This is a genomic window from Rhodoferax sp. LB1P47, from assembly GCF_056521445.1.
In genome coordinates, this window is record NZ_JBWMAU010000001.1 from 626625 (window position 1) to 684295 (window position 57671).

Annotated in this window: 52 protein-coding genes and 1 riboswitch (2 of these 53 cut by a window edge); of the genes, 34 read left to right on the forward strand and 18 right to left on the reverse strand. The window is 61.4% G+C overall.

The window, feature by feature from the left end:
• Both AC0969_RS02995 and AC0969_RS03000 read left to right on the forward strand, forming a co-directional pair.
• Positions 1 to 1681: the 3' portion of a chemotaxis protein CheB gene (locus AC0969_RS02995; RefSeq protein ID WP_479622640.1), read on the forward strand. Its footprint begins 1370 nt before the window's first position; the window shows 1681 of its 3051 coding nt (coding positions 1371–3051); the start codon falls outside the window, past its left edge; the stop codon is at positions 1679 to 1681.
• Complete coding sequence (locus AC0969_RS03000) at positions 1674 to 2330, forward strand: PAS domain S-box protein (RefSeq protein WP_479622641.1); 657 nt, start codon at positions 1674 to 1676, stop codon at positions 2328 to 2330. Before AC0969_RS02995 ends, AC0969_RS03000 begins: the two co-directional genes overlap by 8 nt.
• Positions 2331 to 2342: 12 nt before the next feature.
• Here AC0969_RS03000 and AC0969_RS03005 read toward each other — a convergent pair whose 3' ends face one another.
• The gene (locus tag AC0969_RS03005; RefSeq protein WP_479622642.1) at positions 2343 to 3068 is read right to left on the reverse strand and encodes a Crp/Fnr family transcriptional regulator; all 726 of its coding nucleotides are present in this window, start codon (positions 3066 to 3068) and stop codon (positions 2343 to 2345) included.
• 218 nt (positions 3069 to 3286) lie between these two features.
• Between AC0969_RS03005 and AC0969_RS03010 the strand changes: the two genes are divergently transcribed.
• From AC0969_RS03010 to AC0969_RS03040, 7 genes are all read left to right on the forward strand, one after another.
• Positions 3287 to 3553, forward strand: a complete 267-nt coding sequence (locus AC0969_RS03010) for a hypothetical protein (RefSeq protein WP_479622643.1) — start codon at positions 3287 to 3289, stop codon at positions 3551 to 3553.
• Positions 3554 to 3556: 3 nt separating this feature from the next.
• Positions 3557 to 11926: a glycoside hydrolase family 94 protein gene (locus AC0969_RS03015; RefSeq protein WP_479622644.1), complete on the forward strand. Its 8370-nt coding sequence runs from the start codon at positions 3557 to 3559 to the stop codon at positions 11924 to 11926.
• On the forward strand, positions 11913 to 12464 hold the full coding sequence (locus AC0969_RS03020) for a DUF1003 domain-containing protein (RefSeq protein WP_479622645.1): 552 nt from the start codon (positions 11913 to 11915) through the stop codon (positions 12462 to 12464). The genes AC0969_RS03015 and AC0969_RS03020 overlap by 14 nt, the downstream gene beginning before the upstream one ends.
• A gap of 195 nt (positions 12465 to 12659) precedes the next feature.
• Positions 12660 to 13172, forward strand: coding sequence for a ferritin-like domain-containing protein (locus tag AC0969_RS03025; RefSeq protein WP_479622827.1), 513 nt, complete (start codon positions 12660 to 12662; stop codon positions 13170 to 13172).
• A 74-nt stretch (positions 13173 to 13246) separates the two neighbouring features.
• The gene (locus tag AC0969_RS03030; protein ID WP_479622646.1) at positions 13247 to 13564 is read left to right on the forward strand and encodes a BON domain-containing protein; all 318 of its coding nucleotides are present in this window, start codon (positions 13247 to 13249) and stop codon (positions 13562 to 13564) included.
• A 29-nt stretch (positions 13565 to 13593) separates the two neighbouring features.
• Positions 13594 to 13812, forward strand: coding sequence for a CsbD family protein (locus AC0969_RS03035; RefSeq protein ID WP_479622647.1), 219 nt, complete (start codon positions 13594 to 13596; stop codon positions 13810 to 13812).
• A 112-nt stretch (positions 13813 to 13924) separates the two neighbouring features.
• Positions 13925 to 14695, forward strand: coding sequence for an exodeoxyribonuclease III (locus tag AC0969_RS03040; protein ID WP_479622648.1), 771 nt, complete (start codon positions 13925 to 13927; stop codon positions 14693 to 14695).
• A gap of 41 nt (positions 14696 to 14736) precedes the next feature.
• On the opposite strand, the gene AC0969_RS03045 is transcribed toward AC0969_RS03040, so the two are convergent.
• The 11 genes from AC0969_RS03045 to AC0969_RS03095 all read right to left on the reverse strand — a co-directional run bounded on the left by AC0969_RS03045 (position 14737) and on the right by AC0969_RS03095 (position 28020).
• Positions 14737 to 17373 (reverse strand): EAL domain-containing protein, encoded by a 2637-nt coding sequence (locus tag AC0969_RS03045; protein ID WP_479622649.1) that lies wholly within the window; start codon positions 17371 to 17373, stop codon positions 14737 to 14739.
• A 319-nt stretch (positions 17374 to 17692) separates the two neighbouring features.
• Positions 17693 to 19222, reverse strand: coding sequence for a nitrogen regulation protein NR(I) (ntrC, locus tag AC0969_RS03050; protein ID WP_479622650.1), 1530 nt, complete (start codon positions 19220 to 19222; stop codon positions 17693 to 17695).
• A gap of 37 nt (positions 19223 to 19259) precedes the next feature.
• The gene (gene glnL, locus AC0969_RS03055; RefSeq protein ID WP_479622651.1) at positions 19260 to 20333 is read right to left on the reverse strand and encodes a nitrogen regulation protein NR(II); all 1074 of its coding nucleotides are present in this window, start codon (positions 20331 to 20333) and stop codon (positions 19260 to 19262) included.
• A complete protein-coding gene (locus AC0969_RS03060; protein ID WP_479622652.1) occupies positions 20333 to 20842 on the reverse strand; it encodes a hypothetical protein in 510 nt (169 codons plus the stop codon). The genes glnL and AC0969_RS03060 overlap by 1 nt, the downstream gene beginning before the upstream one ends.
• A 161-nt stretch (positions 20843 to 21003) precedes the next feature.
• Complete coding sequence (gene glnA / locus AC0969_RS03065; RefSeq protein ID WP_479622653.1) at positions 21004 to 22419, reverse strand: type I glutamate--ammonia ligase; 1416 nt, start codon at positions 22417 to 22419, stop codon at positions 21004 to 21006.
• A gap of 222 nt (positions 22420 to 22641) precedes the next feature.
• Positions 22642 to 23481, reverse strand: coding sequence for a competence/damage-inducible protein A (locus AC0969_RS03070; protein ID WP_479622654.1), 840 nt, complete (start codon positions 23479 to 23481; stop codon positions 22642 to 22644).
• Positions 23447 to 24343 carry an EI24 domain-containing protein gene (locus tag AC0969_RS03075; protein ID WP_479622655.1) on the reverse strand — a complete coding sequence of 299 codons (897 nt, stop codon included), beginning with the start codon at positions 24341 to 24343 and terminating at the stop codon, positions 23447 to 23449. Before AC0969_RS03075 ends, AC0969_RS03070 begins: the two co-directional genes overlap by 35 nt.
• 24 nt (positions 24344 to 24367) lie before the next feature.
• Positions 24368 to 25420 carry a sterol desaturase family protein gene (locus AC0969_RS03080; protein WP_479622656.1) on the reverse strand — a complete coding sequence of 351 codons (1053 nt, stop codon included), beginning with the start codon at positions 25418 to 25420 and terminating at the stop codon, positions 24368 to 24370.
• A 7-nt stretch (positions 25421 to 25427) separates the two neighbouring features.
• On the reverse strand, positions 25428 to 26258 hold the full coding sequence (locus AC0969_RS03085) for a polysaccharide deacetylase family protein (RefSeq protein ID WP_479622657.1): 831 nt from the start codon (positions 26256 to 26258) through the stop codon (positions 25428 to 25430).
• Positions 26224 to 27183, reverse strand: a complete 960-nt coding sequence (locus AC0969_RS03090) for a YVTN family beta-propeller repeat protein (protein ID WP_479622828.1) — start codon at positions 27181 to 27183, stop codon at positions 26224 to 26226. Before AC0969_RS03090 ends, AC0969_RS03085 begins: the two co-directional genes overlap by 35 nt.
• Before the next feature lie 81 nt (positions 27184 to 27264).
• On the reverse strand, positions 27265 to 28020 hold the full coding sequence (locus AC0969_RS03095; protein ID WP_479622658.1) for a 16S rRNA pseudouridine(516) synthase: 756 nt from the start codon (positions 28018 to 28020) through the stop codon (positions 27265 to 27267).
• A 142-nt stretch (positions 28021 to 28162) separates the two neighbouring features.
• Between AC0969_RS03095 and AC0969_RS03100 the strand changes: the two genes are divergently transcribed.
• The 23 genes from AC0969_RS03100 (at position 28163) to AC0969_RS03210 (ending at position 51102) form a co-directional block, all read left to right on the forward strand.
• Positions 28163 to 28657 carry a hypothetical protein gene (locus AC0969_RS03100; RefSeq protein ID WP_479622659.1) on the forward strand — a complete coding sequence of 165 codons (495 nt, stop codon included), beginning with the start codon at positions 28163 to 28165 and terminating at the stop codon, positions 28655 to 28657.
• A 605-nt stretch (positions 28658 to 29262) separates the two neighbouring features.
• Complete coding sequence (locus AC0969_RS03105) at positions 29263 to 30096, forward strand: lytic transglycosylase domain-containing protein (RefSeq protein WP_479622660.1); 834 nt, start codon at positions 29263 to 29265, stop codon at positions 30094 to 30096.
• 14 nt (positions 30097 to 30110) lie between these two features.
• Positions 30111 to 30272: riboswitch (ZMP/ZTP riboswitch) on the forward strand.
• Positions 30273 to 30320: 48 nt separating this feature from the next.
• Positions 30321 to 31565, forward strand: coding sequence for a serine hydroxymethyltransferase (gene glyA, locus AC0969_RS03110; RefSeq protein WP_479622661.1), 1245 nt, complete (start codon positions 30321 to 30323; stop codon positions 31563 to 31565).
• Positions 31566 to 31571: 6 nt separating this feature from the next.
• Positions 31572 to 32015, forward strand: coding sequence for a transcriptional regulator NrdR (gene nrdR / locus AC0969_RS03115; RefSeq protein WP_479622662.1), 444 nt, complete (start codon positions 31572 to 31574; stop codon positions 32013 to 32015).
• Between the two features lie 88 nt (positions 32016 to 32103).
• Positions 32104 to 32718, forward strand: coding sequence for a GspH/FimT family pseudopilin (locus AC0969_RS03120; RefSeq protein ID WP_479622663.1), 615 nt, complete (start codon positions 32104 to 32106; stop codon positions 32716 to 32718).
• Between the two features lie 13 nt (positions 32719 to 32731).
• A complete protein-coding gene (pilV, locus tag AC0969_RS03125; protein WP_479622664.1) occupies positions 32732 to 33439 on the forward strand; it encodes a type IV pilus modification protein PilV in 708 nt (235 codons plus the stop codon).
• Positions 33436 to 34593 (forward strand): PilW family protein, encoded by a 1158-nt coding sequence (locus AC0969_RS03130; RefSeq protein ID WP_479622665.1) that lies wholly within the window; start codon positions 33436 to 33438, stop codon positions 34591 to 34593. Before pilV ends, AC0969_RS03130 begins: the two co-directional genes overlap by 4 nt.
• Before the next feature lie 9 nt (positions 34594 to 34602).
• Complete coding sequence (locus AC0969_RS03135) at positions 34603 to 35298, forward strand: pilus assembly PilX family protein (RefSeq protein WP_479622666.1); 696 nt, start codon at positions 34603 to 34605, stop codon at positions 35296 to 35298.
• Between the two features lie 49 nt (positions 35299 to 35347).
• A complete protein-coding gene (locus AC0969_RS03140; RefSeq protein WP_479622667.1) occupies positions 35348 to 40462 on the forward strand; it encodes a pilus assembly protein in 5115 nt (1704 codons plus the stop codon).
• Positions 40459 to 40956 (forward strand): type IV pilin protein, encoded by a 498-nt coding sequence (locus tag AC0969_RS03145; protein WP_479622668.1) that lies wholly within the window; start codon positions 40459 to 40461, stop codon positions 40954 to 40956. The genes AC0969_RS03140 and AC0969_RS03145 overlap by 4 nt, the downstream gene beginning before the upstream one ends.
• 276 nt (positions 40957 to 41232) lie before the next feature.
• Positions 41233 to 41538 carry a hypothetical protein gene (locus AC0969_RS03150; protein WP_479622669.1) on the forward strand — a complete coding sequence of 102 codons (306 nt, stop codon included), beginning with the start codon at positions 41233 to 41235 and terminating at the stop codon, positions 41536 to 41538.
• Between the two features lie 80 nt (positions 41539 to 41618).
• Positions 41619 to 42542 (forward strand): glycosyltransferase family 2 protein, encoded by a 924-nt coding sequence (locus tag AC0969_RS03155; protein WP_479622670.1) that lies wholly within the window; start codon positions 41619 to 41621, stop codon positions 42540 to 42542.
• Between the two features lie 80 nt (positions 42543 to 42622).
• Positions 42623 to 43735, forward strand: coding sequence for a bifunctional diaminohydroxyphosphoribosylaminopyrimidine deaminase/5-amino-6-(5-phosphoribosylamino)uracil reductase RibD (gene ribD / locus AC0969_RS03160; RefSeq protein WP_479622671.1), 1113 nt, complete (start codon positions 42623 to 42625; stop codon positions 43733 to 43735).
• Between the two features lie 148 nt (positions 43736 to 43883).
• A complete protein-coding gene (gene ribBA / locus AC0969_RS03165; protein WP_479622672.1) occupies positions 43884 to 45020 on the forward strand; it encodes a bifunctional 3,4-dihydroxy-2-butanone-4-phosphate synthase/GTP cyclohydrolase II in 1137 nt (378 codons plus the stop codon).
• Positions 45021 to 45037: 17 nt separating this feature from the next.
• Complete coding sequence (ribH, locus tag AC0969_RS03170) at positions 45038 to 45514, forward strand: 6,7-dimethyl-8-ribityllumazine synthase (protein ID WP_479622673.1); 477 nt, start codon at positions 45038 to 45040, stop codon at positions 45512 to 45514.
• A complete protein-coding gene (gene nusB / locus AC0969_RS03175; protein ID WP_479622674.1) occupies positions 45511 to 46089 on the forward strand; it encodes a transcription antitermination factor NusB in 579 nt (192 codons plus the stop codon). The genes ribH and nusB overlap by 4 nt, the downstream gene beginning before the upstream one ends.
• An 11-nt stretch (positions 46090 to 46100) precedes the next feature.
• Positions 46101 to 47300, forward strand: coding sequence for a pyridoxal phosphate-dependent aminotransferase (locus tag AC0969_RS03180; RefSeq protein WP_479622675.1), 1200 nt, complete (start codon positions 46101 to 46103; stop codon positions 47298 to 47300).
• Positions 47293 to 47694: a tol-pal system-associated acyl-CoA thioesterase gene (ybgC, locus tag AC0969_RS03185; RefSeq protein WP_479622676.1), complete on the forward strand. Its 402-nt coding sequence runs from the start codon at positions 47293 to 47295 to the stop codon at positions 47692 to 47694. The genes AC0969_RS03180 and ybgC overlap by 8 nt, the downstream gene beginning before the upstream one ends.
• Positions 47691 to 48380: a protein TolQ gene (gene tolQ / locus AC0969_RS03190; protein ID WP_479622677.1), complete on the forward strand. Its 690-nt coding sequence runs from the start codon at positions 47691 to 47693 to the stop codon at positions 48378 to 48380. The genes ybgC and tolQ overlap by 4 nt, the downstream gene beginning before the upstream one ends.
• Position 48381: 1 nt before the next feature.
• Positions 48382 to 48801 (forward strand): protein TolR, encoded by a 420-nt coding sequence (tolR, locus tag AC0969_RS03195; protein ID WP_479622678.1) that lies wholly within the window; start codon positions 48382 to 48384, stop codon positions 48799 to 48801.
• 8 nt (positions 48802 to 48809) lie between these two features.
• On the forward strand, positions 48810 to 49826 hold the full coding sequence (gene tolA, locus AC0969_RS03200; protein WP_479622679.1) for a cell envelope integrity protein TolA: 1017 nt from the start codon (positions 48810 to 48812) through the stop codon (positions 49824 to 49826).
• Positions 49827 to 49846: 20 nt separating this feature from the next.
• Entirely contained in the window at positions 49847 to 50542 is a 696-nt protein-coding gene (locus AC0969_RS03205) for a fumarylacetoacetate hydrolase family protein (protein WP_479622680.1), read from the forward strand.
• 5 nt (positions 50543 to 50547) lie between these two features.
• Positions 50548 to 51102 (forward strand): NUDIX hydrolase, encoded by a 555-nt coding sequence (locus AC0969_RS03210; protein WP_479622681.1) that lies wholly within the window; start codon positions 50548 to 50550, stop codon positions 51100 to 51102.
• Here the strand turns inward: AC0969_RS03210 and AC0969_RS03215 are convergent.
• Complete coding sequence (locus AC0969_RS03215) at positions 51099 to 51668, reverse strand: lytic transglycosylase domain-containing protein (RefSeq protein WP_479622682.1); 570 nt, start codon at positions 51666 to 51668, stop codon at positions 51099 to 51101. The genes AC0969_RS03210 and AC0969_RS03215 overlap by 4 nt on opposite strands.
• Positions 51669 to 51732: 64 nt before the next feature.
• A complete protein-coding gene (locus tag AC0969_RS03220) occupies positions 51733 to 53484 on the reverse strand; it encodes a proline--tRNA ligase (protein ID WP_479622683.1) in 1752 nt (583 codons plus the stop codon).
• Between the two features lie 104 nt (positions 53485 to 53588).
• On the opposite strand from AC0969_RS03220, the gene AC0969_RS03225 reads away from it, so the two are divergent.
• The gene (locus tag AC0969_RS03225; protein ID WP_479622684.1) at positions 53589 to 54218 is read left to right on the forward strand and encodes an RNA pyrophosphohydrolase; all 630 of its coding nucleotides are present in this window, start codon (positions 53589 to 53591) and stop codon (positions 54216 to 54218) included.
• 3 nt (positions 54219 to 54221) lie between these two features.
• Here AC0969_RS03225 and proB read toward each other — a convergent pair whose 3' ends face one another.
• The 4 genes from proB to rplU all read right to left on the reverse strand — a co-directional run bounded on the left by proB (position 54222) and on the right by rplU (position 57212).
• Positions 54222 to 55385, reverse strand: a complete 1164-nt coding sequence (gene proB / locus AC0969_RS03230; RefSeq protein WP_479622685.1) for a glutamate 5-kinase — start codon at positions 55383 to 55385, stop codon at positions 54222 to 54224.
• A 51-nt stretch (positions 55386 to 55436) separates the two neighbouring features.
• Positions 55437 to 56522, reverse strand: coding sequence for a GTPase ObgE (gene obgE, locus AC0969_RS03235; protein WP_479622686.1), 1086 nt, complete (start codon positions 56520 to 56522; stop codon positions 55437 to 55439).
• A gap of 105 nt (positions 56523 to 56627) precedes the next feature.
• On the reverse strand, positions 56628 to 56888 hold the full coding sequence (gene rpmA / locus AC0969_RS03240; protein WP_315429619.1) for a 50S ribosomal protein L27: 261 nt from the start codon (positions 56886 to 56888) through the stop codon (positions 56628 to 56630).
• Positions 56889 to 56900: 12 nt separating this feature from the next.
• Positions 56901 to 57212 carry a 50S ribosomal protein L21 gene (rplU, locus tag AC0969_RS03245; RefSeq protein ID WP_295960805.1) on the reverse strand — a complete coding sequence of 104 codons (312 nt, stop codon included), beginning with the start codon at positions 57210 to 57212 and terminating at the stop codon, positions 56901 to 56903.
• 201 nt (positions 57213 to 57413) lie between these two features.
• Between rplU and AC0969_RS03250 the strand changes: the two genes are divergently transcribed.
• Positions 57414 to 57671: the 5' portion of a polyprenyl synthetase family protein gene (locus AC0969_RS03250; protein WP_479622829.1), read on the forward strand. 672 nt of this gene lie beyond the right edge of the window; 258 of the gene's 930 nt are visible here — the first part of the coding sequence; the start codon lies at positions 57414 to 57416; the stop codon falls past the right edge of the window.

Here is a 57671-nt window from a genome sequence, read left to right on the forward strand (position 1 = left end):
CATCTCGCTGTTCCACTATGCATTGCTGCCCGGCGGCATGCTGTTTTTGGGCACGTCGGAGACGGTGGGCGAATTTGGCGACCTGTTTGCGCCGCTGGACCGCAAGTCCAAGGTGTACCAGCGCAAAGAAGACTTCCAAGGTGCCAAGCGCGCCGCCCTGGGCCGTTTTTTACCCCCTATGGTGACCCGGGACATGGCGCTGCCGCCGGTGGCCGGCAAAACCACCTCGCCCCACAAAGTGTCACTGCGCGAGCTGACCGAGCAAACCTTGTTGCAGCAAATGGCCCCGGTAGGCGTACTGGTGAATGGCCATGGCGACATCCTGTACCTGCACGGCCGTACCGGCATGTTTTTAGAACCCGCCCCGGGAGAGGCCGGGATCAACAACATCCTGAAAATGGCCCGCGAAGGCCTGCGCCGCGACCTGACCACCGCGCTACACAAAGCCACCAACGCCAAAGAGCGGGTGCAGGTGCTGAACCTGCGGGTCAAGACAAATGGCCACTTCACCCCGGTCAACCTCAGCGTCTGCCCGGCCACCACCGGCACGGCATCGCCCCTGGAGTCGCCGCTGTATTTGGTGATACTGGAAGAAGCCGCGCCGCACCACAGCCAGCCAACGCCACTGGGCCTGCGGCATATAGCCACCGAGGCGCACGACCCCCACCCGGATGCCAGCGCCCAAATTGCCGAGCTCAACGAAGAGCTGCAAGCCAAAGAAGAGTATCTGCACGCCGCCAACGAAGAACTAGAAACCTCCAACGAGGAGCTCAAGTCGTCCAACGAAGAAATGCAGTCGGTGAACGAAGAGCTGCAGTCCACCAACGAAGAGCTGGAAACCTCGAAGGAAGAACTGCAGTCCATCAACGAAGAGCTGGCTACCGTCAACACCGAGCTGCAAACCAAGGTGACCGACCTGTCACGCGCCAACAACGACATGAACAACCTGCTGGCAGGCACCGGCATTGCCACCGTGTTTGTGGACTACCAGCTGCGCATCCTGCGCTTTACCCCGGCGGCCACGCAGATCATTAACCTGATCCTGAGCGACGTGGGCCGCCCGGTGGGCCACATTGTGTCCAACCTGGTGGGCTACGACCGGCTGGTGACCGACGCGAAAACGGTGCTGTCCACCCTGCAACCCAAAGAGGTCGATGTACTGACCACCGAGGGCAAGTCCTACACCCTGCGCATCCTGCCCTACCGCACGCTGGACAACGTGATCGAGGGGGTGGTGATCACGTTTGTGGACATCACCGAGATCGTGCGCACCCGTGAGGCGCTGCACAAGGCCAACGAACTGCTGCGTCTGGCAGTGGTGGTGCGCGACGCGTTTGACGCCATCACCGTGCAAGACCTGGAGGGCAACACCCTGGCCTGGAACCCCGGTGCCGAACGCCTATATGGCTGGACCGAGGCCGAAGCGCTGCACATGAATGTGCGCAACCGCATCCCCGCCCACCTGCAAGCCAGCGCCTTGGAGCGGGTGCACCAGCTCAGCCAGGCCGAAACGCTGGAACCCTACGCCACCCAGCGCCTGGCCAAAGACGGAACGGTGCGCGAGGTGTCCCTGACCTCCACCGCGCTGCTCAACGCCAGCGGCCAGATGTACGCCATCGCCACCACCGAACGCGGCAAAGATGCCAAGAGTCACCCATCTACAGAGGCCCCGCATGGATAAGTCCAACACCCCCCAGGCGCTGCGCCTGCAAGCCGAAGCCATCGTCCGTGAAAAAATGGCCTTGGCCTCGCGCCCGCCCGAAACCCTGACCATTGCCGGCATGCAGCGCGCCCTGCACGAGCTCCAGGTGCACCAGATCGAGCTGGAGATGCAGAACGAAGAATTGCGCAATACCCAGTTGCTGCTGGAAACCTCGCGGGCCCGCTACTTTGAGCTGTACGACCTGGCCCCGGTGGGCTACTGCACGGTGAACGATGGTGGGCTGGTGGTGGAGGCCAATCTGGCTGCGGCGGTGCTGCTGGGCTTGGCACGCGGCGCACTATTGGGGCAGCGCATCTCCCGTTATATCGACGCAAGCCACCAGGACACCTTTTACCGCCTGCGCCAGCAGCTGCTGGACACCGGCTCACCGCAAACCTGCGAACTGGAACTGGCCCTGCACAACGGAGCATCGTGCTGGGTCCAAATCACCACCAGCGCCGCCAAAGATGCCGCTGGTGCAGCCACGCAAAACCTGGTGCTGGCCGATATCAGCGAATCCAAAGTCATGGCCTCGGCCATGCGCGACAGCGAGGCCCGCTACCGCACGCTGGTCGGCAATTCGCCCGATGCCAGCGCCGCCCGCAAGCGGCAAGACGAAGGGATGTAAGTTCGCAAAAGCTTATGCCGCCATCGACATCTGGCGGTTGTGCCGGACCGTGTCCGCACTGTGGTGTTGACAGGCCCCCTGCTCCAACCGGGGGCGGTTGAGCACCTCGATCTGGCCGCGCCGGTAAACAATGACCCCCGCCAGTTGCAGCTTGCGGGCGGCGGCGGTAACCCCTTCGCGGCGCACGCCGAGCAGGTTGGCCGCCAGCTCCTGGGTCATGGCCATTTTGTTGCCGGGCAACCGGTCTAGCCCCTGCAACAGGCGGCGGCAAAACTGCTGGTCAATGGAGTGGTGGCGGATGTAGGCGGCGGTTTGCGTGACCTGGGCAATCAGCGCCTGGGTGTAACGCAGCAGCATGCGCATCACCGGGCCGCCCGACTCGACCTCGGCGTGCACCCGGTGGGCACTAAGCCGGTAGCCTTGCCCGGCACTGTGCACCACGGCTTCGTGCGGGCTCACATCGCCGCCCATGAACAGCGACAGGCCCACCATCCCGTCCAGCCCCACTACCGCCACTTCGGACGACGCGCCGTCCTCGGCCAAGACCATCAGCGAGACGATGGCGGTGGTGGGAAACACCACGTAGCCCGGCGTGCAGCCCGCGCGGCACAACACCTTGCCCAGCGGCAAATCCACCCACTCCAGATAGGGCAGCCAGCGCTGCCAGTCGGCATCGGACAGCGAGGCGAGCAATTGGTTCTGGCGCGGATCGGAGACGGTTTGGAGGCTGGTAGGCATGGGAGTCCTTGGGCAAGAAAAAACACTATGCCCATCATTCCCACCGGCACGGGCAGAGGCTATCGGCGGTAGTCGGCAATGCACGTCGGCACTGTCCTACAAACCGCAAAACGTATAGCCACCGTCCTACCCACCGTGGCGCACTGTCTGACAGACAGCGAACACGCCTTTTCCTACGATGGACCGACAGCACAACACCCACCCCCTAGGAGAACTCCATGCCTGCTTTTTCTTCCCATTCCCCTGCCGCCCCCCACTACGCGGGCCCTAACTGGAGCACCGCTTCGTACTTTGATGCCACCGCCAGCCAGCCGATGGAACTGGCCGCTTTGGGCGAGCACCTGAGCCTGTGCCGGGGGACCCACCGGCGTTGGTCTACCCTGCGCCACCTGGGCGGCGTACTGCACGGCTTTGCTGCGCCGCGCTTTGTGACCACCCTGGCGGTTGCCGCTGTGCTGATTGGTGCGACTTTGCTGGCGCTATAAGGCATGGCGACCGAGCTGCTGCATTTGGTGCCCCATGCACCACCCGCCTTGCGCGAAATGCTGGACGGGGGGCATGGCCCGGTGCAGCCGCCGATACGGTCAGAAATCTTCGGCCTGCAACGCTTTGCCCAGCATGGCCGCAGCCTGGGCGAAACCCACCGCGCGGAGCGGCCCCGCCTGGGGGCTGCCAGCTTTTTTCCGCGCCTGCGCGACAACATCCACATCCTGAAAAATGCCCACCGCTACATCGGCGTGCAGGCCGCCACCGGCTACGACGTGAGCCCGGCGGCCGAGTGGCTGCTGGACAACTTCCATTTGATCGAGGCCCAGCTGGAAGAAATCCACGCCGGGCTGCCGCGCAGCTATTTCCGCGCCCTGCCGGTGCTGCAAGACGAGCCGCTGGCCGGGCTGCCCCGGGTGTACGGCATTGCCTGGGCCTTTGTGGCGCATACCGATGGCGCGTTTGACGAGGCGCTGCTGGTGCAATTCCTCAGCGCGTACCAGGAAACCCGCGAGCTGAACCTGGCCGAGATGTGGGCCCTGCCCACCACCCTGCGCGTGGTGCTGGTGGAGAACCTGCGCCGCCTGGCCGAACGCGTGGCCACCAACAAGGCCGCCCGCGAAGTCGCCAACCTGTGCTGCGACCACCTGGACACCACCTCCATTGCCGCACTGGACGAACTGCTGGCGCTGCTGAACGCGCGCGGCGTGGGCCGCATGTTTCTGACCCAGATGGCGCTGCGCCTGCAAGATACCCGCACCGACAGCGACAACAGCGTCAACGACTGGCTGCAAGCCGCCCTGCCCGACTTTGCCGCAGCCCTTACCCAGCACAACGCCGACCAGGCCGCCGACAACCTGAGCGTGAGCAACGCCGTGAAGTCGCTGCGCGCCATTGGCGATGCCGACTGGCCCGACATCGTGGCCCGCACCAGCCTGCTGATGCAGCGCATGCTGGCCGCCCCGGTGTTTGAAGCCGAACACCCCCACACCCGCGATGCCACCCTGCACGGCATCGAACGGCTGGCCCGGCGCAGCGGCCACAGCGAAGCCTCGGTCGCGCAGACGCTGCTGGATTTGATGCAAACCAGCAACCCGTTTGATGCGGCCACCGGCGTGCCCAGTTACTGGCTGGAGGGCGCGGGCCGCCCGGTGCTGGTGAAGGCCGTGGGCCTGCGTGAAAACGCCACCGTGCGTTGGCACGCCCTGACACACCGCGCCGCCCTGCCCGCCTACCTGGGGGCGCTGGGCATTGGCACGGTGGGCCTGGTGGCGTGGATGCTGCACCACCACCCCAGCAGCGGGCTGGGGCTGGTTTTGCTAACCGCTGCGCTGATGCTGTTCCCGGCATCCGAGGCCATCGTAGCCATCCTGAACCGGCTGATCAGCGAATCGGTGCGCCCGCAGCACCTACCACGCCTGGGCCTGTTGGACGGCATACCGCCTGCGCACCGGGTGCTGGTGGTGATACCGGCCATGCTCAGCAGCACGGAATCGACCCGTGCGCTGGTGCACCGGCTGCACCTGCACTACATTGCCAACCCCGAGCCCTGCGCCCAGTTTGGCCTGCTGTCCGACTGGGTGGATGCGGATACCGAGCGCACCCCGGCCGATGCCGACCTGCTGTCCACCGCCACGCAGGAAATCAGCGCCCTGAACCTGCGCTACCCCAACCCGCAGGGCACGGCCCCGCGCTTCATCCTGCTGCACCGGGAGCGCAGCTTCAGCACCACCGAGCAGCGCTGGATCGGCTGGGAGCGCAAGCGCGGCAAGCTGGAGCAACTGGTGCAGGCCCTGGCCACCGACTCTGGCGATGCCTTTATGTTTTTGGGCAACACCTCCCGCATGGCCCCGCACACGCCCTACATCGTGACGCTGGACAGCGACACCCAGCTGCCCCCCGGCCGCCTGCGCGAGCTGGTGGGCGTGGCGGCACACCCGCACAACCAGCCCCGGCTGGATGCCAGCGGGCGCAGCGTGGTGCAGGGCTACGGCATCTTGCAGCCGCGCGTGGCCACACCGCTGCCTGCCCGCAAAGATTTCACCCTGTACCACTGGCTGTTTGCCGGGCAGTGCGGCATTGACCCTTACAGCGCCGCCACCTCCGAGGTCTACCAGGATGTGTTTGCCGAGGGCAGCTTCACCGGCAAGGGCTTGCTGCACGTGCAGGCCCTGCACGCCGTGCTGTCGGGCCGCTTGCCCGAGGGCCAGGTGCTCAGCCACGACCTGCTAGAGGGCTCGCTGGCGCGCTGCGCGGCGGTGACCGACATCACGGTGATCGAAGACGCGCCTTTCCATGCCGACGTAGCCGCCTCCCGCGTGCACCGCTGGACGCGCGGCGACTGGCAGCTGCTGCCGATTCTGCTGAACGCCGGGCGCTACCCGCTGCGCGCCATCAACGTCTGGAAGATGTTTGACAACCTGCGCCGCTCGCTGGTGGCCCCGGCCTCGCTGCTGTTGTTGCTGCTGGCGCTGTGCCTGCCCACGGTATCGCCCTGGGCTGCGCTGGTACTGGTGGTGGCGGCCTTTTCGGCCGGGCCGCTGATGGGCGCGGTGGCGGGCTTTTCGCCCAGCCGCGACGACCTGGCCAAGCAGCACTTTTACCGCCAGGCCGGGGCCGACCTAGCCCGCACGGCGTGGGGCGGGCTGTGGCACCTGGCCCAGCTGCTGATGCACGCGCTGTTGGCGGTAGACGCGATTGCCCGCGCCCTGTACCGCATGCTGGTCAGCCACCGGCATTTGCTGCAATGGACCACCGCTGCCGCCGCGCAGGCGCAGGCCAAAACCCATCTGCCCGCGCTACTGCGGGCGCACTGGAGCCTGCCGGTAGTGGCGTTGCTGCTGTGGGTCGGGCTGCTGGCCGTGGGCACGCCGTACCCGGCACTGGCCACCGTGCTGTGCCTGCTGTGGGCCGCGTCGCCGGTGTGGATCTGGTGGACCAGCCAGCCCCGCGCCAGCCGCGAAGATGCCCGCCTGCCCGCCGCCGACCTGGCCCATCTGCACGGCATTGCCCGCGACACCTGGCGCTGGTTTGAGCGCTGCATTGGCCCGGCCGACAACTACCTACCGCCCGACAACCTGCAAACCCTGCCGGTGGACATGCTGGCGCACCGCACCTCGCCCACCAACATCGGCCTGTACCTGCTGAGCGTGGCCTGCGCCCGCCAGTTTGGCTGGATCGGCACGCAAGACCTGCTGGAGCGGCTGGACGCCACCCTGGCCACGCTGGCCCGCATGCAGCGCCACCGGGGCCACTTCTACAACTGGTACGACACCCAAACCTGCGCGCCGCTGCTGCCGCTGTATGTGTCTACCGTGGACAGTGGCAACCTCAGCGGCCACCTGCTGGCCGTGGCCCAGGCCTGCCGCGAGTTGGCAAGCACACCGTTTGACACCCGCGCCAGCCGCCACGCCATCCGCACCTCGCGCCTGCGCATGGACCCGCTGCTGGCGACCCGCAAAAGCCTGCCGCCCCCGCAGCGCGAACAGTTGCGCTGGATGCTGGCCGACCACCGGGCCACGCGCCGCTCCATCGCCCGCGACTTGGCGGCCGACAAGTCGCTTGACCACGGCGCACGCCTGCGGGCGTTGGCGCAGACCCTGGAAGACCTGGCCTGGGCCGCCGACTACCGCTTTCTGTACCACCGCAAGCGGCACCTGCTGCACATTGGCTACCGGGTGGCCGAGCTGCAACTGGACGCGGGCTTCTACGACCTGCTGGCCTCAGAGTCGCGCCTGACCAGCCTGCTGGCGATTGCCAAGGGCGATGTGCCGGTGCGCCATTGGGCATCGCTGGGGCGGCCGTTTTACGCCATCGGGGCCAATGCGGGCCTGCGCTCGTGGTCGGGCTCGATGTTCGAGTACCTGATGCCCACCCTGGTGCTGGTGGAGCCGCCCGGCAGCGTGTTGCAACAGGCCTGCCACGCCGCGCTGCAAGAGCAGATGGCCTTCACCCAATCCATCCAGGCGCGCAAAGTGCCCTGGGGCATTTCTGAATCCGCCTACGCCGGGCAAGACCACACCCTGGCCTACCAGTACGCGCCGCAGGGCGTGCCCCGGCTGGCGCTGCGCCGCACGCCGATCGACGAGCTGGTCATCGCCCCATACGCCACAGGGCTTGCAGCGCAGGTAGCGCCTGCACTAGCAGCTATTAATTTTATAGCACTCGAAAAACTCGGCACGCACGGGCGGTATGGCTACATCGAGGCGCTGGACTTCACCCCGGCACGCCAGGCCGATGGCCACGGCTTCACCCCGGTGTGCACCTTCATGGCGCACCACCAGGGCATGACGCTGGTGGCCCTGGCCAATGTGCTGCTGGACGGCCCGGCCCAGCGCTGGGGCATGGCGAATCCGCACATCGAGGCGGTCACCTCGCTGCTGCACGAACGTGCGCCGCGCGAGGTGTCGCTGCTGAACGCGCCGCCGGCCGGGCCACCCACCCAACGGATGCAGCCACGCGCCCCCGGCCTGCTGCGCGAGGTGCGCCCCGGCAGCCACGCGCTGGAGCCCACCCACCTGCTCTCCAACGGGCGCTACCACGTGGCACTGCGGGCCAACGGCGCGGGCTGGAGCCGCCGTGGCAGCACCGGCATTTCCCGCTGGCGCGACGACGCACTGCGCGATGCCTACGGCAGCTTCTTCTACCTGCGCTGGAGCGCAGACCAGCCACCGGTGTCCACCACCCAGCACCCGGCCCCCGACCCGACCGCCGACTACCACAGCACCTTCCACGCCGACCGGGTCTGCTTCGATGCCGAGTGGCCCGGCGTGCAAGCGCACACCACGGTGTGGGTCAGCCCGGAGGACGACATCGAGTTCCGCCAGGTAGAGCTGCGCAATCTGGGCGACCAGCCGCTGGAGCTGGAGCTGATTTCGGCCTTTGAAATCACCCTCTCCGATGCGCGGGCCGACGAGGCACACCCGGCATTTACCAATCTGTTTGTGCGCGCCACCTGGCAGGCCGAAGACCAGGCGCTGGTGTTCGCCCGCACCCCGCGCCTGCCCACCGAGCAGGCCCTGCAAGCCGCCCACTTCATGGTCGATACCGACCCGCAGGTGCTGGGCGTGCGCATCCAGACCGACCGCCAGCACTGGCTGGGCCGCAACCGCGATGCCGCCCAGCCGCTGGCCGGGTTTGCCGTCCCGCCGGCATCGGGCTTGCTGGATACGGGGCTGGACCCGGTGTGCGCCATGGCCGTCAAGCTGCGAATTGCGCCGCACGGCAAGGCCCGGCTGACCTTTGCCACCGCTGCCAGCGACAACGCCAACACCCTGCAAGCGGTGATCGACAAATACCGCCAGCACAGCAACGTGAAGCGCTCGTCGCTGATGTCGGCCACGCTGACCGGCATCCGCCTGCGCACCTGGGGCTTGGCGCCCGACAACCTGGTGGCCATCCAGACCCTGACCAGCGCACTGGCGCTCAGCCTGGCCCGCCCAAATATGCGCACCGGGCCTGACGGCATGGCCCCGGTGAGCGACCGGCGGCTGCTGTGGCGCTTTGGTATCTCGGGCGACCGGCCCATTCTGCTGGTGTCCGCCAGCGCGATGGAGGGGCTGGGCCTGCTGCGCGCATTGGCCCAGGCACTGAAGCTGTGGTCTTGGGGCGGCCTGGGCTGCGACCTGGTGGTGGTGAACGCCGAGCCTGCGTCGTACCTGATGGCGCTGCACCGCGAGATCGGCATCCTGCGCGACCGCCATGCGGCCGACCGGGGCGGTGAATCGGCCCCCACCACGCTACACCTGCTGCGCGCCGATGAGCTGACCCCCGACGAGTTCAGCACCCTGCACGCCCAGGCCCGGGTGCGCTTGCTGGCCGATGGCCGCCCGCTGCTGCACCACGTGCAGGCCTGGACGGCCCTGCACGAGCAGGCGCTGGAAAACCGGCAAAACACCTCCAGCGTGGCCGTGCCTTTGGTACCGCACCGCCCCGATACGGTGCCCGCCCCCACCGGGGTGTTTACCGCCGAGGGTGAATTCCGCTTTGATGTGGGCCCCCACCTGCGCACCGTGCGCCCGTGGACCAATGTGCTGGCCAATCCGGCCTTTGGCGCGCACATCACCGAAGCCGGTGGCGGCTACAGCTGGGGCCTGAACAGCCGCCTGAACCAGCTCACCGCCTGGTCCAACGACCCGGTGGGCGACACGCCATCGGAATGGTTTTTGCTGCAAGACCCCCGCACACTGGAGGTGTGGAGCATCGCCCCCAATGCTTGGGCCGACCCGCAGGCGGTGTACCACGTAGCGCACGGCCAGGGCAGCACCACCATCCGCCACCGCCGGGGCGATATCGACGTGGCCGCCACCTGGTGTGTGGACCCCGACATCTCGGTGAAACACGTGCGCTTACACATCATCAACCGGGGCCACCGCAGCCTGCAACTGCGCCTGATCGGCATGGCCGAATGGCTGATGGGGGCCAACCGCAGCGACCGCAGCACGGTCCACACGGGGGTGTTCCAGCAGGCCGCCACCACGGCTCTGCTGTGTACCCAGCGCGAGCGCAACGCAGGCTTTGGCGAGGGCACCGCTTTCCTGGCCCTGACCGGTGGCGACCACTACGCGGTGGACGACTGGACCTGCGACCGCCGCGAATGCTTTGACGCAAGCGGCCGCCTGGTGCTGCCCGACCACTTTGGCCACGCCACCGGGGCCGGGCTGGACCCCTGCGCCGCCATCACCACCACGCTGCACCTGGCAGCGGGCGACACCGCCGACCGGGTGTTTTTGCTGGGCTTTGCCGCCAACCCGCTGCTGGCCCGTGAGGTGGTGCTGCAAGCCGCTGCCGCGCCCGCCACGCAGCGCCTGGCCGCCGCCCGCGCGCACTGGGATGCCCTGCTGGGGGCCACGACGGTGGCCACGCCCGACCCGCTGTTCGATGCGATGGTGAACCACTGGCTGCTGTACCAAACGGTGGTCTGCCGCCTGTGGGCCAAGTCGGGCTTTTACCAGGCCGGTGGGGCCACGGGTTTCCGCGACCAGCTGCAAGACGCGATGGCGCTGGCCTGGGCCGCGCCCGGCATGCTGCGCGAACAAATCACCGTGTGCGCGGCACGCCAGTTCCCCGAGGGCGATGTGCAGCACTGGTGGCACGCCCCCAACGGCGCGGGCGTGCGCACACATTTTTCAGACGACCTGCTGTGGCTGCCGCACGCCTGCGCCCACTATCTACACAGCACGGACGATACCTCGCTGCTGGAGACCCAGGTGCCCTTTTTGGAAGGCGCCGCCATTCCCAAAGGGGCCGAAGACGCGTACTACACGCCTGGGGTCAGCATGGAGACGGCCACGGTCTACGAGCACGCCGCACGCAGCATCGACCGCAGCCTGGCGGTGGGCGCACATGGCCTGCCCTTGATGGGCAGCGGCGACTGGAACGACGGCATGAACCGCGTGGGCATCGAAGGCCGGGGCGAATCGGTGTGGCTGGGCTGGTTCGTGTGCCAGGTGGTGGCCGAATTTGCACCGCTGGCCCACGCCCGTGGCGACACCGCCCGCGCAGAGCGCTGGGAGCAGGCCGCCGAGGGCTGGAAGGCCGCGCTGGTGGGCCCGGCGTGGGACGGCCAGTGGTTCAAACGGGCGTTTTTTGACAACGGCGAAGCGCTGGGCTCGCACTTCAACCCCGAGGCCCAGATCGACCTGATCGCCCAGGCCTGGGCCGTGCTGTCCCACGCCGCCCCGGTAGCCTTGCAACGGATTGCGCTGACCGCGATGGAAGAGCACCTGGTAGACCCGCAGGCCGGACTCATCAAACTGCTGGACCCGCCGCTGGCGCATGCCGTGCCCAGCGCAGGCTACATCCAGGCCTACCCGCCAGGGGTGCGTGAAAACGGCGGCCAGTATTCGCATGCCGGGGTGTGGGCGCTGATGGCGCAGGCCGCGTTTGCGCAGAGCCAGCAAGAGGCATCCGACACGCCCTACCGCTACTTCACCTACCTGAACCCGGCCCACCGGGCCGCCAACCCGGCACACAACGCCGCCTACGGTATCGAGCCCTATGTGATGGCGGGTGATGTGTACACCCAGCCGCCGTATGTGGGCCGTGGCGGCTGGAGCTGGTACACCGGCTCGGCCGCCTGGATGCACCGGGCGGCCATCACGTCCATATTCGGCTTAGAACAAGAGGCGGACACGCTGCGCTTGACCCCCTGCCTGCCCTCGCACTGGCCGCAGGCCGAGATCACGCTGCGCCGGGGCGAGCGCAGCATGCGCTTCATCTTGACCCGCAGCCCGCCCGAGGCCGCGCTGGCCGACCACGCGCAATCCAACGCCCAGCTACTGCGCGTCGGCGAATCCCTGCCGTGGACCACGCTGGAGGCGCACACCTGTTTCGTGGTTCCGATAGGACTTTCACACCATGACAAGCGCTGACAACACCACCGAAAAACTGCTGGGCCTGGCCTATGACGCGATGGACGCGCAAACCCAAAAGGTGGCTAGCCACATCGCCGGGCGCAAACACATTGCCCGCAACACCGCCACCGACCTGGAGGACGACACCTCGCTCGGTGCGCGTGCAGCCGACGCGGTGGCCAGCTTTGGCGGCTCGTGGACCTTCATCCTGCTGTTTGCGGCCGTGTTGGTGGTGTGGGTGGGGCTGAACGTGCTGCTGCTGGCACGCTGGAACGCGGTGTTCGACCCCTACCCGTTCATCCTGCTGAACCTGTTTTTGTCCATGCTGGCAGCGGTGCAAGCGCCCATCATTTTGATGTCGCAAAACCGCCAGGCCGAGAAGGATCGGCTGCACGCCGAGCACGACTACGAGGTCAACCTGAAGGCCGAGCTGGAGATCATGCTGCTGCACGAAAAGATCGACGCGCTGCGCCAGGGCCAGTGGGCCGAGCTGCTGGAAATGCAGAAGGAGCAGTTGCAGCTGCTGTCGCATTTGAAAGACAAAACTTCAAACTAGCCGACACGTCCATGCGGCATCCTCCTACACAGTGGAGCGGCACAGGCCGATACGTGCCAGCAGCCCTCGGTTTTACAGTTCAGGCATCGGCTGGGGAGTTGCAAAACCCCTTAGCCGACCAACCAAGGAACTACGATGGCCGCTAAAAATGAACCCACGAATGTCACGCAATTGCCGCCCCCCAGCGGCGACCGGATGGTACTGAACGAAGCCGCAATTGGTGCCGCCCGCCGCAGCCTGGACCAGGGTGCCGTAACCCCCAGCTACGGCCCTTGGCGCGAAGACATCATCCAGCTGCTGAACGATTCACTTGCCACCGAACTGGTTTGTGTGCTGCGCTACAAGCGCCACCACTTCACCGCCGATGGCCTGGCCTCTGCCGCCATCGCCGCCGAATTTCTGGTGCATGCCACCGAAGAATCCGGCCACGCCGACCGGCTGGCACAGCGCATCGTGCAGCTGGGCGGCGAGCCCGACTTCTCACCCGATTCGCTGACCAAGCGCAGCCACGCGGCCTACGACGACTCGAAAGATCTGAAAGAAATGATCAAAGCCAACCTGGTGGCCGAGCGTGTGGCGATTGAGGCTTACAGCCAGATGATCGCCCTGATTGGCGACAAGGACTCCACCACCCGCCGCCTGCTGGAAGACATCTTGAGCGACGAGCAAGAGCATGCCGACGAGCTCAAGGACTGGCTGGCCGCCTAGTGTTTTAGCCCTGGCTGGTGGGGCCATTCACCATGCCAAACCTGATCTATTTTTTACCAACCGGAGTATCCAAAATGAAACTGTCCATCCGCAACACCCTCGCCGCATCCATCGCCGCTATCGTCCTGCTGACCGCAGGCTGCGCCGTCACCCGTGGCCAAGAAACTGTGGGCGCCTACATCGACGACTCGGCCGTGACCACCAGCGTGAAAGCCCGTTTTGTGGACAACAAGGAAGTAGATGCATCGGCCATCAGCGTGGAAACCATGAACGGCACCGTGATGTTGTCGGGCTTTGCCAAGAGCCTGAAGGAAAAAAGCACGGCCGAGAGCATTACCCGCAACGTCAAAGGCGTGAAGGCCGTGAAGAACGAGATCTCTGTCCGTCCTTAATTTTTAACCGCAACCTAAAGGAAACCGCTATGAACTGGGACACTATCCAAGGCAACTGGAAACAAGCCACCGGCAAAGCCAAAGAGCAATGGGGCAAACTCACCGACGACGACCTCGACGTGGTGGCCGGTAAGCGCGACCAGCTCGCAGGCAAGATCCAGGAACGCTACGGCATCGCCAAAGACGAAGCTGAAAAGCAGCTGTCGGCCTGGGAAAAGAAGGCCAATGACAACGCGTGGTTTAAATAAACCCGCCGTCTGACGCTTAAAACGCCCCGAGATCGGTCTCCGATCTCGGGGCGTTTGCACGTGCGCGGCGGCCAGCCTCGGTAACATCTCCCATTTTTCTGCGGATTACCCCATGCAACTCGCCACCTGGAACGTCAACTCCCTCACCGTACGCCTGCCACAGGTTCTGGACTGGCTGGCCGCCAACCCGGTGGAGGTGCTGGCGCTGCAAGAAACCAAGATGACCGATGACAAGTTTCCGCACGCGGCCTTTGCCGAAGCCGGATACCAAGCGCAGTGGTTTGGCCAAAAAACCTACAACGGCGTGGCCTTGCTCAGCAAGACGGCCGCCACCGAGGTGGTGAAAAACATCCCCGGTTTTAGCGATGACCTGGCCCGGGTGATCACCGGTACGGTGCAGGGCGTTCGCGTCATTGGGGCCTACTTTCCCAACGGCCAAGCCCCCGGCAGCGAAAAGTTCGACTACAAAATGCACTGGCTCAAAGCCCTGCGCGACTGGATCAAAGCCGAGCTGCTGGTGCACCCGCAATTGGTGCTGATGGGCGACTACAACATCACCTTTGACGATGCCGACGTGTGGGACCCGGTGGGCTTGGAGGGCACTATCCACTGCACCGACGAGGAGCGCTACCACCTGCAAGCCCTGGTAAGCCTGGGCCTGACCGACACGCACCGCATGTTCCCCCAGCCCGACAAATGCTATTCGTGGTGGGATTACCGCGACGCGGGCTTCCGGCGCAACCGGGGCATGCGCATCGACCACATCCTGGTCAGCCCGGCACTGAAGCCGCTGGTCACCGCCTGCACCATCGACACAACTCCCCGCAAAAACGAGCGGCCCAGCGACCACGCACCGGTGTTCATCGCCCTTAATTTGCTATAATTTTTATAGCTATAAGCGCATGTTTTATATGCGCCAGAGGCCTATTTGACCAATGCGTTTTTTACAAACTCCACAAACTGCGCTGCGGGCAGGGCCCGGCTAAACAGGTAGCCCTGGTAGGCATGGCAGCCGCACTGGGCCAAAAAGTCTTTTTGTTCGACGGTTTCCACGCCCTCGGCCATCACGTCCAGGCCCAGGTTGTGGGCCAGTGCCACCACGGTGCGGGCTATGGCCGCATCGCTGGGGTCGGCGAGCACATCGCGCACAAACGACTGGTCGATCTTGAGCTGGTCCAGCGGCAGCCGCTTGAGGTAGGCCAGCGACGAATAGCCGGTGCCAAAGTCGTCTAGCGACAGGCCGATTCCCACCGCCTGCAAGGCCGCCATCTTGGCCACCATGTCCTCCAGATTGTCGATCAGCATGCTCTCGGTCAGCTCCAGCTTGAGGCGCTGCGGATGGGCCCCGGTGCGGGCCAGCAGCGCCAGTACGCGGTCCACAAAATCGGCCTCGCGAAATTGCCGGGCACTGACATTGACCGCCAACACCAGGTGGGCCAGCAGCGGCTGCTGCGCCCAGGCTACCAGCTGCTGGCAAGCGGTTTCCAGCACCCAGCGGCCCAGCGGCAAGATGTGGCCCGTCTCCTCGGCCAGCGGGATGAAGCTGGCGGGCGACACCATGCCGCGCACCGCGTGGGGCCAGCGCAGCAGCGCCTCGGCACCGGTAATGCAGCCCTGCCCATCCACCTGGGGCTGGTAGTGCAACTCGAACTGCTGCTGGGCGATAGCCTGGCGCAGATCGACCTCCAGCGCGGCGCGGGCGTTCACCACGGCTTGCATGGCGGGGTCGAAAAATCGCATGCCGTTGCGCCCGGCGGCCTTGGCCTGGTACATGGCCAGGTCGGCTTGCTTGAGCAGTTCATCAACCGACAGGCTCAGGCCACTGTAGAGCGCCACGCCGACGCTGGCCGTGCTGTTGAAGTCAAAGTCACCCAACTGGTAGGGCTGGTTCAGCGCGGCAACAATCTTCTCGCCCACGGCACGCACGTCTGCCGCAGCCACGGCAAGGTTGGGGTCCAGGTTTTCCAGCACCACCAAAAACTCGTCGCCGCCCAGCCGGGCCACCGTGTCGCAATCGCGGATGCAGCCCGACAAACGCTGGGCAGCCTGGCGCAGCAGCAGATCGCCTTTGTCGTGGCCCCGGGTGTCATTCAGGGTCTTGAAGTGGTCCAGATCAATGAACAGCAAGGCGCCGGTGTGTTTGTTCCGCTCACTCACCGTCAGGGCACGTTGCAGGCGGTCCATCAGCAGGCGGCGGTTGGGCAGCTCGGTCAACGGGTCAAAAAATGCCAACTGGCGTATCTGGTCTTCGGCGGCTTTGCGCAGGGTGATGTCGGACAGCGTGGCGACAAAATAGCGGACCTCGCCCGCTGCGTCATACACCGCGTTGATGTTGACCCACTGCGGAAACACCTCGCCGCCTTTACGCTTGCTCCAGATTTCTCCGGCCCATTTGCCACTGCGCCGCAGCGCTTGCTGGATCACCGAAAAATACACATCGGTGTCCCGCTCGGACTTGAGCAGCGCCAGGGTCTTGCCCACCAACTCCGCATCGCTGTACCCCAGGCTTTGGCTAAAGGCCTTGTTGACGCGCAGGATGCGCTGCTCGGGGTCGGTGACCAGTACGCCCTCCTGGGCTTCAAAGGCCGTCGCGGCAATGCCCAGTTCGGCCTCGGCACGGTAGCGGGCCGACAGGTCAATGTCTACGCAAAACATTTCCGGTGGGCGCCCTGGTGCCTGCACAAAGGCGTGGCTGGAGAACACCGGTACGCGGCTACCGTCTTTGTGCTTGAGCACCAGTTCACCGGCGGGAATGGCCTCGCGGGTCTGGAACATCTGCGCCATCGCCTGGCGCACGCCTTCGCGCATGGGCGGGGGAATAATCAGGTCGCGCAGGTTGCGGCCAATGGCCTCTTCGGCGGTAAAACCATACAGGCGCTCAGAGGCTTTGTTCCAGTACCGGGTGGTTCCATCGGGCGCATAGGCCTGCACCGAAACGCCCGGAATGTCTTTGATCAGGGTGCGAAACCGGGCCTCGGACTCGCGCAGCGCCTCGTCCAGTCGATCGCGGCGCCGCCCTTCTTGCAACACCATCGCCAGCAGCAAGGTGGCGGGCGTAAACACCAAGATAAGTGCCAGCGCAACGGACCCCAATTGGTCCGCAGGCAGCGGCGACTGGGTCAAAAAACCGATGCGCAACAGCTGCAATACCAGCCCAAAACCCAGCAACGTGGGTACATCCATGCGGGCCCAGCCCCGCTCCACCGCCGTGCGGTACAGCACCCCCAAGCCCACACTGAGAACCACCAAGGCCAGCCCCACCAGCATGGCACCCGAACCCATCCACAGCCGGTAGAGCAAGATGACCAGCCCGGCCACACTGCCCGCCAATGCGCCGCCAAACAAGCCGGCAATACCCAGCACCACCATGAAACCATTGATCACCACACCCGGTACCGGCGCGTACGAGGCGGCCATGCCCAGCACGCTCACGCCGCCAAACAGCAAGCCGGTGACCAGCTGCCCGAGCCGCTGGTGCCCACGCCACAAGCGCACATGCAGGCACTGCAACACCCCCAACAACAACATCCACGCCACATCCTGGGCCAAATAAACCACCATGAGTGCTCTCCCACACCTACCGTGCATGGACTCGGGCGCAGAGCACCCCGGGACCATGAAGGTTGTTTCTCGGTAATTGCCACGTTAAAACATGCGCCGCCGCACCCGACTTAGCGCAAGCTTGTTACACATTGATCCTACTTTAGCCCGCTTTAGTAGTGCGGTGGAGAGAATTTATGCGCGGTCTTCAGGGCCAAATTTACTATAAAAAAAAGAGCTTCTTGCGCATACAGAATATGCGCAAGAAGCTCTTTTCTTATAAATTTGCAGACCGGGCTTTACCAGACTGCGGGGCTTAGGCTGGCACAGCCTGGGCGCGCTATTCCAAGCCCAGCTCTTGAATTTTGCGGGTGATGGTGTTGCGCCCAATGCCCAGCTTTTGCGCCGCTTCGATGCGCCGACCTCGGGTGTTGTGCAGGGCGGTAAGGATGAGTTTGGACTCAAACCGGCGCGTCAACACGTCCCATACATCGTGCCGGTCATTGGCCAGCAGCTCCAGCGCCTCGGCTTCCAGCCCCAGTTCCCACCCGGTTTGTGCCGTGGCGCTGGCATCTACCGGCGCGGGTTTGAACACCGGCTCCAAGGCCATGTCCGGGCTGGTGTCCTGGTGCGCCTGCACCGGTACCAAGGGCACACCGACAATGCGCGCAGCCGTGGTGTGGCCCAGGCTGGAGGGCGGCACGGTCACGCCCAGCACATCGGGCGGCAAATCTTTGGGCTCGATGGTCTGGGCCGGGGCCATCACGGTGAGCCAGTGGCACAGGTTTTCCAGCTGGCGCACATTGCCGGGGAATGGGAACAGCGCCACCTGCGCCAGCGCCGCATCCGAGATACGCTTGGGCTCCACACCCAGCTGCTTGGCGCTTTGCTGCAAAAAGTGGCGGGTCAGCATGGGTACGTCTTCGACCCGCTCGCGCAAAGCGGGCAGGCGCAGGCGAATCACGTTCAGGCGGTGGAACAAGTCCTCGCGGAACACGCCGTCGCGCACCCGCTGCTCCAGGTCCTGGTGGGTGGCAGCAATCACCCGCACCTGCGCCTTGACGGCGTTGTGCCCGCCCACGCGGTAGAAATGCCCGTCGCTCAGCACCCGCAGCAGCCGGGTTTGCAGGTCGAACGGCATGTCGCCAATTTCGTCCAGAAACAAGGTGCCGCCATCGGCCTGCTCGAAGCGGCCCCGGCGCATGGTTTGCGCACCGGTGAAGGCACCGCGCTCATGGCCAAACAGCTCGCTCTCCAGCAAATCTTTGGGGATTGCTGCGGTATTGATAGCTACAAACGGCCCATTGGCGCGCGGCGAGTGCTTGTGCAATGCACGGGCCACGAGCTCTTTGCCGGAGCCGGATTCGCCGGTAATCATGATCGTGACGTTGCTCTGGCTGAGGCGGCCAATGGCGCGGAACACGTCCTGCATGGCCGGGGCCTGGCCCAGCATTTCGGGGGCGGCGGCCATGCGCTCTTCGGCCACTTCTTCGCGCTGGCTTTCCTCCACCGCGCGGCGGATCAGCTCCACCGCCTTGGGCAGGTCAAAAGGCTTGGGTAGGTACTCAAACGCCCCGCCCTGGAAGGCCGACACGGCACTGTCCAGATCGGAGAACGCCGTCATGATGATGACCGGCAAACCGGGATGCTTCAGCTTGACCTTCTCCAGCAAATCCAAGCCCGAGCCGCCAGGCATGCGGATGTCACTGACCAAAATTTGCGGGCCGTCTTCGTCGGTGGCCGACTCCAGCGCGGTGAGCACGTCACGCGGATTGGTGAAGCTGCGGGTGGGCAGGTCTTCCCGCAGCAGCGCTTTTTCCAGAACAAAGCGGATGGATTGGTCGTCGTCTACTATCCAGATCGGCTTCATAGTGGGGAGTACCTTGGGTCAGGCTGCCTTAGGTTTATCAAGGCAGCGGGATGAGTAATTTGAAATCCGTGCGGCCCGGAACACTGTCGCATTCGATCAAGCCGTGGTGCTGCTGGACGAAGGTTTGCGCCAACGTCAGCCCCAGCCCAGACCCACCCTCTCTGCCCGACACCAGCGGGTAAAAAATGCGGTCCTTGATCGACTCGGGAACCCCCGGGCCGTTGTCGATGACATGCAATTCCAGTGCCAATCGGTAGCGTTGTTTGCCAAAGGTCACCTGGCGCGCAATCCGGCTGCGAAAAGTAATCTGGGCATCGCCCTCGGCAATGCGCTCGGCCAGCGCCTGGGTGGCGTTGTGGGCCACGTTGAGCACCGCCTGGATGAGCTGTTCGCGGTCGCCCCGAAACTCGGGGATGGACACGTCGTACTCGCGCTCGATCTTCAGCCCACGCGGAAATTCGGCCAATATCAGGGAGCGCACGCGCTCGCAGATTTCGTGGATGTTGACATCGCCCACCACGTGCGGGCGGCGGTGCGGGGCCAGCAGGCGGTCTACCAGGCTTTGCAGGCGGTCGGCCTCGTGGATGATGACCTGGGTGTACTCGATCAGCTCGCGCGACTCGATCTCCATCTCCAGCAGCTGCGCCGCGCCGCGTATGCCGCCCAGCGGGTTCTTGATCTCGTGGGCCAGGTTGCGAATGAGCTCTTTGTTGGCCTGGGCCTGGTCGATCAGGCGCTCTTCACGGTCTTGCTTGGCCTGCTGCTCCTGCGGCAGCAGCTCGATGATGATTTCGCCGGGGCGCTCGGTTTGGGCCAGGATCACGTGCACCGGCACCGGCTCGTAGTTCAGGCGCTTGAGCCACGCGTCGTAGCGCATGGCCGCAAACTCATTGCTGCCGGCACCGGCCAAGGCGTTTTCCAAAATCTGGGGTTCGGTAAAAAAGTCCGGGAAATGCGAGCCTTCGATGGTGCGGCGCGAGCTGCCCAGCGCGTCCTCCAGGGCGGCATTGGCAAACAGCACTGCGCCGTCACTGGACAGTACCGCCACCAGGGTGGCCAGCAAATCAAACGCGTGGAACCGGGTGATGTAGGGGTGGGAGGGGTTCGTCATCAGGGCAGGTTGCGGGCGGGGGGCAGGCGCGCAAGCTCGCGTTTGAGGCCTGCGATGTCACTGTCGTTGCGGGCGATGCTGGCTTTCAGTTCGGCCACGCGATCGATGTATTTTTGGTAATTGCGGGCTTCACCGCCTTGTTTTTCAGGCTCACCGGCGTTGTATTCTTTACGCAAATCGGCCTGCCGGGCTTCGGCTTTTTTCAACTCAGACTCCAGAATCATGCGGGCATCGGAATCGCGGGCGCGCTGCTCGGGCCCGTCATTGCGCGGGCTGGCAGCAGTGGGGGCCCGCACCGGGGCAGGAGTGCTGGTCGACTTGGTGCCGGGTGGATTGCTGTGCAGAATGGTGACATTGCCGCCCTCCACCAGTTTGCAGCCACGTGCCTTGGCTGCCTGGGCATCTTTGACAGCATTGGTGTACTCGTTGCCGCAACGGTAGACGGCCATGTCCTGCGCCCCAACGGTGGCCGACACACCCACCCAAATCAGACCAAAAAAGTATTTCATGCGTAAAAAGTAAAGCCCAACCGGGCTTGAACTAAAGAGAGGTGCGCAACAGTACTCTGTTTCCAAGGCACGCCGCACGCAAAACGCAAAAAGGACGGCTTGCGCCGTCCTTTGAAGAGCCTTGGCGGCGCAATACTTTGCGCATCCTAGGCCAGTCGCCATTACAGCGAGTAGTACATGTCAAATTCCACCGGGTGGGTGGCCATGCGCAAGCGGGTGACTTCTTGCATTTTCAGGTCGATGTAAGCGTCGATGTAGGCATCGGTGAACACGCCGCCCTTGGTCAGGAACGCACGGTCTTTGTCCAGGCATTCGAGGGCTTGGTCCAGGCTGTGGCAGACGGTAGGGATCAACTTGTCTTCTTCGGGAGGCAAATGGTACAGATCCTTGGTGGCGGCTTCGCCAGGATGGATCTTGTTTTCCACGCCGTCCAGACCGGCCATCAACAGGGCCGCAAAGCCGAGGTAAGGGTTCATCAGTGGATCGGGGAAACGCGCTTCCACGCGGCGCCCCTTGGGGTTGGCCACGAAAGGAATACGGATCGAGGCCGAGCGGTTCTTGGCCGAGTACGCCAGCTTCACCGGAGCTTCGTAGCCTGGGACCAGGCGCTTGTAGCTATTGGTGCCGGGGTTGGTGATGGCGTTCAGGGCACGTGCGTGCTTGATGATGCCGCCGATGTAGTACAGGGCGTATTCGCTCAAACCGGCATAGCCGTCGCCAGCAAACAGGTTCTTGCCGTCTTTCCAGACCGACTGGTGCACGTGCATGCCGGAGCCGTTGTCGCCAACGATGGGCTTGGGCATGAAGGTGGCGGTTTTGCCGTAGGAGTGCGCGACGTTTTGGATCACGTACTTTTGCAGCTGGACCCAGTCGGCGCGCTCGATCAGCGTGCTGAAACGGGTACCAATTTCCATTTGGCCGGCATTCGCCACTTCGTGGTGGTGCACTTCGACCGGGATGCCCAGGGATTCGAGCACCAGGCACATTTCGGAGCGCATGTCTTGGAAGCTATCGACAGGAGGCACGGGGAAGTAGCCACCCTTGACGGCTGGGCGGTGGCCCGTGTTGCCGTGTTCGTATTCTTTGCCGGTGTTCCAAGCAGCTTCTTCGGAGTCGATCTTGGAGAAGCAGCCGGACATGTCGTTGCCCCAGCGGACGCTGTCGAACACGAAAAATTCTGGCTCAGGACCAAAGAATGCGGTATCGCCCAGGCCCGAAGCCTTCATGTAGGCCTCAGCGCGCTTGGCCAACGAGCGGGGATCGCGCTCGTAAGGCTTGCCATCGGTGGGATCGATCACGTCGCAGGTCATGATCAACGTCGTTTCTTCAAAGAACGGATCAATGTTGGCGGTGTTGGCATCGGGCATCAATTGCATGTCCGAGGCTTCAATACCCTTCCAGCCAGCGATGGAAGAGCCGTCGAACGCATGGCCCGAAACGAACTTGTCTTCGTCAAAATGGGACACGGGCACAGTCACGTGCTGTTCTTTGCCACGGGTATCGGTGAAGCGGAAGTCTACGAACTTGACTTCGTTGTCTTTCACCATCTTCATCACGTCAGCGACGGTCTTTGCCATCAAGAATCTCCTGGTAGGGGTTGGGTTTAAGTGGGACTACAGAGAGTCAGCACATCCACCAATGCAGTTTTTGTGCCACCGCCAACGCACACACAATTTACAACCATGCGCACGTCGGCTACTTTCCACGCGGGCATTTTGCGCCATAAAACCGCGCCCATAGACCCATGGGACAAATTGCACCAATACAGAGCAGTGCACCTATGCACCACTTAAGTGCGCCTAGCCTCGCACCAGTTCGGGGCCAAGCCGGACACCAAAGCCGTGCAAGCCCGCCAGCAACGCCGGATACGCCTGCGCTACCAGCGCGGGCGCGCCCTTCACACCCAGCTCGATATGGCGGCCATAGGCAGGGTGGTCCACGCTGGGCAGGCTGAACACTTTGACACCCTCAAACTGGCGCTCCAGGGCCTCCATCAACGGGGTCAGGGCGGCCTCCATGCTGCCAAACACAATCACCGACTTCTCGACCCAGACGGCTTGCTGGAACCACGGGGTGTAGTGCTGGTCCAGCACCCACTCCACCATCGGCCACGCCATCACCGGAAAGCCGGGCACAAAATGCACATGGCCCATGCTGAAGCCGGGGATTTTGTTGTACGGGTTGGGAATGATTTGCGCACCCTGGGGAAACACGCCCATGTTCAGGCGGTGGATGTTGTCTGGGTGGTCGGGCAGGTATTCGGTGCCTTGGTCGCGGGCGGTGTCTTGCATGCGTTCGCGGATCAGGGCTTCCGCCTGCGGGTGCAGCGCCAGCGGCAGGTCCAGGGCCTTGGCGGCGCACTGGCGGGTGTGGTCGTCGGGCGTAGCGCCGATGCCACCGGTAGAAAACACCACGTCGCCCGAGGCAAACGCCCGCTGCAAGGTGGCAGTAATGCGTGCCGGGTCGTCGCCCACGTAGTCGGCGTAGGCCAGTTGCAGGCCGCGTGCAGACAACAGCTCAATCACCTTGGGCAGGTGCTTGTCTGCACGTTTGCCCGACAAAATTTCATCGCCCACGATGATGAGCCCAAAAGTGGGCATGCGGTCATGGGGCTGGGAGTGGGGTCGTTCCAGAGTCATAGCTTGCTTGTAATTGAATGGGTTCCAAAATCTCCAGCGGCACTACCGCCGGACTGGCGGGGGCCACCACCTCGGCCCGCAAGGCTTCCAGCGCCGCCAGCAGGTAGTGGGAAAACCACAGCGACGAAAAGGCGAACACCAGGGTGTAAATCCAGATGGCCAACGGCACCAGCACCACAAACGCTGCGGCAAACATGGCCCCAGAAGCCCACACCAGACTCGGTGCGGCCCCCAGGTAGCCGGTCAGCACCCCCATGCCCAGCAAGGTGATGCGGTGGCGGCGGTAGATCTCGCGGCGCTCGTCCTTGCTGGCGTGCAGGGCCAGAACATCGTAGGACATGACGCGGTAGGTCAGCCAGCCCCAGATCAGCGGTGGCAGCACCAGAATCAGCGGCGGCACCAGCCACAGCGGGATCGACACCACCAGCGCCACCAAGGCCAGCACAATAGATCCCAGCGACCAAAACAGCCCGCCGATGAAGGTGCCGCCCTGCTTTTTTTCCAGCTGGGGAAAGCGCCGCTCAGCCACCAGCGCCACCAGGGCGGGGGTCATCATCATGGCCACGGCCAGCAAAGACAGCACTACGATGACAGGCGTGATGGCAAAGATCACCAGCAAGGGGGCCAGCGCCACCTTGAGCTGGCCCACACCCGCGCTCTCCAGCCAGGTCCACATGCGGCCCACCCATTCCGACGCGTCCAGCATGCCGCGCACCGTGTCCAGCGCCGGTTCCCAGTAAAAATAGCCCAGGCCCAGCGACACCACCACCAGCAGCAACAAGGGCAGGAACGACAGCGCAATCACGCGGTGGTGCATGCAGTAGGCCGCCGCGCGCCAAAAGGAATCCAAAAGCAGTTTCATACGGATAAGGATACCCGCATCACATCAGCGCACGCTGGCCCACAGCCGCTGCAAGCCTAGCCACTGCTGCCGCCAAAAGCCCCGGCCATAGTCGCGCCCTCCCTCCTCGGCCAGTTGGTCGCGGATGCCAGTGGGGTCATAGCGCAGCGCAAAGTTGGCAGTGCCAAACAGCATGTCCCACCAGGGCAGCAAGACACCGAAGTTGTGTCCGCCTAACCTGACCCCCACGCTTGCCACTGCGTGTGCTGCGCTGCCCCCCGAGGGGGCGCTCGCGTCTTGGGGCGGCCCGGCGGCGCTCAGTATTTTTGCTTTTATCGGTGATTCATGGCCCAGGCCAATGCTGTGGTGCAGCCGGTGAAAGCGTGGGCTGACCCACAGGCGCTCGCCCACCCGGCCAAACCACAGGCGCAGGTTGGCGTGCTGCAAGCTTTCGCTGAGCTGGGTAAAGGCCACGATGGCAATGAACTGGCCGGGGGCCACGCCCACCAGCTGGGCCGCCACGGCGATGATGATGTCGCCCAGCACGTCGTCCAGCAGGTGGTTGCGGTTGTCGCTCCACAGGGTCATTTGGCGCTGCGAATGGTGCAGGGAATGCAGGCTCCACCACCACGCAAACTGGTGCTGGCCCCGGTGTACCCAGTAGCCTAAAAAGTCGAACGCCACTAGGTACAGCGCAAAACTGAGCACCGGCTGGTCGGTGATGCCGGGCCACAGGCCATCCAAATGCCAGGTCGCAATCCCGGACATCCGCATCCTGCCAAACAGTTCGTCCATGAACGGATCGAGGGTAAAAAACAAGAGCAGCCTGAATGCCCCCAGCCGGTGCAAAAGCGTGTAGACGATGTCCACCCGCACAGCCGCCCGATCGCGCACCGGCTCCACCGGCCGCCAGCGTTGCAACGGCCCCAGCACCGCCAACAGCACCAGCAATTGCAGCAAACCGACCAGCAACCAGCCGGTCGCGGTATAGGCATCTTCCACCCAGCCGCCAAAGCCTAGGCCAAACACCAGCGGCTGCACCACGACCTCAAACAGCCACTGCTGCGCGTCAGAAAACAAATTGGTCAGGAAATCCATCGGTCGATTATTGGCGGTGGGCGCTTATCCACACGGTGTAGTCGGGATGCTCGCGCAGCGTACGAAAGCAAAAACCGCGCTCCTTCAAGCCCACAATCAGCGGCTCCAGTACCGCCGGAGCCCAGGGGTCTTTGCGCGACCAGATGCCCAGATGGGCCAGCAAGATGTCGCCGCTACGGATGGTCCGCAGGGCCTGGGCCAGCAACGCGGGGTTGCTGGCGCGTTCACTGGCCAGCTCATCGCCCAGAAACCCGGCCGGTGCCCAGCCCACATGCGCATAGCCACAGGATTGCGCCGCCGCCAGCAGCGCAGGCGAGGTTTTGCCGCCGGGGGCGCGGAACAATGGCAACGGGGCCTGGCCGGTCATGGCTTGCAGACGCTGGCTGGCCCGGCGGATCTCTTCGCAGTACTGGGCAGCTGTCCAGGTGAATGTACGGTCGGCATCCGGCCCCGCCGAAGGTTTAACACGGAACTGCATCGGCTGGCCGGGCTGACGGGGCATGTCGCCCTTCCAGTAGACGTGGTCAAAAGTGTGCGATGCAAAGGCATGGCCCTCGGCGGCACGGGCCCGCCACCAGGGAGCCCAGTGCTCGCCCAGGCTGCCATCGCCCTCCTGCGTACGCTCTTGCGCACCAAAAAACGTGACCTTGACCTGTTGGCGACCCAGCACCTCGGCCACCAGCGGGGCGATGCCCATGTGGCCGGTGTCGAAGGTCAGATAAAGCGGTTTTTCACAGTCTTTTAGGCCACCAGCGCTTATAGAATCTGCGCAAGTAGCTACAAATAATATAGCAAATAGCGACTTAACGCGCTGCGTGGTCCAGTGTCCAAACACCATGGGGTGACCTTCCGACATTGATTTGACGCACCACTTTTTTCGATTCAATATCGATCACGGTGAGTTTGCGCGCCCAGCGCGATGTCACCATCAACAACTTGCCATCGGCCGACACGTCCATACAGTCCGGCCCGCCGGGGGCCGGGTAAGTGGCCACCGACTCCAGGGTTTGCAGGTCGATCTTGCTGATGCTATTGGCCACACGGTTGCTCACAAACACATGGCGCTTGTCGCCCGCTGCGCGGAAGGCGTGCGAGCCCTTGCCGGTAGCAATAACCTTGGTGCGCACGGGGGCCTTACCCGACACGTCGTACACCTCCACGCCCTCCCCGCCGGTCAGGCCGATCAGCAGGGTTTTGTCGTCAGCGGTGCCATACAGGTCTGCAGGCATGCTGCCGGTGGGCGTGCGCCATTTGATGGTTTGGGTGACCAGGTCCACCGCCACCAGCTCGTCGCTATCTTGCATGGTGGAGTAGATGGTGGTGCTTTTGCTGTCAATCCACAGGTGGCTGGGGGTTTTGCCGGTGGCCACGCGCTTGGCCAGCACGATGTCCTTGCCGTCCCAGCGGTAGATGTCGATGTGGTTCAGACGGTTGGCCGCCGTCACAAACCACTTCATATTGGGCGAAAAACGCAACTGGTAGGGGTCGAGAACATCGCGCACCACCCGCTGGATCTCGGCCGTTTTGGGGTCGATGAAGGTCAGCGTGTCGGACAGCGCGTTGGCAATGATCAGCGACTTCTCATCCGGCGTGAGGTACATGTGGTGCGGCTCTTTGCCGGTGGGGATGCGCTTGGTCTCCGCCCAGCTGCCGGGGTCGATCACACTCACATTCGCATCCAGCGAGTTGAGTACAAAAATCGGATGGGATTGGGCCTGTGCAGCAAGCGGGCTAAGCGCAGCAAAAGCAAGAAACGAGGCCACGAAGGCAAAACGGCGGACAAACAACTTCACGGCGCACCAGAGGTAAAAAATAAGCCGGAAGTGTAGCCGCCGGGCCCGTCGCTAATGTGTCTGTGCAGCCGATAACTGGGCCAGATCCTCGGCACTTAGCCAACGCCACTGCCCTGGCAGCAAATCTGCGGGCAGCGCAAAACTACCCATTTGCGAACGGTGCAGGCCCTCCACCCGGTTACTCACCGCCGCCAGCATGCGTTTGACCTGGTGGTATTTGCCCTCGGTCAGCGTCAGGCGCAGGTGGTGGCTGCCGATGGCCTCGCAAGCGGCAGCCCGCACGGGCTTGGGGTCATCGTCCAGCACCACACCGGCCAGCAGCTTGGCTACCTGCTGTTCGTCCAGCGGGTGCTTGGTGGTCACTTCATAGACTTTGGGCACATGCTTTTTAGGCGAGGTCATGCGGTGGATGAACTGGCCATCGTCACTCAGCAACAGCAGGCCGGTGGTGTCCTGGTCCAGCCGCCCTACGGCCTGCACGCCTTGCAGCGCGCCTTTCTGGGGCCGCAGACGCAGGGGTGACGGCAGTAAGGTGTAGATGCTGGGGTAAGTAGATGGTTTTTGCGAGCACTCGGTGCCCGCCGGTTTATTCAGCAGTACGTAGGCCTGGCGGTGGTAAGGCCAGTCCACACCCTGCACCCGAAAGCACAGGCCCTCTGCATCAAAATCCATAGCAGACTCTGCACATAGTACGGGCGCTAGGCCTGTATTTTCCGTATAAACCTCGACGAGGCCCTGCTGAACCAACCCGGCGCACACGCGGCGTGTACCAAAGCCTTGCGAATAAAGAATGTCTTGAAGCTGCATGCCCCGAGTATCGCAAACGCAGCGCGGCCCGCACCAAAACGACTAAACCCCATATGTCCACAATATGAAGCATAAAACGTGACGCAATTCACACAAGTATGTAGCGTATGCGGCTACAACCGGGGCTCCACCGGAGTCTTTGATGCGCGAACTATTTACCACCCTGTTTGTTTTTGCCGCTGCCTTCATGCTGTGGCGCGCCGTGCGGCCCCACCGCCACAACGGCCACAACGGCCACCACATTGCCACGCTGTCCGCCCTGCACGGCTCGGACGCAGCGAACACCCACATCTATAAATGGCCATCATTGGGCCTGTTCCAGCTAGGCACCGCAGACAGCTTGCGCTACCAAACCGCCCTGAAACTGGCCACTGACGGCAACCCCATCGACCCGACAGGTTCACACGCAGTAGCCCAGCTGCACACCGGTGGTAGCAACGCCGAAATCTGGAAACCGGTTGAAGTCCGCGTACACGGCGAGCGCGTCGGTTTTCTGTCGAGTGGCGATGCCAGCCGCTTTCTACGCCGTCTGGCCTATGAGGGCCATGCCGGAGAAGTCACTTGCTGCGATGCGCGCATTTCCCAAACCGGCAACCATTACGACATTCGGCTCGACTTGAAAGAGTTTCGCCACTGATCCGCCCCTACACGGTTGCGTCGGCAGCCTAAAAACCGGCTTATTGGCAGTCTGTTGTACAAAACACAACGCCCCTAGACGCCACCATAGCCCTCTCGAAGGGCTATTTTTTTGGTGCACAGATAACGCAACACCAGAAGAAAAATAAATACATCCGCGCCACAAAAAGCACCCCACTCTTGCACCGGCTATCTGATGACAGCATGCCGTATGCCTAGAGTAAATGGCGTGTAGATGCTGCTTTTTTCGTAGCAGTAGCATTTTGTAAGCGAGATAAAAATGAGCCGATGGCGTGGCGTGTTGAACCATCGCATAGTGCATCGGCCCGTCCATAAAACTGTACGTTAAATCAGTTTTTTAATGTATATAAACTACGATTCATATGCTTGACTTGATATTAATAGTCCTCCTAGAATCCGCCGTCCCCCCTACATCCCTAGGGACAACCCGAACCCGCTGCCGGATCCCGGCTAAGTCAAATCGCTGCCAACGCCTATAAGGCACCGCAGGATTTTGATGGCGTACCCACCCAATCGAAGTGCCCTTTAGCGAATTGCTCTTACGCAAACTTATCGCCCCAGGCCTTCGCTAGATGAGGAAGTGCTATGACAGCGTTACAAAAATTGAGCCAAGGGCTACGTACCTTTGCAAGTGATATTGCGCAAGGTTTTTTTGAAATTACCCATAACGGATTTGCCCTACTGGGCTTGTTGGTGGCTTTCTCCATGGTGACCGTCACGGCCCGGCCCGATCTGCGCCAAATGGCCGAAGTTCAGCTAATGGGCTGGCTGCAAGAGCGCCAAGTGGTCAACGCCACCGACATCGACACCACCGAAGCATCCAGCAGCGATGCGGTGGACCGCGCCACCGCCAGCAATCCCCAAGACCTGCCCAAACAGCAGGCTGCCGTGGCCTACTGGCTCAGCAAAAAATACCATGTAGCGGCTGAACCGGTCAGCGCCTTGGTGGCAGAAGCCTATGACATCGGTAAACGTGTCAAATTGGATCCCACTTTGATTTTGGCCGTGATGGCGATTGAGTCCGGCTTTAATCCATTTGCCCAAAGCCCTGTCGGTGCCCAAGGCCTGATGCAGGTCATGACCCGTGTACACACCGAAAAATACGATGTATTTGGCGGCAAACTGGCGGCATTTGACCCTCTTACCAACCTGCGCGTGGGCGTAAAAGTCTTGCAAGAGTGCATCCAGCGCGCCGGCTCCGTAGAGGGCGGCCTGAGGTATTACGTAGGCGCAGCCAACATCCAGGACGACGGTGGTTACGCCGGCAAAGTCATGGCCGAACATGGCCGCCTGCTACAAGTCGCCGCAGGCCGCGCAACGCCCACAACCACACCCCGCACCATTCCGGTGGCAGCTCCGGCCATCAAGATGCCAGCTCCAGCGGAAGAAGAAAAAGTAGCCGTACTGCTCAACTACTGAGCCTCCGTTACACTCACCCAGCACGCAACTGGCGATAGGCATGACCCCCATGGGTGCGCATGCTGACGTGGACCACCGATGAGGCCTTTTTCACAAGGTCCATCGGGCAACCACTGGGAAGCGTGCCGCCAAGCTATAAAAATCTTGGTGTTCAGCCGTTCGCCTGGGCAGCACTTGCTTAAAAGCAAGGACCATTGTTTTAACTATCAGGTTAAAGGACTGCCATGTACGACCGTACGATTCTCGTAGAGCAAACCGACCCCGAGCTGTTCGCCGCCATCCAGGCTGAAAACGCCCGCCAAGAACACCATATCGAGCTGATCGCCAGCGAAAACTACGCCTCGCCCGCCGTCATGGCCGCGCAAGGCTCGCAGCTCACCAATAAATACGCCGAAGGCTACCCCGGCCGCCGCTACTACGGTGGCTGCGAACATGTGGACGTGGCCGAGCAACTGGCGATTGACCGCGTCAAACAAATCTTTGGTGCCGAAGCCGCCAACGTGCAGCCCCACTGCGGTGCCTCCGCCAACGAAGCCGTGTTTCTCGCATTCCTGAAACCCGGCGACACCATCATGGGCATGAGCCTGGCCGAAGGTGGTCACCTGACCCACGGCATGGCGCTGAACATGAGCGGCAAGTGGTTCAATGTAGTCAGCTATGGCCTCGATGCCAACGAAGCCATCGACTACGACGCCATGGAACGCAAGGCGCACGAATCCAAACCAAAACTCATCATTGCGGGCGCTAGTGCTTATTCTCTCGCTATTGATTTTGAACGCTTCGCTAAAGTTGCCAAAGACGTAGGTGCCATTTTCATGGTGGACATGGCGCATTACGCCGGGCTGATTGCCGCAGGCATCTACCCCAACCCCGTGCCGCACGCTGACATCGTCACATCCACCACCCACAAGAGCCTGCGCGGCCCACGCGGCGGCATCATCTTGATGAAATCGCAGTTTGAGAAAGTCATCAACAGTGCCATCTTCCCCGGCCTGCAAGGCGGCCCGCTGATGCACGTGATTGCCGCCAAAGCGGTGGCCTTCAAAGAAGCGATGGCCCCTGAATTCAAAATCTACCAACAGCAGGTTTTGAAGAATGCCCAAATCGTGGCCGAAACCTTGACCCAGCGCGGCCTGCGTATCGTCAGCGGCGGCACCCAAAGCCACGTCATGCTGGTGGACCTGCGCGCCAAGGGCATTACCGGCAAAGAAGCCGAGGCCGTATTGGGCAGCGCCCACATGACCATCAACAAGAACGCCATCCCCAACGACCCCGAAAAGCCCATGGTCACCAGCGGCGTGCGCATCGGCACCCCCGCCATGACCACGCGCGGCTTCAAGGACGAAGAAGCCCGCGCCACCGCCCATTTGGTAGCCGACGTGCTGGACAACCCGCGTGACGCAGCCAACCTGGATGCCGTGCGCGCCAAGGTGGCAGCGTTGACCAGCCGCTTCCCGGTATATAAGTAACACCACATGAAATGCCCCTTCTGCGGCCACGGTGAGACCCAGGTTGTCGAAACCCGTGAATCTGACGACGGCGACCAAGTGCGCCGTCGCCGCCGCTGCGGGGGGTGTGAACTGCGCTTTACCACCTACGAACGTGCCGAGGTAGCCATGCCTACGGTGGTCAAGAAAGATGGCAGCCGCACCGACTTTGACCGCAAAAAGCTGCACGCCTCCATGCGGCTGGCATTACGCAAACGCCCAGTGGGCATCGAGCAAGCCGATGCCGCACTGGACCGTATCGAGCGCACCCTGCTCTCCAGCGGAGCCAAAGAAATCGCCACCGCTAAACTAGGTGAACTGGTGATGCGTGAACTCAAAAACCTCGACAAAGTCGCCTATGTGCGCTTTGCCTCGGTGTACCGCAGCTTTGAAGATGTGGATGAATTCAGCCGGTTGATCCGGGACATCTGACAAGCAGACCGCACACCACCAGCCAAGCGGTCAGCAGGGCTGGACCAATGGCATCCCATGCAGAAATGCCAAAGGCACAATCTGCGGCATGTCTCTTTGCCTGCACCCTACCGCTCCCCGTCGCCATCAAGGCTTCACACTGATTGAGCTCTTGGTCACTATCGCCATCGTGGCGATTTTGGCCGCACTGGCAGCGCCATCGTTCCAAACATTTATCGTGCGCAACACCTTCTCCAGTATTGGCAATGAGTTCAGCGGCAGTATTTTGAAGGCCCGCAACGAGGCGGTGACCAAGAATATTTGCACCACCATGTGCCTCAGCACAACCGTCGATGATGCCAACCCGTTTTGCAGCCCATCCAGCTCAACCACCGACTGGCAGCAGGGTTGGATCGTTTTTTTAAATGAAGAATGCAGGGACACCTATGGCACCGATAGCGCCACTAATGCGGTAGCTGCGGAGGACTTGCTGCTGGTACGCCGCCCCGGCAGTGCCAGCTACACCCTCAAGAGCACACGCAACGCGCCGACAGTCCGCCTGAATTTCGACAGCCAAGGCCGCCCCAGCCTGTCTGCCGCAGGTCGCTTCGACCTGGAATACACACCCAACACCGAGCTTTCACTGGAGCACGCATTCAATGTGTGCATAGATGCACTGGGGCGTACCCGGTCCGTCCCAGGCACATCTACTTGCAGCTATTGAGCAGGGCGACACCATGCATTCCAAGCCAACCCAATTTGCGCGCCAAGGCCGCACACCCCGCTCAGCCAAAGGTGTCACCCTCATTGAGGTCCTGGTTGCGGTACTGATTTTGTCGATAGGGCTATTGGGCATCGCCGGGCTGCAGGTAGCGACAGCCAAATACCAACTTGGCAGCGGCATACGCGCGGCCACAGCATCCCTATTTTCAGACTACACAGACCGTGTGCGGTTGAACACGACGATGGCCGGGCCCAATTCCATCACTGGCGCTGTATCCAACCTGATTCCTAGCAACGCTACAGACCAGTCGCTCTACGCGTACAAAAAAACTTGGGAGTTTCAGCAGGGAGAATCAGATGCGTCGCTAACTAGCACCGACTGCGATGGCAGCAACACATGCACCCCCGATGCACGCGCGAACTACGACATGCTCACATGGCGTAAAACGGTCAGAGCAAGCCTGCCGCAAGGAGCGGTTTTTACGGAAGGAAACCGCAGTAATGGCATCACCGTTACGCTGATGTGGTTCGACAAAGAGCGTACCAACAAATCCTCCCGCACCGATGATGCCGACAACGCGGCCACCCAAGTCGCGTTGGTCTCGGCCACCCAATGCAATGCCGTCACTGCCACCACCGGCCTGGCCCTCCAAACCTGTTGCCCGAATGCGGCAGCCGCACCGGCAGGCGTGCGCTGCAGCCGTTTTTCATTCATGCCATGACACACCACACCTACTCCCCCGGTCGTGCGCGCCAGCGCGGTGCCACCTTGATTGAACTCATGGTGGCCTTGGCTATTACGCTGTTTTTGGTCGCGGCTGCCGCCTACATGTACCTAGGCACGCGCGAAACGCAACGCGCCATTGAGCGCAACAGCAGCAACACAGAGTCCGGCACTTTTGCACTCCAGCTCATAGGCCAAGACATCATGATGGCGGGCTACTACCCGGCCACGTCATCGCGTATCGCGTCGCCTGCAGCGGCATCTTCTGCCGTATCCACTGTGGACAAGTACCCCAAACTGGCAAGCTATCCACCCGTCAAATTGGCCCTGAACCAAGCCACTATTACCGACTGGGTTTCGCCTGCCCCGATTTACCTCTCTGGGATTTACGGCTGCGACAGTGCCAAATTTTTGCCCCGTACCGGCTTGTGTGACGCAAAGGTAGCAGGAGCCCCTGACTCCATTGTTATCAACTATTTCACAAACGACACAGTAGCCATGCAAACCAAGGCGGCAACGGGGCAGCGCTACGACTGCACCGGGGCCGACGTAGGCGGTGACCCGAGCAATGCCAACCGTCGAAACGCCATTAATGCCCTCGCCCCGCCACTGCAACCCTTGCTGGTGTCCAACCGCTATGGGCTGAATGCAACCAATGCCGTCGCAGACAAGCAAAAAGTGACCACGCTAAGCCTTGCATGCAGTGGCAATGGAGCATATGGCAGCATCACCGGTGGCAGCACCAGCAACATCTACCAGCCCATGTTGCCCGGCATCGAGGACATGCAAATCACCTATGGGGTATTTGCCAGCACCGCAGATGATGGTAAGGGCGTACGCACCCCCGACAAGTTCTACACCGCCGACGAAATCAGCGGCACCAATGGCGCCAGCGCACTCCCTACCGTCAGCGTCGATAACGGCCTCGCACTCACGCCTATGCCGCCGTGGTCGCGGGTGGTGGCGGTAAAAGTGTGCGTGATGGCCAAAAGCATGGGTAGCAGCCCCAAAATTGCCGACAAAGTAGGCGCAGAGCGCACCTACATCGATTGCAGCGGAGCAACCAAAACCCAAGCGGCCAGCGACACTGCGCTGCGCAAGCGCTTTGTCCAGATATTTCCAGTTCGCAATCTGTTGAGCCAGGTTTTTTAAGAGTAGCGTATGCAAAAGCCTATCTCCATCCCATCATCTACCCAGCGCGGGAGCTCTTTGGTCATAGTGCTCCTATTTTTACTGGCCATCACCGGGCTAACCGTATGGGCAGCCCGGCAATCCATGTTGGGCGAAGGCATGTCGCGCAACCAGGTCGATGTAGAGGTAGCCCGCCAAGCTGCTGAGTCCGCCTTGCGTGATGCCGAGCGCGACCTCAAGAATGCCAGCCCAGGGACAACGAAAGACAACGCCTCATGCAACCGGGGTGGTCCTAGCATTCCAGCCAATTTCGACTCAGTTTGCACCAACGGACTTTGCTATCGCAGCGATGCCGACTACACCGTCGCCCAATGGAACACCAGTGACACCAATGCGACCACAGTATCGCCCGACCCCTGGTGGCCCAACAGCAAAGGTGGCAAGTGGGTGGCCAACGCCGACGGTGAACCAGACCAAGATAAGCCCGAGCGCACCCCGGTGAGTTCGGGCACAAATTGCAGCTTCAAGGGAGGTGTCCCCTTGGGTACCTACACGGGGGCCCCGGCGATCCGTGGCGTAGCAATTCAGCCGCAGTACATGATCGAATATTTCAAACGCAGCGTGCCTGGTCGCCAAGAAATGTCGGTTTACCGTATCACAGCACGGGGCTTTGGCTACACCCCTCGTACCCAAGTGGTTTTGCAGTCCACGTTTTTGCCTGAATAAGCAGCCGATGCTCGGCCGTTGAACCCGCGTTTCCCAGGAGTACCGCACCATGAAAATCCCCCTCGTCTTTGCCAAGTGCCTGCTCATTGCAGCGCTGTGGATGCCCATGCTGCCTGCATGGGCCGATGCGGTTGCGGTGTCAACCCCGCAACCCGCCGTGCCACCCAACATCGTGACCAATGCCAATCGGCCAATGATGATGTTGGTGACATCCAAAGACCACACGCTGTTTAGCCCCATCTACACCGACTTTGAAGACATCAATGGAGATGGCGCGCTCGACACCACCTACCTGCCCAGCTTCAAGTACTACGGCTACTTTGACTCCACCAAGTGCTACGCCTATAGCACTGGCGACGCGAGGTTCAACCCGAGCGCCGCAGCGGACACCTCGTACACCTATACAAACCCCGCGACGGTCACGGTCCAAGGCTACTCGTGTAAAAGTAATACTGCCGGGCGCTGGAGCGGCAACTTCCTCAACTGGGCCACCATGTCGCGCTTGGATGTGATTCGCAAACTACTGTACGGAGGTAAGCGCTCCACAGACACGGCCACAACCACAGTGCTAGAGCGAGCCCCTTTGAGCATGGATTCGCATGGTTTTGTTAAGTACTACAAAGGCCTCGACATTGAACACTTCACCCCGTTCACAACATCCAATTTGACGAAAACTACCGGCTCCAATGCCACCACTGGTGGCGTAGGAACCTATGCCGGACTCAGCATCTGCAACCGCTCCAACAGCGATAGTGAAGGCGGTACGCCGTTGATGCTTCTGGCCAAAGGCAACTACAAACTTTGGGCCACTGTCGAAGGGCAGGCCTGCCAATGGGGGCCGGGTTCCGCCGCCGGCACCGCCACAGGCGGCGGCCAATTGGGGCCTAAACTGGCGAGATACTACAAAGATGAGCTTTACGGCAAAGGTGGCATTGCACATGAGGTGAATCGGCCCAGCACGGCCTCGGATGGGGCGCTAGGCAACGCCTCTGAACTAACCGTCCGTGTGGCTGTGTGCGTTGCCAATCTGCTCGACACCAAGTACTGCCGTAGCTATGCGTCCAGCAGCAAACCCGAGGGTTTGCTGCAAGAGTTTGGCTTGCCCAGTGCCACCTCCACCACGGCCCGCACTGAATTCGGCATGATCAGTGGCAGCTACGACAAGAACATCACCGCCGGGGCTCTGCGTCGCAACATTGGCGATATGCGCGACGAGGTCAATACGACCACGGGCGTTTTTTGCCATGCAACCAGCAGTGGCTGCACCACGCTGGCAGACACACGCACCACAGGCACCGGTGCCATCAAGGCTATGGACAACATTGTTTTATACGGTAAAACGACGAGCAGCTACCCCGGTGCCTCGACGACCCTACCGAGTGAGTTGACCGACGGCACCTTTCCTGCCTGGGGCAACCCGATCGGTGAAATGATGGTGCAGGCCCTGAAGTATTACGCGGGTGCGACCAGCACCAATCCAGGCAGCACCACCAACGATACCGCCAAGGGCTTGCCCGTCGCCACTTGGCGCGACCCATTGAGCGACACCGGCAGCATTAATGCAGCCCGTAAAACACTGTACGGCCGCAACATCTGCCGGCCCTTGAACGTGCTTGCACTGTCCAGCAGTGCACTGAGCTTTGACCAGGGTGCCGACACCCAGTTTGCCGACTTGCCCAATCGGGAATCGCAAACCCTGTCGAACTTCACCGACACCATCGGGGTGATGGAGGGCATTAAGGGAACTTCACGCTCGGTGGCCGCAACTTCTGGCACCTTGGCTACGGCAGACACCGTAGCCGCAGGCTGCTCAGCCAAAACGGTCGATAGCCTCTCTTCGGTATTTGGTATTTGCCCCGAGGCACCCACCACCGCAGGCACCTACAAAGTGGCCGGTGCGGCTTTTTATGCCAACACCCACCGGGTGCGCGACACCACCAGCATGACGCTGCCCGTCGACTTGCCCAGCACCGCACTCAAGGTCAAAACCTACGCTGCCGCATTGACAGGCGGAGCCCCTGTGATCAAGGTGCCCGTTCCAAATTCGGGTACCCCTCCAAAATACGTCTATATCACACCAGAGGCACTTGGTGCCACCTCAGACCGACTCGGAGTACGCATGCCTATGTCGGTGCTCACGTTTGATGCAATCGCCGCCTCACCCACTGGGGTGTTGCCGTGGGCCACCTTTTTGGTGACCTGGAATAACCGCACATTTGGCGGCGACTACGACATGGATATTGCGGGATTTTTACGCTATGACGTGGCGGTGACAACCACCGGTTCACCTTCTGGCTATGACATCAAAATCAGTACCGATATCGTCAACGTGGGCATGGGCTCTATGGGAGCCTATGGCTTTAGTGTGATTGGAACCAATAACGACGGACGCCTGCTGACCCACCGCCACATGGTTACAGCCGACTATGACAACGCCCTGCTTGCCACTGGCGGAAATACCAGGGCTGCTGGCTACCAGTGTGGCGAAGCCGCTTATTTGGCCTCGAACAACAATGGAGACCAGGGTGCATGCAAGGTCGCATCGGACAGCAATACCGTGTATGACGCAAATTACCTGAAGACAAGCACCCTCCAAATGCTGGGGGCCACCGACATCACGCTCCAAGACCCACTTTGGTACGCCGCCAAATACGGCAGTTTCAGCTCTGAGAACTACGTCTACAACAGTGCATCCACCACACCCTTGACCATCGCAAGCTACGACGCGGTTAAAACCGACGGCAGTGCTGGGCAAGATGACACACCCGATGGTTACTTTTTGGCCCGCCGCCCCGACCTGCTGGAAGACCAGCTGCGCCGCGCGCTCGACAGCCTGACCAAACAAGCCAACGCAGCCCCTGCATCTAGCGGCCCAGAACTCGATGGCGGAAGCTTCAACTACAAAGTAAGTTTTGATTCAGGAAAAGTGACCGGCAACCTCGAAGCCTACCCATTTATCGACTCTGATGAGGGTGGTAACTTTGCAACAGAGCCCAGTTTGCGCGCCGGGCAACTGCTGCGCACACGCACCAGCGGCACCGACGGCAGCTCAGGCGATAAAGGCAACTCACGGGTCATCATCACCAACCTGGGTAACCGAACCACCAGCGCCACCGCACCCGCCATCCCATTCCGGTGGAGCGCCACCGAACCCAACATATTGCCCGCAGGCTACAAAACACTGCTCACGACCAGTAGCACCAACACACTGACCGAGGCAAACGCCCAGCGCCTGGTGCAGTACATGCGGGGCGACCAGTCACTAGAGAACGCCTCGACCGGCTTGCGCGTGCGCGGAGACAACATGCTGGGCCCCATCGTCAACTCGACCCCGTGGATGCAGAACCCGCCCCAGGCCAACTTTTTAATCAACCAATCGCCCGGATACGCAAATTTTTCGTCCAAACGCACAACCCGCCCGCAACTGCTGTGGGTGGCAGCCAATGACGGCATGATGCACGCATTTGACCCCAGTACGCTTGCCGAAAAGTTTGCCTATGTCCCGGGTATGGTGGCCAACCGGCTGGCCGAAATCCCCATGCAACGCGGCGGCACGGGGCGCACCTCGGTCACCATCGGCACCACCACAAGTAACTTCACGCAAGACACCTCCGAAAACAAACCCGATGCCAACGGCACTGTGTGGCCGTATGTAGACGGCAACCCTTTTACCGCCGATGTCAAACTGGGTATCACCACCGGCATCAATACCGCCACAGAAAACGGTACCTGGGCAACCTACCTGTTTAGCACCCTGGGACGTGGTGGACGTGGCGTATTTGCGCTAGACGTATCGGGCTCCGAGAACTCGGCCTCATGGAGCAGCCTGAACGAGGGCAGCGCCAATACACTTTTCAAGTGGCAGTTCAGCGCAGACGACGACATTCAAACCGGTGAAACCGTGAGCGACCTGGGCTATGTAGTGGGAGACATCGGCATCAATGGCAACAGCGGCCAGGCCAGCCCGGTGGTGAAATTGAACAACGGAAAATTTGCGCTGCTACTCAACAATGGTGTGAAGTCCGCCAGCGGCAAGGCGGCGCTCTACCTGTTGTTTGTCGATGGCCCTGACTCCAGTACCGGAAAGTGGAACCGCATTAGTTCGACCAGCACAACAGGCCAGTACGTCAAGATCGTGGCAGCCGAGGCCCCTACCGATGGCACCAAAAATGGCCTCGCGACCCCTTTGTGGATTGACCGAGACGGCAACGGTACCGCCGATGTGGTGTACGCAGGCGACCTCAAGGGCAATATGTGGAAGTTCGACATCAGCAGCACCAACGCCGTGAATTGGAAGGTCGCTTACAAAACGGCGGACGGGATCACCAACCGCCCCTTGTTCACGGCGCAATATCCTGGAACAGGCAATAGCGCAGCTACCCCGCTGGCCATCACCACGGCACCCGAATACGTATATCCGGCTTTTGACGGCCTGATCATCAATTTCGGCACTGGCAATGCGTTTGAAACCGGAGATTTCCCTATCAAAGGCACGGTCAAGCAGCGTTTCTATGGTGTGTGGGACAACCCCTCGTTTGCCAATGTCACCACTGGCACCGGCCCCATGATTCCGGCCAACGCCACGACCCTGGTGCAGCGCACCTATGCGCGCAATGCCACCACCGGCAACGTGACGGTCACGGCCGACAGTACAGACACATCAGGCACCCAAACCTTCACGCCTATCGAATGGGGTAACCAGGATGGCTGGTATTTCAATTTACCCGATTCGCTGACCACTGGCGAAGCCGTGCTGACATCGCCCGACCTACAGGCTGGCTTTTTGGTATTCACCAGCGTGCGCTCAAAAATCGGCAGTGACAACTGCAACAACGATCCTGACAGTACCCTGTTCACGATTGACCCCATTGCCGGCCGCACGACCCGCAGCGGGCTTACCGTAGATGGCGCAGCAGTTGCCGGTATATCCATCCCCGGCCAAAAATTTGTGATTTTGAACAACGCCACATCGTCCCTCAAATACTCGACACCTTGCACCAACGGAACTGCGGGTTGCGTCAACGGCAAAAAGCAAAGCACTATCGCGAATGACCAGGTGTGCAAAGCCGTGATCACAGGCTCCGGCAAGACTGCCGACCTGTGCTACAACCCGCTGGGCCGCGTTCAGTGGCGCGAAATTCCTGGACTAAGGAGCACCCAATGATGAAACCCCAAGCCCAGCGTGGCTTCACCCTGATCGAATTGATGATTACAGTCGCGGTGGTCGGCATACTCGCCGCCATCGCACTCCCCAGTTACACCGAGTACATAGCACGGAGCCGGCGCACCGAAGCTCAAACCGTTCTACTGGCTGGCCAGCAGTGGATGGAGCGGTTTTATTCTGAAAACTACCGTTATGACCAAAATAGCGCGGGTACAGCGGTCACCGATGCCAGCCAGTTTCCCTCACACTTCAGTACCTCACCCGTACCTGGCCAAGGTGCGGCCTTGTATGCAATTACGGTCAGCAACGCCGCATCCAGCCCCCGCGACAACTACACCATCACCGCTGCACGCAAAAGTTCCGCAGGCATGGCCACAGACCGCTGCGGCAACATGACAGTCGACCACCTAGGTCGACGCAGTCTTGTGAACGACACTTACACCGCCGCCGCAGGTGCAACAAAAGCCGCCGCGATCGCCTACTGCTGGAAATAGGCAAGGCAATCCACTGCTGTGTATAGAGGTAAATTTTGGTGGGCAGTTACAGGCTCGGTCGGGCTACACACTGCTCTGCTCTGGATAGGTTGGCAGCAAACATCGCCTGTTAAAGCCAACACAGCACCTCTGCTGGTAGTACGCGCGAGCTTGGTGTCAGCACCCACTCAGATCGCATTAACAGCCCCCTCGCAGCCCGACGAGCCGCCTCCGCCTATCGAGTCCGCACAACCCTCCAAGCAAATCACGGCACCTATGCCCACAGAGCCCACGGGCTTGAACCAAGACCCTACAGAATATCTTCCGATCGAATCCGTAGACCAACCCGCATCGCCCAATGACGACTGGGCCATTGACACGGAAGTTTTGCCCCGAGGGTACTCCATGCGGATACTATTAAAACTATGGATTTCCTCCAGTGGTCAGCTCGACCACTGGGAGTTTGAGGTTGAACCGCACAACGAAGCGCTGGCACTAAAGGCATTGCACCAGCTAGATCAAGCACGCATTCAGCCCGCTCAACTCAATAACATAGCCGTTGCCAGCTTTCGTCAGCTTGAAGTATTTATAAGCAGAGACTAGTAAAGTCATAAAATAGCTTAAATTCCGCATAAATTTAAACAATAAAAATTGATATACATAATCACACAGAAAGAAGTCAATTGCTCACTGTCATTTTTTCCAGCTTAAATGGCGAAAAAACGCTAGCATCAACCCTAGCTGCATTCTGCAATGTAAAAGAACCCAACGGGGGTTGGAAATTAATAGGGGTTGACAATGGAAGCACTGACTCCACCGCAGAGATCATGCACTCCTTTAAAGAAAAATTACCTCTACAGATTATTTTTGTTCCAATTCGTGGAAAAAATAATGCATTAAACGAGGCCCTAAAATATACAGAAGGAAATTTGATTGTATTTACGGATGACGACACCATCCCTGACCCCGACTGGCTCTGCCAACTACGCATTCAAGCAGACAACAATCCAGAATATGACTTATTTGGTGGCAATATTCTACCCCACTGGCCTCGAAAACCAGATGCATGGATATTGCGCCATGTGCCATTAGGCATGGTCTTTGCATTATCACCTACCCACTTAGAAACAGGCCCCGTTAACAATGGCTATGTATGGGGCCCTAATATGGCGATTCGCACAAGCATCTTTAATTCAGGCCTTAAATTCAACACCAAATTTGGGCCTGATGGAAGCAACATCTACGCTATGGGATCCGAATCCGAACTTACATCAAGATTGGCCAGAAATAATGTAAAGTCGTGGTTTTGCAAAGAAGCAAAAGTACTCCACATCATCAGAGAAAACCAAATGGAGAAATCTTGGATATTGCAAAGATTTTTTAGAAATGGTCGATCATTCCAATTATCAAAAAATCACCGCGCCACCGATAACCCGAAAATATTGGGAGTCGAGCGCTGGATGTACAAAAAACTAGTCAATAGCTACATAAAAATAATAGCGTTAAAAATTCTCGGAAAAACAGATCAAATATTCATTGAAGAACAATCCTACTACCGCACCAAGGGAATGATCTACCAATCAAAAATACTATCCAAAAACATATAATTTATTGGGTATTATCGAAAACCGAAGGCATGCAAAACCACACTTGCATTGGCCGCACACCACTACCAAGGCTTGGCAACGTGACTGAATCTCAAGATGCCCTGCGCATCAAAATAGCCATCAACCTCGCCACCCAAGCCCGCTTGCTCGCCCCACCCAATCCCGCCGTAGGCTGCGTCCTCATGGATGCGGCAGGCAACATTCTCGGCACCGGCCACACCCAGCGCGTAGGCGGCCCGCACGCAGAAGTCATGGCCTTGCGCGATGCCGCTGCCAATGGCCACAGCACCCAAGGGGCCACCGCCTACGTCACCCTGGAACCCTGCTCCCACCAGGGCCGCACCGGCCCCTGCTGCGATGCACTCATCCATGCGGGAATCCGCAAAGTTGTGGCCTCCATCGCCGACCCCAACCCGCTGGTGGCGGGTAACGGCTTTGCCCGCCTGCGCGCTGCCGGGGTGGACGTGGAAATCGGCCCCGGCGCGGCCGAAGCGCGCGAGCTCAACCTAGGCTTCTTCAGCCGCATGGTGCGCAAAACCCCTTGGGTGCGCATGAAAATCGCCGCCTCGCTCGACGGCCGCACCGCCTTGGCCGATGGCCGCAGCCAGTGGATCACCTCCCCCGCCGCCCGGGCCGACGGCCATGCATCCCGGGCCCGCGCCTGTGCGGTGTTGACCGGCATAGGCACGCTGCTGAAAGACAGCCCCACGCTGGATGCACGGCTGGCCAATACCCCCCGGCAACCGCATCTGGTGGTGGTAGACAGCCGCCTGGATACGCCAACCGATGCTCCTATTTTTATAGCTGGACGCGCAGTATATATATGCACTAACAGCCAAAATGATGTAAAAAAACAGGCCTTGGAAGCTGTGGGAGCCACCGTACTCTATCTCCCTGGATCGGCAGGCCGGGTAGATTTGCGTGCCATGCTGCAAGAGCTGGCCCGGCGCGAGATCAACGAAGTGCATGTCGAAGCGGGCCAGACCCTCAACGGCGCTCTGATCCAGGCCGAATTGGTAGACGAATTTCTGGTCTATCTGGCCCCCAAACTCATCGGCCCGGGTTTGGATATGGCCCGGCTGCTGCCGCTGGCAGGCCTGCCGGATGCCGTGCCGCTGGTGTTCACCTCGGCCAGCATGGTCGGCCCAGACCTGCGCATCACGGCACGCATCCCCGGCCGCGACCAGTTCTGACCAGTTCTGAGGCCTGCCTTCGCAAAGCAAAGCCCTCGGCAATTGCGACGATAATGACCGGTTTTGTAGCGCTTTACCGCCCCCTCTGTGCGCCCGCCCCTGTGCGCTGCGGGCAACTCTGCCGCTACGGCTTTCCAAATTGGCCCTTATGACATCGCCCACCCCTCTCCAGCCGGTCTCCACATCGCCTATCTCCCCCGTCGAAGACATCGTGGCGGACATGCGCGCTGGGCGCATCGTGATCCTGGTCGATGAAGAAGACCGCGAAAACGAAGGTGATCTGGTCATCGCCGCCGACCACATCACGGCAGAGAGCATCAACTTCATGGCCCGCTACGCACGCGGTCTGATCTGCCTGACCCTGTCGCGCGCGCTGTGCGAACGCCTGCAACTGCCGCCTATGGTGGCCCGCAACGGCGCCAAACACGCCACCGCGTTTACCGTTTCCATCGAAGCCGCCGAGGGCGTGACCACCGGCATCTCCGCCGCCGACCGCGCCCGCACTGTGCAAGCAGCCGTTGCCCCTAATGCTGTCGCCGCCGACCTGGTGCAGCCCGGCCACATCTTCCCGCTGCAAGCGGTAGACGGCGGCGTGCTGATGCGCGCCGGCCATACCGAAGCCGGTTGCGACTTGGCGGTAATGGCCGGTTGCAGCGCCGCGTCGGTGATTTGCGAAGTAATGAACGACGACGGCACCATGGCCCGCCTGTCGGACCTGCAAATCTTTGCCGCCCAGCACGGCCTGAAGATCGGCACCATCGCCGACCTGATCGCATACCGCAGCCGCAATGAATCGCTGATCGAAAAAATAGGCAGCCGCCAGATTGAAACCGCCTGTGGCACATTCACCGCCCACGCCTTCCGCGACAAGCCCAGCCAAGGCGTGCACCTGGCGCTGGTCAAAGGCAGCTGGCAGCCCGACGACACCGTGCCCACCCGCGTGCACGAGCCGCTGTCGGTGCTCGACGTGTTGGAAGTCCACCGCAGCCTGCACTCATGGAGTTTGGATGCCAGCCTGCGCCACATTGCCACCCAGGGCCAGGGCGTGGCCGTGCTGCTCAATTGCGGCGAAAGCGCCGCCGAGCTGCTAGCCCAATTTGACGGCACCGCCCGCCCGGCCCAGGCCCCCGAACGCGGCCAAATGGACCTGCGCACCTACGGCATTGGCGCGCAGATTCTGCTGGCCTGCGGCGTGCGCAAAATGCAGCTCATGGGCAGCCCACGCCGCAGTCCCGGCCTGACAGGCTACGGGCTGGAAACCGTTGGCTACCTGTCGCCTCAATAAGAACACAAGGAAACCATATGCAGGACGCAAACCAAGGCAAATTTACCGCCCAAGATCCCCGCATGGACGGCAGCAAGCTGCGCATCGCCATCGTGCAGGCCCGCTTCAATGAGAACATCACCAACGCCCTGGCCACTGCCTGCAAAGCCGAGCTGATAGCCCTGGGCGTACAGGCTGCCAACATCCAGCACCTGCAAGTGCCCGGCGCTTTAGAGGTGCCACTGGCCCTGCAAGCGCTGGCCGAAACCGAGCAATTTGACGCGATGGTGGCCCTGGGCTGCATCATCCGGGGCGAAACCTACCACTTCGAGTTGGTCGCCAACGAATCCGGCAGCGCCGTCACCCGCATTGGGTTGGACTACCAAATCCCGATCGCCAACGCCATCATCACAACCGAAAACCTGGCGCAAGCCGTGGCCCGCCAAACCGACAAGGGCACAGACGCTGCCCGTGTCGCGGTGGAAATGGCCAATTTACTAGAGCAATTGGCATGACCAACCCCGATACCCCCTCCTCCCCATCCGCCCCCTCCACCGCACCCAAGCGCCCCCGCCAGTCCCGTACCGGCCTCACCGACACCGGCGTGCGCAAAGCCTCCGCCAAGTCGGACCGCAGCCGGGCCCGCGAATTCGCCTTGCAAGCGCTCTACCAGCACATCGTGGGCCGCAACGATGCCGAGTCCATTGACCACTTCACCCGCGACCTGGCCGGTTTCCACAAGGCCGATTCGGTGCATTTTGATGCGCTGCTGCACGGCTGCATCGAACAATCGGCCGAGCTGGACGCACTCATCCTGCCCCTGCTAGACCGCAACCTGCAAGAGATCTCACCCGTCGAGCGCTCGGTGATGTGGATTGGCGTGTACGAAATGCGCAACTGCCTGGATGTGCCTTGGCGCGTGGTCTTGAACGAATGCATTGAGCTAGCCAAAGAGTTTGGCGGCACCGACGGCCACAAATACGTCAACGGCATCTTGAACGGCCTGGCCCCCAGCCTGCGCGCTGCCGAAGTGCAAGCCGACAAGGCAGGCAAAGTAGGCAAAACCCACACCGACAACACGCCAAAATAAGGCCCCACCGCATGCGGATCTCTCGGCGCGCACAGGCCATCGAGCCCTTTTACGTGATGGAGGTGGCCAAGGCCGCGTCCGAGTTGGCGCAAAAAGTCGCCCACACCGACCGGCCCGTGGTGTTTTTGAACATCGGCGAGCCCGACTTCACCGCCCCGCCGCTGGTGCAAGCCGCCGCCATCCAGGCCATCCACAACGGCAGCACCCAGTACACCCAGGCCACCGGCCTGCTGGCCCTGCGCGAACGCATCAGCGCCTGGTACGCCAACCGTTTTGGTGTAGACGTACCGGCCAGCCGCATCGTGGTGACCGCCGGGGCATCGGCCGCACTGCAACTCGCCTGCCTGGCGTTGATTGACGCGGGCGACGAAATCTTGATGCCCGACCCCAGCTACCCCTGCAACCGGCATTTCGTGTCGGCAGCCGATGGCAAGGCGGTGCTACTGCCCACCACCGCTGCCGACCGCTACCAGCTCAGTGCCGACATGGTGGCCGCCGCCTGGACGCCCAAAACCCGGGGCGTACTGCTGGCATCGCCCTCCAACCCCACCGGCACCTCCATTGCCCCGGCCGTGCTGCGCGACATCCACAGCGTGGTGCAGTGGCACGGCGGCATCACCCTGGTGGACGAAATCTACCTGGGCCTGAGCCATGACGACCGGTTTGGCCAGACTGCTCTGGCCATCGACGACCAGATCATCAGCATCAACAGCTTCAGCAAATACTTCCACATGACCGGCTGGCGGCTCGGCTGGTTGGTGCTGCCCGAGGCGCTGGTGCCGGTGGTGGAACGGATTGCGCAAAACCTGTTTATCTGCCCCAGCACCATCGCCCAACACGCGGCGCTGGCCTGCTTTGAAGACAGCAGCATCGCCGAGTTCGAGCGCCGCCGGGCCGAGTTCAAAGCCCGGCGCGACTACTTCATCCCGGCCCTGAATGATCTTGGATTTTTAGTACCCGAAATGCCAGATGGCGCTTTCTATGCCTGGGCAGACTGCTCTGCTATTTGTAGCAAATTAGGGATCCAAGACAGCTGGGATCTGGCATACCAAATCCTGCACCGCGCCCACGTGGCCGTGACCCCGGGCCGCGACTTCGGCACGGCCGACACGCACAAATTTCTGCGCTTTTCCACCGCCAGTTCGATGGACAACCTGCACACCGCCATCGCCCGCTTGCACACCATGTTGAATGAACCCTCCCATGCTTAACACCACCTTTACCCACCCCATCCGCGTCTACTGGGAAGACACCGATGCCGGTGGCATCGTCTTCTACGCCAACTACCTGAAGTTCTTTGAACGCGCCCGCACCGAATGGCTGCGCTCGCTGGGCATCCACCAAAGTACCTTGAAAGACAGCAGCGGCGGCATGTTCGTGGTGGCCGAAACCACGGTGAAATACCTGCGCTCGGCCCGGCTGGACGACCAACTCATGGTGACCGCCCGGTTGGAACACATCGGCCGCTCCACACTCACCATCGCACAACGAGCCTTGATCGGCGATGCCGTGCTCTGCGAAGGCAGCATCCGCCTGTGCTGGGTGCGCTACGACACCCTCAAATCCGACCGTATCCCGGCCGCTCTTTTAGAAATTCTGCAATGACCCAAGACCTGTCAATCTGGACTATGGTGCTGAACGCCAGCATCGTGGTGCAACTGGTGATGCTGCTGCTGGTGGCGGTGTCCATTTCCAGCTGGGCGGCGATTTTTCGCAAGCTGTTTGCACTCAGTAAGGTCAAGGCGCTGAATGAGACCTTTGAGCGCGACTTCTGGTCCGGCACCAGCCTGAACGACCTGTTCAACAGCGCCGCACGCAACGCCCAAAACGGGCAAGACGCCGGCCCGATGGAGCGCATTTTTGCCAGCGGCATGCGCGAATACCAAAAACTGCGCGAACGCCGTATCACCGACCCCGGCACCCTGATGGACGGCGCCCGCCGCGCCATGCGTGCCAGCTACCAGCGCGAGATGGACGAGATCGAGTCCAGCCTGTCCTTCCTGGCCTCGGTCGGCTCAGTGTCGCCTTACGTGGGCCTGTTTGGCACGGTCTGGGGCATCATGCACGCCTTCACCGGGCTGGCCAGCATGCAGCAGGTGACCCTGGCCACAGTGGCCCCCGGCATTGCCGAGGCGCTGGTGGCCACCGCCATCGGTCTGTTCTCGGCGATTCCGGCCGTGGTGGCCTACAACCGGTTTGCCCGCGAAATCGACCGCACCGCCATCCGGCTGGAGACGTTCATGGAAGAGTTCTCCAACATCCTGCAACGCAACGTAGCCGGACAAAACTAACATGGCCAGCATGGTGTCACGGGGGCGCGGACGGCGCACCATCAACGAGATCAACATGGTGCCCTTCATCGACGTGATGCTGGTGCTGCTGATCATCTTCATGGTCACCGCGCCCATGATCACGCCCAGCGTGGTGGATCTGCCCAGCGTGGGCAAAGCAGGCAAGCAGCCCGACCGGGTGATCCAGATCGTCATCGCCAAAGACGAATCGCTGGAGCTCACGCAAAAAAGTAAAACCACCAAGCTCAACAAAAATGATGTTGCCAGCGCCGTCAAAACCGCGCAAAACGGCGATGCCAGCGTGCCAGTGGTCATCAGCGCCGACCGCAACGTCAAGTACGAGTCGGTAGTCAAGGTGATGGACACCTTGCAGCGCGCCGGTATCCAGCGCGTCGGCCTATCGGTTCAGCTCGGTAAATAAAGCACTCCATGCACGCAGCCCAGGACACGCTTAACCTCAACCCGCCCCCGCCACCCGGCATGGTGCGGGCAGTCGGTCTGGCCCTGTTGGCCCACGGCCTGCTGCTGGTGGCGTTGGTCATCAACGTACAGTGGAAGCAGACCGAAAGCACTTCGGTGGAGGCAGAGCTCTGGTCGTCCTCGGTACAAATGGCCGCGCCCAAAGCGGTGGAAACAGAGGACGTGCCCCCGCCCCCGCCACCACCGGTTGAAGCCCCCCGCCCGGTGCCCGCACCGCCCCCACAACCCGTGGCCAAGGTCCAACCGCCCGCGCCCGACGTAAAAGATGCCGACATCGCTCTGGAGCGCGCCAAAAAGAAACGCGAGGCCGAAAAGTTGGAACAGGCTCTGCAAGAGAAAATCGAGAAAGCCGAAAAGGCCAAGCGCGACAAGCTCGACAAAGAAAAAGCCCTGAAGGCCCAAAAAGCGGAAGAAGCCGAAAAAGAAGCCGAAAAAAAACGCGCCGACGACAAGCGCGCCAAAGACAAAAAAGCCGCCCAAGAGAAGCAAGACGCGCTGGACAAAAAAGCCAAGGCGACGCAGGACGCAAAAGACGCAGCGAAAGACGCGGCCAAGGAGGCGGCACAAAAATCGCAGGCCCTGGCGGATGCCAAAGCCCAGGCGGCCCAGCGTGCCGACAACCTGAAGCGCATGGCGGGCATGGCCGGAGCCACCGGCGGGGCCAACGCCACGGGCAGCGCGCTGCAATCCAGCGCCCCGTCCAGCGGCTACGGCGGTAAGGTCAGCGCCAAGGTCAAGCCCAACATCGTGTTTCCCGACAACTTTGATGGCAACCCGGCCGCCGAGGTCGAAGTGCGTTCGGCCTCTGACGGCAGCATCCTGAGCCGTAAGCTGGTCAAATCCAGCGGCAACAAAGCCTGGGACGATGCCGTACTCAAAGCCATCGACAAAACCGAAACCATGCCCCGCGATACCGATGGCCGGGTGCCGTCGCCGATGATCCTGACCTTCCGCCCCATCAACTAAACCACTCCAAAGAAGCCCGTATGGACTACGTTGTCACGCCCCCCGCTGTCGTCTCCGTCCCCGTCATCGGCCAAACGGCCCGCTTCCCCGTGCACCGCATCTATTGCGTGGGCCGCAACTACGCCGAGCACGCCAAGGAAATGGGTTTCACCGGCCGCGAGCCACCGTTTTTCTTCATGAAACCGGCCGATGCCGTGGTGGCCGTCGATGCCGGGCAGACCGGCACCATCGACTACCCCTCGCTGACCAACAACCTGCACCACGAGATCGAGCTGGTGGTAGCCATTGGCAAGGGCGGCAAAAACATCGCCGCTGCCGATGCCCACCAGCACATATACGGCTATGCCGTGGGCCTGGACATGACCCGCCGCGACCTGCAAAACGAGATGAAAAAGCAAGGCCGCCCCTGGTGCATCGGCAAAGCATTTGAACAATCGGCCCCCATCGGCCCCATTACTCCAGCAGCACTGGCGGGTGACGTGGAGCGCGCCGAAATCGCCCTGCAAGTCAACGGCCAAGACCACCAACGCAGCAGCGTGGCCCAGCTGATCTGGAGCATTGCCGAGACCATAGCCCACCTGTCTGCCGCCTGGGAGCTGCAACCCGGCGACCTGGTCTACTCCGGCACGCCCGAAGGCGTGGGCCCGGTGGTGCGCGGCGACCTGCTGGTGGGTAGCGTGGCCGGACTGGAACCCCTGACCGTGCGCATCGTCTAGCCGCCATGCACCGCAGCCCCATCAAATTCTGCAAAGACTGCGGCGCGGCCGTGGTCTACCGCGTGCCAGACGACGGCGACACCAAGCTGCGGGCGGTCTGCCCCGCCTGCCACGCCGTGCACTACGAGAACCCGCTCAACGTGGTGGGCACCGTGCCGCACTGGGGCGAAACGGGGGAGCAAGTGCTGCTGTGCAAGCGCAACATCGAGCCACGCTTCGGCAAATGGACCCTGCCCGCAGGCTTTATGGAGCTGGGCGAAAGCACTGCCGATGGGGCCGCCCGCGAGACGGTGGAAGAAGCCGGTGCGCAGTTTGAAATGCAGGAGCTGTTCAGCGTGATGAGCGTCATCCACGTCGGCCAGGTACATCTGTACTACCGCGCCAGATTGCTCAGCGAAGTATTCGATCCCGGCTTTGAAACCATCGAAGCCCGGCTGTTTACCGAGGCCGAAATCCCCTGGGACGAAATCGCCTTTCGCACCGTATCGCAAACCCTGAAGCACTACTTTGCCGACCGCCGAGCTGGCACCTATGGCTTGCACCACGAAAGCCTTTGTTAAGCGGAAAATTCCCAGTTGCGTTTAGCCCCCAGTACGGCATCCGGGTACGGCGCCTTACCCCGCGAGCCGTTGTAGCGGCCCAGGCCCAGGAACAGGTCGCCGCCCTCGCGGTCCAGGTAGTGGCGCAAGATCACACAGCCAAAGCGCAGATTGGTCTGCATATGGAACAACTTGGCCGCATCGCCGTCACCCAACACCCGGGTCCAAAACGGCATCACCTGGGTGTAGCCGCGCGCCCCCACGCTGCTCACGGCAAACTTGCGGAAATTGCTTTCCACCTGGATCAAACCCAGCACCAAGGCGGTGTCTAGCCCGGCCCGGCGGCTCTCGTACCACACGGTTTCCAAAAACTCCTTGCGCACCGGCCAGTCCGGCTTTTTAGTCCGCAAACGGTCGCTCATAGCCCCCAGCCAGCGCAGATAGGCCAGGCGCGCTTCGGTGTTGGAAAACTCCGGCACGGGCGGCGCGCCATTGTGTATGGCAGAAGCCAGGGCCCCGCGCACCGCATCGACCAAAGGTTCTTCCAGTTGGCCACCGGCCTGCGCAATCTCTACTTTTAATAGCACCCCAAGCAATCCCGCTGTGCGCAGGATGGCTTTTCTTCTATTAAAAATTGCGGAAGCCACCGGCTTAAGCGTGGGTCCCAAGACGCGCCTGCACAAACGCAAACACATCCGCCACCGCCACCTTGGTGGCTGCGGCATCGCGGCGGTACTGGTACTCGACCTGGCCGTCTTTCAGGCCCTTGTCGCCGATGGTCACACGGTGCGGCACGCCAATCAGTTCCCAGTCGGCAAACATCGCACCCGGGCGCTCGTTGCGGTCGTCCAGGATCACGTCCACACCCGCCGCCAGCAGCTCGGCATACAGAGTGTCGGCCGCCGCCTTCACGTCCGGGCTGCGGTCCGGGCTGATGGGGCACAGCACCACGGTGAACGGGGCCAGCGCGTCGGGCCAGATGATGCCGCGCGCGTCGTGGTTTTGCTCAATCGCCGCCGCAGGCAGGCGGGTAATGCCAATGCCGTAGCAGCCCATCTCCATGAACTGGGGCTTGCCGTTCACGTCCAAAAAGGTGGCATTCATCGCCTGGCTGTACTTGGTGCCCAGGTAAAAAACATGGCCGATTTCAATGCCGCGCTCGATGGCCAGCACGCCTTTACCGTCGGGGGATGCATCTCCTTCAACGATGTTGCGCAAGTCGGCCACTGCATCAGGCTCGGGCAGGTCGCGGCCCCAGTTCACGCCGGTGAAGTGGTAGTCGGCCTCGTTGGCACCGCAGACCCAGTCGGCCATCACGGCCACTTCGCGGTCTACCACCAGCTTGACGGGCAGCTTGGTGTTCAGCGGGCCCAGGTAGCCGGGCAGGCAGCCAAAATGCGCGTCGATCTCGGGGATAGAGGCAAAGCGGAAACCTTCGCCCAGGCCGGGCACTTTGCCGACCTTGATCTCGTTCATGGAATGGTCGCCACGCAGCAGCAGCAGCCAGACCTGCACCTTGACGACCTCGCCCTTGTCATTGAGCTGCTCGGTGGCCAGCACCAGCGACTTGACGGAATTCTTCAGCGGCAGGCCCAGGTACTCGGCCACGGCGGCGCAGGTGCTTTTGTCGGGCGTGGAAGTCTTGACCAGGGCTTGGCTGGCGGCAGCGCGCGGGGTCTGGGGGGCCAGGGCCTCGGCCTTTTCCATGTTGGCGGCGTAGTCGCTGGTGGGGCAGTAGACGATGGCATCTTCGCCGGTGGCGGCAATCACCTGGAACTCTTCACTCAGGTCGCCACCAATCGCACCACTGTCGGCGGCCACCGCACGGTAGGTCAGGCCAAAGCGGTCAAAAATCTTGCGGTAAGCCTGCGCCATGTTCTGGTAGCTGGCTTTGGCGGCATCCTGGTCGCGGTCAAAGCTGTAGGCATCCTTCATGGTGAATTCGCGGCCGCGCATCAGGCCAAAGCGGGGGCGGCGCTCGTCGCGGAACTTGGTCTGGATCTGGTACAGGTTCTTGGGCAGCTGCTTGTAGCTGCGGAATTCTTGCCGGGCGATGTCAGTGACCACTTCTTCGCTGGTGGGCTGCATCACGTAATCACGCTCGTGGCGGTCTTTGAAGCGCAGCATCTCGGGGCCCATCTTCTCGAAGCGGCCCGTCTCTTGCCACAGCTCGGCGGGCTGCACCACGGGCATGGCCAGCTCGATGGCACCGGCGCGGTTCATCTCTTCGCGCACGATGGCCTCGACCTTGCGGATCACCCGCAAACCCATCGGCATGTAGCTATAAATGCCAGCGCCCAGCTTCTTGACCATGCCCGCCCGCGTCATGAGCTGGTGGCTGACCACCTCGGCATCGGATGGCGCTTCTTTGAGCGTGGAAATGAGGAACTGGGAGGCTTTCATGGGCGATTTTCAGGGCTAGTGGGGAGGGGAAAAACAGACTGCATCGCTTGAACCACAGGCATCGCTGTGCATAATGGATGCAGTTTAAAAATTGGGGTTTGATTATGCTTGACCGCGAAGGCTTTAGGCCTAACGTCGGCATCATCCTGCTCAACCAGAGAAATCAGGTATTTTGGGGCAAACGCATTCGTACCCATTCCTGGCAGTTTCCGCAAGGTGGTATTGACCGGGGCGAAACCCCCGAGCAGGCCATGTTCCGCGAACTGCACGAGGAAGTAGGACTACATCCTGAGCATGTACGCGTTGTGGCCCGCACCCGTGACTGGTTGCGCTACGAGGTGCCGGACCGCTTCATCCGCAGGGATGCACGCGGCCACTACAAGGGCCAGAAACAAATCTGGTATTTACTGCAATTGGTCGGCCACGACTGGGATCTGAATCTGCGCGCCACCACCCATCCGGAGTTTGATGCCTGGCGTTGGAACGACTACTGGGTGCCGCTGGACGTGGTGGTGGAGTTCAAGCGTGGCGTGTATGAGATGGCGCTGACCGAGTTGTCACGCTTTCTACCGCGTTGCGACTACCGCAACCGCTTCTTGCGCAGCAATATGCGGGGTCGTGACGGGGAGCATCCCGATGGCTGTTTTGAAGAGGCGCACGGTGCGCATTTTGAGCTGCCACCAGGGGGTACGTTTGACCCGGATCCGCAACCCAACCACCCCACCGTTCCCTAAGATTTACCGCGACAAAACCAAATTGTCGCGGTGCACCATCTCGGCTTCGGCCACGTAGCCCAGCAAACTCTCGATTTCGCTCGACGGCTTGCGGCAAATCAAGCGCGCTTCGGTGCTAGCGTAGTTAGCCAAACCCCGTCCAATCGCTACGCCATCGGTGCCCAGGATGGCGATCACGTCGCCGCGTGAGAAATCCCCTTCCACCTGCGTCATTCCGATGGGCAACAGGCTCTTGCCACCATCACGCACTTTGGTGGCGGCACCGGCATCCACCGTCACCGCACCACGCATCTGTAAATGGTCGGCCATCCACTGTTTGCGGGCTTGGGTTTTCTGGGTTTGCGCCACCAGCAAGGTGCCAATGGCTTCGCCGCGCGACAAGCGCACCAGCGCATCGGGCTCGCGGCCCCAGGCGATCACGGTGGAAGCACCCGAACCTGCCGCCCGCTTGGCCGCCAAAATTTTGGTAATCATGCCGCCGCGCCCCAGGCTGGAGCCTGCGCCTCCGGCCATCGCCTCCAGCGCCGGATCGCCCGCATGGGCTTCGTGCACGAAGGTGGCGTTGGCATCTTTGCGCGGATCGGCGGTGAACAGGCCTTTTTGGTCGGTCAAAATCACCAGCGCATCGGCCTCGACCAGGTTGGCCACCAACGCGCCCAGGGTGTCGTTGTCGCCAAACTTAATTTCGTCGTTGACGACGGTGTCGTTCTCGTTGATGACCGGCACCACGCCATGCTGCAACAGGGTCAGCAGGGTGGAGCGGGCGTTGAGGTAGCGCTCGCGGTCGGCCAGATCGGCGTGGGTCAGCAGCACCTGGGCGCTGCCCAGGCCGTTTTCACGCAATTTGGTTTCGTACATCTGCGCCAGGCCCATTTGGCCCACCGCTGCGGCCGCCTGCAATTCGTGCACGGCGCGGGGCCGGGTAGTCCAGCCCAGGCGTTTCATGCCCTCGGCAATGGCCCCGCTGGAGACCATGATGACCTCGCGCGGGCGCACCGGTTGGCCCGCGCTCTCCAGGCCTTTGACCAAGATGGCCAGTTGGCGACACCATTCACCAATCGCCTGTTCGTCCAGTCCACGGCCCTCGTTGGTCACCAGACTGGAACCCACTTTGACCACGATGCGCCGGGCATCGCGCAATACCGTTGAAGCAAAAATAGGAGTCATTTAGGCCCGTAGCGCTTATAGAACCTGCGCAAGCAGCTATTATTTTAGGAGTTACTCTTCTGCAACTGCATCCGACGGGGCGACCACGAACCGGGGATCAATCTCCACCGGAGTTTGCTCGGCCAGTTGTTGCGCCCTGACGTGCTGGTAAATCGCCTTCACCAGCGGCTCGCAGCCTTCACGGGTCAGGGCCGATATCTCGAACACCGGGCCCTTGAACTTGTAGCGCTTCACAAAATCTTTGACCAGAGCCGCGCGCTTGTCGCTTTCGGCCATGTCCAGCTTGTTCAGCACCAGCCAGCGCGGCTTGTTGTACAAACCGTCGTCGTACTTTTTCAGCTCGCCCACAATCGCCTTGGCCTGCGCCACGGGGTCCACCGCGTCGTCAAACGGCACCATGTCCACAATGTGCAGCAGCAAACGGGTGCGCTGCAAGTGGCGTAAGAACAGATGGCCCAGGCCTGCACCTTCTGCCGCACCTTCGATCAGTCCAGGTAAATCGGCCACCACAAAGCTTTGCTCCGGGCCGACGCGTACCACACCTAAATTCGGGTGCAAGGTGGTGAATGGGTAGTCAGCAATGCGCGGACGCGCGTTGGAAATGGCGGTGATGAAGGTCGATTTACCGGCGTTGGGCATGCCCAGCAGGCCTACATCGGCCAACAGGCGCAGTTCCAGCTTGAGGCTGCGCTTTTCGCCAGGCCAACCAGGGGTTTTTTGGCGCGGGGCGCGGTTGACAGCACTCTTGAAGCGCATATTGCCAAAACCGCCGTCGCCGCCCTTGGCGATGGTGATAACTTCACCTTCGACCAGCAGCTCAAACAATTTCTCACCGGTTTCGGCATCGGAAATGATGGTGCCGACCGGCATTTTCAAAATGATATCGCCACCCGCAGCACCGAACATGTCGGAACCCATGCCGTGCTCACCGCGCTTGGCATCGTGCCGGCGCGAGAAGCGGAAATCGACCAGAGTGTTCAGGTTGATGTCGGCCACCGCAAACACATGGCCGCCCCGACCACCATCGCCGCCGTTAGGGCCGCCGAATTCTTTGTACTTTTCGTGACGAAACGACACGCACCCGGCCCCGCCATCGCCTGCGGAGATGTCAATGAAGGCTTCGTCAACGAATTTCATACCGATTCCAATTTCAAAATTTACCTGAAAGCACGGCCCCTAAAACACCGAAGCCCCGTCGAGGCGGGGCTTCGGGGGGATCCAAGCGATCTATTTAACCAGGGCTTAGGCCGCAGGTGTAATAACCACTTGGTGCTTATTCATCGAGCCCTTGATAGCGAAGGACACGTGGCCCGCCACCAAAGCGAACAAGGTGTGGTCCTTGCCAATACCGACATTGGTGCCGGGATGGAACTTGGTGCCACGTTGGCGAACGATGATCGCGCCTGCGCTCACCAGTTCGCCGCCGAACTTCTTCACACCCAGCATCTTAGGGTTTGAGTCACGTCCATTTCGCGTAGAGCCGCCGCCTTTTTTCTGTGCCATGACCTGTGCCCGTTATGCTGCAATCACGCCGATTTGCAGTTCGGTGAACTGCTGACGGTGACCTTGGCGTTTCATGTAGTGCTTACGACGGCGCATTTTGAAAATGCCCACTTTGTCGTGCTTGCCGTGAGCCACTACCGTGACCGTGACCGTTGCGCCGGAAACCAAGGGTGTGCCAACCTTGATCTCGCTGCCGTTGCCGACTGCCAGAACCTGATCAAACACAATCTCTTGGCCTACGTCCGCAGCAATCTGTTCTACTTTAATTTTTTCACCAGAAGCAACACGATACTGTTTGCCTCCGGTTTTTATGACCGCGTACATACTTGACCTCTTCACTAATTCTGCGGACGGATTTCCACAGAGCCTCATATTCTAGCATTGTCTGGCGCATACCACTAATCTCACTGCTTTGGTGGGCAATTTGCAGCTGCGAACTTCTTATAATTGCGCAACTACCCGTTTTTTATCTTGTCCGTCAACTCCTCCCGCACCGCTGCTGCCCTCGCCCTCATTGCCGATGACATGCGCGAGGTAGACCTTGTCATTGCACAGCGACTCGCCTCCGGCGTACCCCTCGTCGGCACCGTGTCGCAATACATCATTTCCGCAGGCGGAAAACGCTTGCGGCCCGCCATTTTGTTGTTGATGTGCGGCGCATTGGGCTATACCGATGCGCAACGCTTCGATATGGCAGCGGTCGTGGAATTCATCCACACCGCCACCCTACTGCACGACGATGTGGTGGACGAATCCACCCTGCGCCGGGGCCGCCCCACTGCC

What these genes read in the sequence shown, in the direction of transcription:
- AC0969_RS03000 (WP_479622641.1), top strand. Translation starts at nt 1,674, where the DNA reads ATGGATAAGTCCAACACCCCCCAGGCGCTGCGCCTGCAAGCCGAAGCC.
- AC0969_RS03005 (WP_479622642.1), bottom strand. Translation starts at nt 3,068, where the DNA reads ATGCCTACCAGCCTCCAAACCGTCTCCGATCCGCGCCAGAACCAATTG.
- AC0969_RS03010 (WP_479622643.1), top strand. Translation starts at nt 3,287, where the DNA reads ATGCCTGCTTTTTCTTCCCATTCCCCTGCCGCCCCCCACTACGCGGGC.
- AC0969_RS03015 (WP_479622644.1), top strand. Translation starts at nt 3,557, where the DNA reads ATGGCGACCGAGCTGCTGCATTTGGTGCCCCATGCACCACCCGCCTTG.
- AC0969_RS03020 (WP_479622645.1), top strand. Translation starts at nt 11,913, where the DNA reads ATGACAAGCGCTGACAACACCACCGAAAAACTGCTGGGCCTGGCCTAT.
- AC0969_RS03025 (WP_479622827.1), top strand. Translation starts at nt 12,660, where the DNA reads ATGGTACTGAACGAAGCCGCAATTGGTGCCGCCCGCCGCAGCCTGGAC.
- AC0969_RS03030 (WP_479622646.1), top strand. Translation starts at nt 13,247, where the DNA reads ATGAAACTGTCCATCCGCAACACCCTCGCCGCATCCATCGCCGCTATC.
- AC0969_RS03035 (WP_479622647.1), top strand. Translation starts at nt 13,594, where the DNA reads ATGAACTGGGACACTATCCAAGGCAACTGGAAACAAGCCACCGGCAAA.
- AC0969_RS03040 (WP_479622648.1), top strand. Translation starts at nt 13,925, where the DNA reads ATGCAACTCGCCACCTGGAACGTCAACTCCCTCACCGTACGCCTGCCA.
- AC0969_RS03045 (WP_479622649.1), bottom strand. Translation starts at nt 17,373, where the DNA reads ATGGTGGTTTATTTGGCCCAGGATGTGGCGTGGATGTTGTTGTTGGGG.
- ntrC (WP_479622650.1), bottom strand. Translation starts at nt 19,222, where the DNA reads ATGAAGCCGATCTGGATAGTAGACGACGACCAATCCATCCGCTTTGTT.
- glnL (WP_479622651.1), bottom strand. Translation starts at nt 20,333, where the DNA reads ATGACGAACCCCTCCCACCCCTACATCACCCGGTTCCACGCGTTTGAT.
- AC0969_RS03060 (WP_479622652.1), bottom strand. Translation starts at nt 20,842, where the DNA reads ATGAAATACTTTTTTGGTCTGATTTGGGTGGGTGTGTCGGCCACCGTT.
- glnA (WP_479622653.1), bottom strand. Translation starts at nt 22,419, where the DNA reads ATGGCAAAGACCGTCGCTGACGTGATGAAGATGGTGAAAGACAACGAA.
- AC0969_RS03070 (WP_479622654.1), bottom strand. Translation starts at nt 23,481, where the DNA reads ATGACTCTGGAACGACCCCACTCCCAGCCCCATGACCGCATGCCCACT.
- AC0969_RS03075 (WP_479622655.1), bottom strand. Translation starts at nt 24,343, where the DNA reads ATGAAACTGCTTTTGGATTCCTTTTGGCGCGCGGCGGCCTACTGCATG.
- AC0969_RS03080 (WP_479622656.1), bottom strand. Translation starts at nt 25,420, where the DNA reads ATGGATTTCCTGACCAATTTGTTTTCTGACGCGCAGCAGTGGCTGTTT.
- AC0969_RS03085 (WP_479622657.1), bottom strand. Translation starts at nt 26,258, where the DNA reads ATGGTGTTTGGACACTGGACCACGCAGCGCGTTAAGTCGCTATTTGCT.
- AC0969_RS03095 (WP_479622658.1), bottom strand. Translation starts at nt 28,020, where the DNA reads ATGCAGCTTCAAGACATTCTTTATTCGCAAGGCTTTGGTACACGCCGC.
- AC0969_RS03100 (WP_479622659.1), top strand. Translation starts at nt 28,163, where the DNA reads ATGCGCGAACTATTTACCACCCTGTTTGTTTTTGCCGCTGCCTTCATG.
- AC0969_RS03105 (WP_479622660.1), top strand. Translation starts at nt 29,263, where the DNA reads ATGACAGCGTTACAAAAATTGAGCCAAGGGCTACGTACCTTTGCAAGT.
- glyA (WP_479622661.1), top strand. Translation starts at nt 30,321, where the DNA reads ATGTACGACCGTACGATTCTCGTAGAGCAAACCGACCCCGAGCTGTTC.
- nrdR (WP_479622662.1), top strand. Translation starts at nt 31,572, where the DNA reads ATGAAATGCCCCTTCTGCGGCCACGGTGAGACCCAGGTTGTCGAAACC.
- AC0969_RS03120 (WP_479622663.1), top strand. Translation starts at nt 32,104, where the DNA reads ATGTCTCTTTGCCTGCACCCTACCGCTCCCCGTCGCCATCAAGGCTTC.
- pilV (WP_479622664.1), top strand. Translation starts at nt 32,732, where the DNA reads ATGCATTCCAAGCCAACCCAATTTGCGCGCCAAGGCCGCACACCCCGC.
- AC0969_RS03130 (WP_479622665.1), top strand. Translation starts at nt 33,436, where the DNA reads ATGACACACCACACCTACTCCCCCGGTCGTGCGCGCCAGCGCGGTGCC.
- AC0969_RS03135 (WP_479622666.1), top strand. Translation starts at nt 34,603, where the DNA reads ATGCAAAAGCCTATCTCCATCCCATCATCTACCCAGCGCGGGAGCTCT.
- AC0969_RS03140 (WP_479622667.1), top strand. Translation starts at nt 35,348, where the DNA reads ATGAAAATCCCCCTCGTCTTTGCCAAGTGCCTGCTCATTGCAGCGCTG.
- AC0969_RS03145 (WP_479622668.1), top strand. Translation starts at nt 40,459, where the DNA reads ATGATGAAACCCCAAGCCCAGCGTGGCTTCACCCTGATCGAATTGATG.
- ribBA (WP_479622672.1), top strand. Translation starts at nt 43,884, where the DNA reads ATGACATCGCCCACCCCTCTCCAGCCGGTCTCCACATCGCCTATCTCC.
- ribH (WP_479622673.1), top strand. Translation starts at nt 45,038, where the DNA reads ATGCAGGACGCAAACCAAGGCAAATTTACCGCCCAAGATCCCCGCATG.
- nusB (WP_479622674.1), top strand. Translation starts at nt 45,511, where the DNA reads ATGACCAACCCCGATACCCCCTCCTCCCCATCCGCCCCCTCCACCGCA.
- AC0969_RS03180 (WP_479622675.1), top strand. Translation starts at nt 46,101, where the DNA reads ATGCGGATCTCTCGGCGCGCACAGGCCATCGAGCCCTTTTACGTGATG.
- ybgC (WP_479622676.1), top strand. Translation starts at nt 47,293, where the DNA reads ATGCTTAACACCACCTTTACCCACCCCATCCGCGTCTACTGGGAAGAC.
- tolQ (WP_479622677.1), top strand. Translation starts at nt 47,691, where the DNA reads ATGACCCAAGACCTGTCAATCTGGACTATGGTGCTGAACGCCAGCATC.
- tolR (WP_479622678.1), top strand. Translation starts at nt 48,382, where the DNA reads ATGGCCAGCATGGTGTCACGGGGGCGCGGACGGCGCACCATCAACGAG.
- tolA (WP_479622679.1), top strand. Translation starts at nt 48,810, where the DNA reads ATGCACGCAGCCCAGGACACGCTTAACCTCAACCCGCCCCCGCCACCC.
- AC0969_RS03205 (WP_479622680.1), top strand. Translation starts at nt 49,847, where the DNA reads ATGGACTACGTTGTCACGCCCCCCGCTGTCGTCTCCGTCCCCGTCATC.
- AC0969_RS03210 (WP_479622681.1), top strand. Translation starts at nt 50,548, where the DNA reads ATGCACCGCAGCCCCATCAAATTCTGCAAAGACTGCGGCGCGGCCGTG.
- AC0969_RS03220 (WP_479622683.1), bottom strand. Translation starts at nt 53,484, where the DNA reads ATGAAAGCCTCCCAGTTCCTCATTTCCACGCTCAAAGAAGCGCCATCC.
- AC0969_RS03225 (WP_479622684.1), top strand. Translation starts at nt 53,589, where the DNA reads ATGCTTGACCGCGAAGGCTTTAGGCCTAACGTCGGCATCATCCTGCTC.
- proB (WP_479622685.1), bottom strand. Translation starts at nt 55,385, where the DNA reads ATGACTCCTATTTTTGCTTCAACGGTATTGCGCGATGCCCGGCGCATC.
- obgE (WP_479622686.1), bottom strand. Translation starts at nt 56,522, where the DNA reads ATGAAATTCGTTGACGAAGCCTTCATTGACATCTCCGCAGGCGATGGC.
- rpmA (WP_315429619.1), bottom strand. Translation starts at nt 56,888, where the DNA reads ATGGCACAGAAAAAAGGCGGCGGCTCTACGCGAAATGGACGTGACTCA.
- rplU (WP_295960805.1), bottom strand. Translation starts at nt 57,212, where the DNA reads ATGTACGCGGTCATAAAAACCGGAGGCAAACAGTATCGTGTTGCTTCT.